57 protein-coding genes and 1 other RNA gene (1 of these 58 running past the window's edge) are annotated in these 57,671 nt (G+C 45.8%); 33 read left to right on the top strand and 25 right to left on the bottom strand.

What is annotated here, in order from left to right:
- The 6 genes from ACT89M_RS10015 to ACT89M_RS10040 all read left to right on the top strand — a co-directional run.
- Window positions 1-570, top strand: the 3' portion of a protein-coding gene (locus ACT89M_RS10015) for a DUF4261 domain-containing protein (protein WP_154886631.1). Its footprint begins 333 nt before the window's first position; only the last 570 of its 903 coding nucleotides appear in the window; its start codon lies off the left edge, out of view; it ends in the stop codon at window positions 568-570.
- Between the two features lie 185 nt (window positions 571-755).
- Window positions 756-1,214 carry a YtxH domain-containing protein gene (locus ACT89M_RS10020; RefSeq protein ID WP_154886629.1) on the top strand — a complete coding sequence of 153 codons (459 nt, stop codon included), beginning with the start codon at window positions 756-758 and terminating at the stop codon, window positions 1,212-1,214.
- Window positions 1,215-1,437: 223 nt separating this feature from the next.
- On the top strand, window positions 1,438-2,247 hold the full coding sequence (racE, locus tag ACT89M_RS10025) for a glutamate racemase (protein WP_090920530.1): 810 nt from the start codon (window positions 1,438-1,440) through the stop codon (window positions 2,245-2,247).
- Between the two features lie 285 nt (window positions 2,248-2,532).
- On the top strand, window positions 2,533-3,765 hold the full coding sequence (locus ACT89M_RS10030; RefSeq protein ID WP_373323198.1) for a M14 family metallopeptidase: 1,233 nt from the start codon (window positions 2,533-2,535) through the stop codon (window positions 3,763-3,765).
- A gap of 313 nt (window positions 3,766-4,078) precedes the next feature.
- On the top strand, window positions 4,079-4,381 hold the full coding sequence (locus ACT89M_RS10035) for a heme biosynthesis protein HemY (RefSeq protein WP_090920458.1): 303 nt from the start codon (window positions 4,079-4,081) through the stop codon (window positions 4,379-4,381).
- Between the two features lie 21 nt (window positions 4,382-4,402).
- The gene (locus tag ACT89M_RS10040; RefSeq protein ID WP_090920463.1) at window positions 4,403-4,624 is read left to right on the top strand and encodes a YuzB family protein; all 222 of its coding nucleotides are present in this window, start codon (window positions 4,403-4,405) and stop codon (window positions 4,622-4,624) included.
- A gap of 58 nt (window positions 4,625-4,682) precedes the next feature.
- On the opposite strand, the gene ACT89M_RS10045 is transcribed toward ACT89M_RS10040, so the two are convergent.
- Entirely contained in the window at window positions 4,683-5,129 is a 447-nt protein-coding gene (locus tag ACT89M_RS10045; protein ID WP_090920466.1) for a hypothetical protein, read from the bottom strand.
- A gap of 158 nt (window positions 5,130-5,287) precedes the next feature.
- Between ACT89M_RS10045 and ACT89M_RS10050 the strand changes: the two genes are divergently transcribed.
- Window positions 5,288-5,569, top strand: coding sequence for a hypothetical protein (locus tag ACT89M_RS10050; protein ID WP_308722085.1), 282 nt, complete (start codon window positions 5,288-5,290; stop codon window positions 5,567-5,569).
- Window positions 5,570-5,701: 132 nt separating this feature from the next.
- A complete protein-coding gene (locus ACT89M_RS10055) occupies window positions 5,702-6,532 on the top strand; it encodes an aldo/keto reductase (RefSeq protein ID WP_154958103.1) in 831 nt (276 codons plus the stop codon).
- Between the two features lie 388 nt (window positions 6,533-6,920).
- On the opposite strand, the gene ACT89M_RS10060 is transcribed toward ACT89M_RS10055, so the two are convergent.
- The 4 genes from ACT89M_RS10060 to ACT89M_RS10075 all read right to left on the bottom strand — a co-directional run bounded on the left by ACT89M_RS10060 (window position 6,921) and on the right by ACT89M_RS10075 (window position 11,699).
- Window positions 6,921-7,655, bottom strand: a complete 735-nt coding sequence (locus tag ACT89M_RS10060) for a DsbA family oxidoreductase (protein WP_154958102.1) — start codon at window positions 7,653-7,655, stop codon at window positions 6,921-6,923.
- An 89-nt stretch (window positions 7,656-7,744) separates the two neighbouring features.
- Entirely contained in the window at window positions 7,745-8,170 is a 426-nt protein-coding gene (locus ACT89M_RS10065; RefSeq protein WP_308722084.1) for a cytidine deaminase, read from the bottom strand.
- A 54-nt stretch (window positions 8,171-8,224) separates the two neighbouring features.
- The gene (locus ACT89M_RS10070) at window positions 8,225-10,276 is read right to left on the bottom strand and encodes an LTA synthase family protein (RefSeq protein WP_339837590.1); all 2,052 of its coding nucleotides are present in this window, start codon (window positions 10,274-10,276) and stop codon (window positions 8,225-8,227) included.
- Window positions 10,277-10,547: 271 nt separating this feature from the next.
- Window positions 10,548-11,699 (bottom strand): THUMP domain-containing class I SAM-dependent RNA methyltransferase, encoded by a 1,152-nt coding sequence (locus tag ACT89M_RS10075; RefSeq protein WP_308722082.1) that lies wholly within the window; start codon window positions 11,697-11,699, stop codon window positions 10,548-10,550.
- 292 nt (window positions 11,700-11,991) lie between these two features.
- Between ACT89M_RS10075 and ACT89M_RS10080 the strand changes: the two genes are divergently transcribed.
- A complete protein-coding gene (locus ACT89M_RS10080; RefSeq protein ID WP_154886613.1) occupies window positions 11,992-12,624 on the top strand; it encodes an O-methyltransferase in 633 nt (210 codons plus the stop codon).
- Window positions 12,625-12,676: 52 nt separating this feature from the next.
- Here ACT89M_RS10080 and ACT89M_RS10085 read toward each other — a convergent pair whose 3' ends face one another.
- Both ACT89M_RS10085 and ACT89M_RS10090 read right to left on the bottom strand, forming a co-directional pair.
- Window positions 12,677-13,249: an imm11 family protein gene (locus ACT89M_RS10085; protein ID WP_154886611.1), complete on the bottom strand. Its 573-nt coding sequence runs from the start codon at window positions 13,247-13,249 to the stop codon at window positions 12,677-12,679.
- 132 nt (window positions 13,250-13,381) lie between these two features.
- Complete coding sequence (locus ACT89M_RS10090) at window positions 13,382-14,593, bottom strand: asparaginase (RefSeq protein WP_308722081.1); 1,212 nt, start codon at window positions 14,591-14,593, stop codon at window positions 13,382-13,384.
- A gap of 408 nt (window positions 14,594-15,001) precedes the next feature.
- Between ACT89M_RS10090 and ACT89M_RS10095 the strand changes: the two genes are divergently transcribed.
- Window positions 15,002-16,204, top strand: coding sequence for a cytochrome P450 (locus ACT89M_RS10095; RefSeq protein ID WP_154886607.1), 1,203 nt, complete (start codon window positions 15,002-15,004; stop codon window positions 16,202-16,204).
- Between the two features lie 68 nt (window positions 16,205-16,272).
- On the opposite strand, the gene ACT89M_RS10100 is transcribed toward ACT89M_RS10095, so the two are convergent.
- Entirely contained in the window at window positions 16,273-17,493 is a 1,221-nt protein-coding gene (locus tag ACT89M_RS10100) for an MFS transporter (RefSeq protein WP_308722080.1), read from the bottom strand.
- A gap of 203 nt (window positions 17,494-17,696) precedes the next feature.
- Between ACT89M_RS10100 and hemE the strand changes: the two genes are divergently transcribed.
- The 6 genes from hemE to ACT89M_RS10130 all read left to right on the top strand — a co-directional run bounded on the left by hemE (window position 17,697) and on the right by ACT89M_RS10130 (window position 24,163).
- Window positions 17,697-18,761, top strand: coding sequence for a uroporphyrinogen decarboxylase (gene hemE / locus ACT89M_RS10105; RefSeq protein WP_090924707.1), 1,065 nt, complete (start codon window positions 17,697-17,699; stop codon window positions 18,759-18,761).
- Window positions 18,754-19,704, top strand: coding sequence for a ferrochelatase (gene hemH, locus ACT89M_RS10110; RefSeq protein WP_221786514.1), 951 nt, complete (start codon window positions 18,754-18,756; stop codon window positions 19,702-19,704). Before hemE ends, hemH begins: the two co-directional genes overlap by 8 nt.
- Window positions 19,704-21,131 (top strand): protoporphyrinogen oxidase, encoded by a 1,428-nt coding sequence (gene hemY, locus ACT89M_RS10115; protein ID WP_221786515.1) that lies wholly within the window; start codon window positions 19,704-19,706, stop codon window positions 21,129-21,131. Before hemH ends, hemY begins: the two co-directional genes overlap by 1 nt.
- A gap of 140 nt (window positions 21,132-21,271) precedes the next feature.
- On the top strand, window positions 21,272-22,675 hold the full coding sequence (locus ACT89M_RS10120) for a CapA family protein (RefSeq protein WP_308722079.1): 1,404 nt from the start codon (window positions 21,272-21,274) through the stop codon (window positions 22,673-22,675).
- Between the two features lie 27 nt (window positions 22,676-22,702).
- A complete protein-coding gene (locus tag ACT89M_RS10125; RefSeq protein ID WP_154887422.1) occupies window positions 22,703-23,455 on the top strand; it encodes a glycerophosphodiester phosphodiesterase in 753 nt (250 codons plus the stop codon).
- A 75-nt stretch (window positions 23,456-23,530) separates the two neighbouring features.
- Window positions 23,531-24,163 carry a fumarylacetoacetate hydrolase family protein gene (locus tag ACT89M_RS10130; protein WP_308722078.1) on the top strand — a complete coding sequence of 211 codons (633 nt, stop codon included), beginning with the start codon at window positions 23,531-23,533 and terminating at the stop codon, window positions 24,161-24,163.
- Window positions 24,164-24,312: 149 nt separating this feature from the next.
- Here ACT89M_RS10130 and ACT89M_RS10135 read toward each other — a convergent pair whose 3' ends face one another.
- Window positions 24,313-24,717 (bottom strand): hypothetical protein, encoded by a 405-nt coding sequence (locus ACT89M_RS10135; protein ID WP_154886595.1) that lies wholly within the window; start codon window positions 24,715-24,717, stop codon window positions 24,313-24,315.
- 241 nt (window positions 24,718-24,958) lie between these two features.
- Between ACT89M_RS10135 and ACT89M_RS10140 the strand changes: the two genes are divergently transcribed.
- The 4 genes from ACT89M_RS10140 (at window position 24,959) to ACT89M_RS10155 (ending at window position 29,522) form a co-directional block, all read left to right on the top strand.
- On the top strand, window positions 24,959-25,768 hold the full coding sequence (locus ACT89M_RS10140) for a DUF92 domain-containing protein (protein ID WP_154886593.1): 810 nt from the start codon (window positions 24,959-24,961) through the stop codon (window positions 25,766-25,768).
- A gap of 15 nt (window positions 25,769-25,783) precedes the next feature.
- On the top strand, window positions 25,784-26,362 hold the full coding sequence (locus ACT89M_RS10145; RefSeq protein WP_090924715.1) for a TetR/AcrR family transcriptional regulator: 579 nt from the start codon (window positions 25,784-25,786) through the stop codon (window positions 26,360-26,362).
- An 82-nt stretch (window positions 26,363-26,444) separates the two neighbouring features.
- On the top strand, window positions 26,445-28,382 hold the full coding sequence (locus ACT89M_RS10150) for an ABC-F family ATP-binding cassette domain-containing protein (RefSeq protein ID WP_253495675.1): 1,938 nt from the start codon (window positions 26,445-26,447) through the stop codon (window positions 28,380-28,382).
- Between the two features lie 195 nt (window positions 28,383-28,577).
- Window positions 28,578-29,522 carry a hypothetical protein gene (locus tag ACT89M_RS10155; protein ID WP_308722077.1) on the top strand — a complete coding sequence of 315 codons (945 nt, stop codon included), beginning with the start codon at window positions 28,578-28,580 and terminating at the stop codon, window positions 29,520-29,522.
- A gap of 186 nt (window positions 29,523-29,708) precedes the next feature.
- Here ACT89M_RS10155 and ACT89M_RS10160 read toward each other — a convergent pair whose 3' ends face one another.
- From ACT89M_RS10160 to ACT89M_RS10180, 5 genes are all read right to left on the bottom strand, one after another.
- Window positions 29,709-30,749, bottom strand: coding sequence for a M42 family metallopeptidase (locus tag ACT89M_RS10160; protein WP_090924718.1), 1,041 nt, complete (start codon window positions 30,747-30,749; stop codon window positions 29,709-29,711).
- Window positions 30,750-30,856: 107 nt separating this feature from the next.
- Complete coding sequence (locus ACT89M_RS10165; RefSeq protein ID WP_154886587.1) at window positions 30,857-31,243, bottom strand: LapA family protein; 387 nt, start codon at window positions 31,241-31,243, stop codon at window positions 30,857-30,859.
- A gap of 134 nt (window positions 31,244-31,377) precedes the next feature.
- On the bottom strand, window positions 31,378-33,168 hold the full coding sequence (pepF, locus tag ACT89M_RS10170) for an oligoendopeptidase F (RefSeq protein WP_308722265.1): 1,791 nt from the start codon (window positions 33,166-33,168) through the stop codon (window positions 31,378-31,380).
- 248 nt (window positions 33,169-33,416) lie between these two features.
- Window positions 33,417-33,602, bottom strand: coding sequence for a hypothetical protein (locus tag ACT89M_RS10175; protein ID WP_090924720.1), 186 nt, complete (start codon window positions 33,600-33,602; stop codon window positions 33,417-33,419).
- 3 nt (window positions 33,603-33,605) lie between these two features.
- Complete coding sequence (locus ACT89M_RS10180; protein WP_090924721.1) at window positions 33,606-33,839, bottom strand: hypothetical protein; 234 nt, start codon at window positions 33,837-33,839, stop codon at window positions 33,606-33,608.
- Between the two features lie 163 nt (window positions 33,840-34,002).
- On the opposite strand from ACT89M_RS10180, the gene ACT89M_RS10185 reads away from it, so the two are divergent.
- On the top strand, window positions 34,003-34,200 hold the full coding sequence (locus ACT89M_RS10185; RefSeq protein WP_056700251.1) for a cold shock domain-containing protein: 198 nt from the start codon (window positions 34,003-34,005) through the stop codon (window positions 34,198-34,200).
- A gap of 109 nt (window positions 34,201-34,309) precedes the next feature.
- On the opposite strand, the gene ACT89M_RS10190 is transcribed toward ACT89M_RS10185, so the two are convergent.
- Together ACT89M_RS10190 and ACT89M_RS10195 are read right to left on the bottom strand one after the other, a co-directional pair.
- Entirely contained in the window at window positions 34,310-35,482 is a 1,173-nt protein-coding gene (locus ACT89M_RS10190) for an MFS transporter (protein WP_154886583.1), read from the bottom strand.
- Between the two features lie 104 nt (window positions 35,483-35,586).
- Window positions 35,587-36,927 (bottom strand): polysaccharide biosynthesis protein, encoded by a 1,341-nt coding sequence (locus ACT89M_RS10195; RefSeq protein ID WP_308722076.1) that lies wholly within the window; start codon window positions 36,925-36,927, stop codon window positions 35,587-35,589.
- Window positions 36,928-37,107: 180 nt separating this feature from the next.
- Between ACT89M_RS10195 and ACT89M_RS10200 the strand changes: the two genes are divergently transcribed.
- Together ACT89M_RS10200 and pfkA are read left to right on the top strand one after the other, a co-directional pair.
- Window positions 37,108-38,187, top strand: coding sequence for a tetraprenyl-beta-curcumene synthase family protein (locus ACT89M_RS10200; RefSeq protein ID WP_186809557.1), 1,080 nt, complete (start codon window positions 37,108-37,110; stop codon window positions 38,185-38,187).
- Window positions 38,188-38,240: 53 nt separating this feature from the next.
- Window positions 38,241-39,212: a 6-phosphofructokinase gene (gene pfkA, locus ACT89M_RS10205; RefSeq protein WP_123064288.1), complete on the top strand. Its 972-nt coding sequence runs from the start codon at window positions 38,241-38,243 to the stop codon at window positions 39,210-39,212.
- Window positions 39,213-39,338: 126 nt separating this feature from the next.
- On the opposite strand, the gene ACT89M_RS10210 is transcribed toward pfkA, so the two are convergent.
- The 4 genes from ACT89M_RS10210 to ACT89M_RS10225 all read right to left on the bottom strand — a co-directional run bounded on the left by ACT89M_RS10210 (window position 39,339) and on the right by ACT89M_RS10225 (window position 43,489).
- On the bottom strand, window positions 39,339-40,688 hold the full coding sequence (locus tag ACT89M_RS10210) for an MATE family efflux transporter (protein WP_154887419.1): 1,350 nt from the start codon (window positions 40,686-40,688) through the stop codon (window positions 39,339-39,341).
- 264 nt (window positions 40,689-40,952) lie between these two features.
- Window positions 40,953-42,143, bottom strand: coding sequence for a putative glycoside hydrolase (locus ACT89M_RS10215; protein ID WP_221786524.1), 1,191 nt, complete (start codon window positions 42,141-42,143; stop codon window positions 40,953-40,955).
- A gap of 162 nt (window positions 42,144-42,305) precedes the next feature.
- Entirely contained in the window at window positions 42,306-42,500 is a 195-nt protein-coding gene (locus ACT89M_RS10220) for a hypothetical protein (RefSeq protein ID WP_090924726.1), read from the bottom strand.
- Window positions 42,501-42,667: 167 nt separating this feature from the next.
- A complete protein-coding gene (locus ACT89M_RS10225; protein ID WP_090924727.1) occupies window positions 42,668-43,489 on the bottom strand; it encodes a YitT family protein in 822 nt (273 codons plus the stop codon).
- Between the two features lie 304 nt (window positions 43,490-43,793).
- Here ACT89M_RS10225 and cshA point away from each other — a divergent pair, with 304 nt between their 5' ends.
- From cshA to ACT89M_RS10245, 4 genes are all read left to right on the top strand, one after another.
- Window positions 43,794-45,374 (top strand): degradosome RNA helicase CshA, encoded by a 1,581-nt coding sequence (cshA, locus tag ACT89M_RS10230; protein WP_154886576.1) that lies wholly within the window; start codon window positions 43,794-43,796, stop codon window positions 45,372-45,374.
- 202 nt (window positions 45,375-45,576) lie between these two features.
- Window positions 45,577-46,395 (top strand): YesL family protein, encoded by an 819-nt coding sequence (locus ACT89M_RS10235; protein WP_154886574.1) that lies wholly within the window; start codon window positions 45,577-45,579, stop codon window positions 46,393-46,395.
- Between the two features lie 51 nt (window positions 46,396-46,446).
- Window positions 46,447-46,637, top strand: a non-coding RNA gene (gene ssrS / locus ACT89M_RS10240) — 6S RNA.
- 214 nt (window positions 46,638-46,851) lie between these two features.
- Window positions 46,852-47,244, top strand: coding sequence for a DUF1499 domain-containing protein (locus tag ACT89M_RS10245; RefSeq protein WP_090924730.1), 393 nt, complete (start codon window positions 46,852-46,854; stop codon window positions 47,242-47,244).
- 74 nt (window positions 47,245-47,318) lie between these two features.
- On the opposite strand, the gene tpx is transcribed toward ACT89M_RS10245, so the two are convergent.
- Window positions 47,319-47,837 carry a thiol peroxidase gene (gene tpx / locus ACT89M_RS10250; protein ID WP_253495664.1) on the bottom strand — a complete coding sequence of 173 codons (519 nt, stop codon included), beginning with the start codon at window positions 47,835-47,837 and terminating at the stop codon, window positions 47,319-47,321.
- 148 nt (window positions 47,838-47,985) lie between these two features.
- Here tpx and ACT89M_RS10255 point away from each other — a divergent pair, with 148 nt between their 5' ends.
- Together ACT89M_RS10255 and gltC are read left to right on the top strand one after the other, a co-directional pair.
- Window positions 47,986-48,612, top strand: coding sequence for a rhomboid family intramembrane serine protease (locus tag ACT89M_RS10255; RefSeq protein ID WP_090924732.1), 627 nt, complete (start codon window positions 47,986-47,988; stop codon window positions 48,610-48,612).
- A 72-nt stretch (window positions 48,613-48,684) separates the two neighbouring features.
- Window positions 48,685-49,596: a glutamate biosynthesis transcriptional regulator GltC gene (gltC, locus tag ACT89M_RS10260; protein WP_090924733.1), complete on the top strand. Its 912-nt coding sequence runs from the start codon at window positions 48,685-48,687 to the stop codon at window positions 49,594-49,596.
- Window positions 49,597-49,649: 53 nt separating this feature from the next.
- Here the strand turns inward: gltC and ACT89M_RS10265 are convergent, their stop codons facing one another.
- Window positions 49,650-50,330 carry a zinc metallopeptidase gene (locus tag ACT89M_RS10265; protein WP_090924734.1) on the bottom strand — a complete coding sequence of 227 codons (681 nt, stop codon included), beginning with the start codon at window positions 50,328-50,330 and terminating at the stop codon, window positions 49,650-49,652.
- A 26-nt stretch (window positions 50,331-50,356) separates the two neighbouring features.
- A complete protein-coding gene (locus ACT89M_RS10270) occupies window positions 50,357-50,785 on the bottom strand; it encodes a MerR family transcriptional regulator (RefSeq protein WP_090924759.1) in 429 nt (142 codons plus the stop codon).
- Window positions 50,786-51,135: 350 nt separating this feature from the next.
- Here ACT89M_RS10270 and ACT89M_RS10275 point away from each other — a divergent pair, with 350 nt between their 5' ends.
- Genes ACT89M_RS10275 through ACT89M_RS10285 form a run of 3 tightly spaced genes read left to right on the top strand, consistent with a single transcriptional unit; the run spans window position 51,136 to window position 54,394 of the window.
- Complete coding sequence (locus ACT89M_RS10275) at window positions 51,136-52,533, top strand: ammonium transporter (protein WP_154886570.1); 1,398 nt, start codon at window positions 51,136-51,138, stop codon at window positions 52,531-52,533.
- 41 nt (window positions 52,534-52,574) lie between these two features.
- On the top strand, window positions 52,575-53,660 hold the full coding sequence (locus ACT89M_RS10280) for a DUF294 nucleotidyltransferase-like domain-containing protein (protein WP_373323209.1): 1,086 nt from the start codon (window positions 52,575-52,577) through the stop codon (window positions 53,658-53,660).
- Window positions 53,657-54,394 carry an exonuclease domain-containing protein gene (locus ACT89M_RS10285; RefSeq protein ID WP_308722074.1) on the top strand — a complete coding sequence of 246 codons (738 nt, stop codon included), beginning with the start codon at window positions 53,657-53,659 and terminating at the stop codon, window positions 54,392-54,394. The genes ACT89M_RS10280 and ACT89M_RS10285 overlap by 4 nt, the downstream gene beginning before the upstream one ends.
- On the opposite strand, the gene ACT89M_RS10290 is transcribed toward ACT89M_RS10285, so the two are convergent.
- Window positions 54,380-54,886, bottom strand: a complete 507-nt coding sequence (locus ACT89M_RS10290) for a M67 family metallopeptidase (RefSeq protein ID WP_090924738.1) — start codon at window positions 54,884-54,886, stop codon at window positions 54,380-54,382. The two genes, ACT89M_RS10285 and ACT89M_RS10290, sit on opposite strands and share 15 nt — an antisense overlap.
- 172 nt (window positions 54,887-55,058) lie before the next feature.
- On the opposite strand from ACT89M_RS10290, the gene ACT89M_RS10295 reads away from it, so the two are divergent.
- The gene (locus ACT89M_RS10295; RefSeq protein ID WP_308722073.1) at window positions 55,059-55,610 is read left to right on the top strand and encodes a TlpA disulfide reductase family protein; all 552 of its coding nucleotides are present in this window, start codon (window positions 55,059-55,061) and stop codon (window positions 55,608-55,610) included.
- Between the two features lie 129 nt (window positions 55,611-55,739).
- Here the strand turns inward: ACT89M_RS10295 and cimA are convergent, their stop codons facing one another.
- Window positions 55,740-57,359 (bottom strand): citramalate synthase, encoded by a 1,620-nt coding sequence (gene cimA / locus ACT89M_RS10300; RefSeq protein WP_308722072.1) that lies wholly within the window; start codon window positions 57,357-57,359, stop codon window positions 55,740-55,742.
- Window positions 57,360-57,671 lie beyond the last annotated feature (312 nt).

Below are 57,671 nucleotides of genomic sequence, written 5' to 3' on the forward strand. Positions count from 1 at the left end.
GCATGGCACTGGCCTGAAGCAGGACAAGCTATAGCTTCTGCCCGTTATTCCATTCGGATTCATGATATGTTTACTGCTGCCATGCCGCGTAAACAGCGTCTGGACTTGTTCCAGAAAACGGTGCTGGCTGTGCTGGACACACTGGATTGTGATGCGCTTTACTGGTACGGCAGTGACAAACTGGTTGAACCTGATGCTTACATTCAATCCCAGGAACGCGAGGAGCATCTCTATGCTGCGATGAATGTGCGGATGTATCAAGCGGGGGGGACGGAGCAACAGCGAGAACTGGTTATGGATACCGTAGGTTTATCTGCGCTTGGCGTACCTGATGTGCAATGTCACTTTACTGGACTTGACCCCGATACGGTGGCTCAGACACTTCTGGGTGCTGCGTACTACATATTTGATCAGGGAGATGTATTGCAGGATGGTCAGACCTTGGGCTCATCTGGTGGACAGCGCTGGCGCTGTGAGCATCAGTTTGCTTTAATTGCACCAGGGAGATACGTCGTAGATCTGAACCCCGGAGAAGAGCATGCTGTACCCGCGCCTCAGACAGTTCGGTAAAAAAGAATGAGGATGGGTATCTTAACCCAGAGATGCGTTTGTTCCGTTTTTTTTTCACTCCAGAGTGTCAGGTCAAGCCCATCCTGCTTATAATGCATGAACAGAGTAGGCATTGGCCCAGATGAACAGATCCTATCGTTGTTTCATAAACCGATGTCTAACCCATTGAAGAGGAGAGATGGATCATGAAAGATTCGAATAAAAGCTTGTTGTGGGGGGCTTTAATCGGCTCCGTCGTTGGTTCGGTCACTGCACTGCTGCTTGCACCAAAATCAGGACGTGAATTGCGTCAGGATATTTCCGAGGGTGCTCGTCAAGTTACGGATAAAGGTCAAGAACTGGCTGTAAAAGTGGGAGAGCAAAGCTCACAGATCGTATCCAAAGTGAAGGAAACGGCGGATGTAGTTATTAAGGATATCCAGTCCTGGCGTTGTTCTTCGGACGGTAAAGAGATTCGGATTTCTGCTGCAATTGCAGATGCGGATAAAGCTGAAGGAGTACAGGGGCATGTCCAACCTGAGATCCAGGTTCAAGATCAAGTAGAGGATTCAGTACAAACTCAAGGCTTGAAATTGGTACCAACAGAGCAGGGGAACGAAGATATTGTCAAGCTTACTACCGATGAGTCCAAAGACGAAAACTAAGCAATGCGGGTTTAGCAGGCTTTCCCCAGTCCGGTGGAAAGCCTGCTTTGTTGTGTGCTCATGCTATGCATGACAACAGGATTCAATGACTTAAATTTGAACCCGGCGATGAAATCGGGTAAGATGTAGGTACCTTTTTGCCGGAAATATCATAGGGTAGGTAGAAAGCTTTTTTACTATGGATGATCAGAATGAATTTAATGAAGAAGGAAGCGGTGTGTTCGTGCAGCAAGCTATTGCTATATTAGACTCCGGTGTAGGGGGATTGACCGTTGCGAAGGAAGTGATGCGTCAGCTCCCGCGGGAAAAGATCATTTATTTTGGGGACACTGCCCGGACACCGTACGGACCCCGTTCGTCCGAACAAGTGAAACAATTTACGGAGCAAATCGTTGATTTTTTGATTCAGTTTAATCCGAAAGTGATTGTGATCGCCTGCAATACGGCGACAGCCGCAGCACTGGAATATATCCGGACCAAGGTGGATGTTCCTGTCATTGGAGTGATCCATCCTGGTGCAAGGGCAGCCATTATGGCAACACGTACAGGCCGCATCGGTGTGATCGGGACTGTGGGTACGATCGGAAGTGGGGCGTATACGTCGGCACTCAAGCAGCTGTCTCCTTATGTCGATGTGGTCAGCCAGGCTTGTCCTGCACTGGTGCCGTTGGTGGAGAAAGGCGAATTTCGTTCCGAACACACAACGTATACGGTGGATCAAGCGCTCGGAGAAATTAAAAGAGAGCCTATTGACTGTCTGATTCTTGGTTGCACGCATTATCCGTTTCTGATGGACACGATTCAGGATGTCATGGGCCAGGATGTAAAGCTCATCAGCTCAGCCGATGAAACAGCGAGAGAAATCAGTACCATTTTATATGATAAACGCAAGCTGGCAAGCGGAGATGAAACGCCTGTGCATCAGTTTTTCTGTACTGGTGATCCGCGTATGTTCCAGAATATTACGAAACAATGGCTGGGAGAGCAAATTTCCAAGACACCTGTCGTCTGGCAGGTCACACAGTTGTCGTAATCGCTGTCGGAATGTATTAGTAATCATCATTATATGGGATAAAAATAGGATTAAGCCTGCATTCATCTATGTAATTTTGCTTCGGTGCCCGGACCTGTTAAGGTTCGGGCTTTTATATATTTCTTAGGCACGCTCCAACTCTGCTCTGGTGGCTAGAATATCTAACATAACATAGAAGTCTGCGAACGATGTCACATGACGGACAACCGGGCTTGCATACGATAATACAGGTACGAATAAAGGAGAATCAATTGGGAGAATCAGACCTGTGGAAGGGAGAACAACATGGAACTGCAATGGATTATCGTGAAAACAGGTGACACGTTACCGCGAATTGCTTCGGCATATCGCATGACTAATGCATTGTTGTGTGCGCTGAACCCCGAAGCTACAGCGCAGCCTTATCTACTTGCCGGTCAGATGTTACGTGTGATGCCTGGAACCGGACGCAGATATGCGGTACCACCGGGAGAAACGGTGCAGGAAACGGCAGAACGTTTTGCATTATCGGAAGAACAGCTTCGTGAGAGTAATCCCGAAATCTCCAAGGTGAAGGATTGGGGTGGATGCTGTATAAATATTCCTCAGGCTGGTGGGAAAACCATCGTGAACATTGAGGGTGAATATGGATATCGTGAATTGATCAGAGATATACAGCGATTGGAAGCACGCTATTCCTGCGTGAAATCGGGAGAGATCGGTACAAGTGTAATGGGAAAAACATTACCTTATGTGCGAATCGGGCAAGGCCCTCGCCATATCCATGTGAATGCATCGGTTCATGCCAATGAATGGTTAACCACGCCAGTTCTTATGAGGTTTATCGAAGAATACGCTGAGGCGTATTCCTTGGACTCGCTGTGGCACTCCTATGATCCGCAGCGCTGGATGCAAGAGACGACCTTATGGGCGGTTCCCATGGTGAACCCGGACGGAGTAGAGCTAGTTCAGGAAGGTGTAGTGAATCATCATAAGTATGCTTCTGAATTACTTGCGTGGAATGGAGGACGACCACACTTTACACATTGGAAAGCGAACATCAGAGGTGTGGATCTTAATGATCAGTTTCCGGCTTACTGGGACGAGGAGGTTGCGCGCAGAAGTGTTTTTTCGCCTGGTCCTAGGGATTATGCGGGCACGGCTCCGCTAACAGAACCTGAGGCTCAGGCGCTTGCACAGTGGACGCAGGAACATGCATTTGCTGCAGTGGTATCCCTGCATAGCCAAGGTCAAGAAATCTATTGGAATTATCGGGATCTGGAGCCGAGAGAGAGTGCGCCATTGTCGCGTAAGCTAGCTAAAGCGTCCGGGTATAAAGCGGTAAAACTTGGTGGTAGTGATGCTGGTTATAAAGATTGGTTTATTCAAGCGTTTGGCAAGCCGGGATTCACCGTAGAGGTGGGTCTTGGAGTGAATCCGCTACCTGTGGAACAATTTGATGACATTTGTGTGGAAGTGGGCATGCTACTGGCAGAATTGTTATCCCACGGAGAGCGTGAGGCAGGTGCCTCGGGTTAGCGGGCATGAAACGAAAGATCGTTCAGACATATAACCGGAACGGGCGCTGAAGCGGCGCTCGTTTTTTATCTTTGTAAATCCAAGCTTAATAACCCTGATTCTGATGAGTTGGTTTATCAGCCGAGCTGAATGCAAATATCCAGTGCTGGTGGACAAAACAACATCTCGAGGTCGTGTCGAAAATATGACTTCATGTCATTTTCGCATCAATGTTATTGCGATTAGCTGTAACTTTCTTTACAATAGATGCTGGAGTTTAAAATGAATGCTGAAATTGTTGAAACCAGCAATGATAATATAGGAGATGAATTGAATGAACTGCAAAATCACTCGTAACGCAGCGAAAGTGTTGAAGCTTGAACTGGACAAGCCGGAGAACGAAGGTAAACTATTGCGTGTTGTGATTACACATGCACACGGAGACCATGCGCATTACGGTCTTGACCTGGATACGCCAGGAGATAATGACACCGTAGTATCTACAGATAAGGGCATCGACGTTATTTTGGAAAATGGACAACCTATGCTCGATGGTGTGAAAATTGATTACCTCTACTTGCCACAAGAAGGATTTGTGATCACGAATCCATCCAAAGGCAACCACGGCGACCACTAAGGGAGCGAAGAAGGGGAACTCATGGCTAACGATATCCGCGTATGCGAAAAATGTAATCACATCCGATTGAAATCCATTGTGCCTAAACTGGAGAAGATGGCTCCAGGCACAGAAATCAAGATCGGTTGTAAATCTTATTGCGGCCCATGTGCGAAGCGTGCTTTTGTTTTCATCAACGGCCGATACATCAGTGCTCCAACGGAAGAAGAAGTACTTACGAAGGTTTCCAAGTTCATCAAATAACCGAATAGCTACCTGAAAAGGAGGGGCAGAAGCCTCTCCTTTTGCGTTGCATTTTGTTTTAGCCCAAGTTTTGATGACGATCCCGATCCGAATGGAGCAAAAATATTTGGAAGGTGTCCTCCTGAATTTCAATGGCGATGCGAACGTCTTCTTTATTAAGAATATGCACATTGCCCATCTGCTCGTCCTTCAGTTCCGTCCAACCGACCTCATGTAACTTTTGAAAATAATCTTCAGGTGGATATAGTCCTTGTTCACCACCGATGTGTTTCAGTTCATACGTTTCGCTCCGAGATTGTGTGGGGTGATCGGAATATGCCGCGGATTCAATGAGTTTGGCATTGGCAGGCACGGGGATATCCTTATGCAACGATGAAGAGACATATCCTTTGATCTCATACGTGGAGTTTGTGAAGCGCTGCGTCCAAAAAATAAAAAATAAGAGTAACAGAACGGATAGCAATGAAACGGTTAGGAGGCCTATACGAATCCCTTTTGTACTCAATCAGCATTCCTCCATTTTTTTGATCTTACAACCTTCTGCTCTTTTAACGTATCTTGGAGGCATAAAGTTTGAACAAATTTTCAAAAAAAGAATAAGTCTTCTCTATGCAATCCATGCTAACGAGGTGACAGGAATATGATTCCGAGGAGGAATAACTCATGCCCAAGCGTTATGATTCCAGTTTGCAAGCGGGTACAACGGTATCTCAGGCGCAAAATGCGGTGAACAAGCTTCATTATGCTGTATCCCAGGCCATGTCCCATCCGAATGCACAGACCATTGTGCAGGCAGAGCAGCGGCTGGCTCATACCGAGCAGGCGATGAGGCAAGCAGAGTTGTCTCTGGGTGGACAGGGTTTCGAGTTAGCGCAGGAAATGTTCATTGAGGAGAAGAAAAGGTTACACTCGCTCCAGAATCAGCACAGGCAAGGGAAGAAATAAACTGTTCCTGTTACACCGTAACCTGCAGGCCGTGATGGTCTGCAGGTTTTTTTGGTTTTTTTCCAGCGCTTAAAATTCTGTCAGAAGGTTAATAGACCGAGAGCAGGCAAAAATCAATACGGGAGGTACAGGATGACTAAACATATTACAGATTGCACAATTCTGAACAACGGAGTGACAATGCCATGGCTTGGAATCGGGACTTATAAGGCAAAAGGAAAAGAAGTACAACAGGCGGTAGAGACCGCTCTGGAAGTAGGGTATCGCAGCATTGATACCGCGTCCGTTTATGGCAATGAGGAGGAAGTGGGACAAGCCATTGCGAGTAGTGGTGTAGCCCGTAATGAACTATTCGTAACGACGAAGCTCTGGAATGATGATCAAGGTTATGATTCGACGCTTAGAGCGTTCGAAGCCAGCCAGAAGAAACTTGGTTTAAATGTCATTGATCTATATTTGATTCACTGGCCAGGCCGGGATCAATATAAAGAGACGTGGAGAGCTTTTGAACGTCTGTATAGCGAAGGAAGTGTGCGTGCAATCGGTGTGAGTAATTTTCAGGTACATCATCTGCGCGATCTTATAGATGAAGGCGGTACGGTGCCTGCGGTGAATCAGGTGGAACTGCATCCGGGACTGATTCAGCAGGAACTGCAGGACTTCTGCGGGGCCCAAGGCATTCAACTTGAGGCATGGAGTCCCATCATGAAAGGGAAGTTAAATCAGGAATCTACCTTGAAGGGATTGGCTCAGAAGTACGGCAAAACACCGGCTCAGATTATTCTACGCTGGGATATCCAGAATCAGATTGTGACGATTCCCAAATCGGTGACACCTGAGCGGATTCGCGAGAACGCAGATATCTTTGATTTTGAACTGACACCAGATGAGTTGAGACAGATTGATGCGCTTGATTCGGACAAACGGACAGGACCACATCCGGATCAGCTATTCTGGGATTGAGGACGAAGCTCATTTTCCGGTTAAATAAGTATTAACGTTGGTGGGAGCTCCGGGGGGACGTTGGTGGAAGCTCTGGTGACGAATCGTTCTTTTGATCGCTGTTGTTTTTGAATTTCCTCGATTGAAATTTTTTAAAGGTTGAAATTCGAAAACAAAGGCGAACGCTCCGCTTCTACAGAATCGATTTCGCCCCCTCCGCAGCAACGTTGGACAGGAGAGTCACTGGAAAAGGAGCTTCGGAGTGCGAGGGCAGTGACAAAACGGAGGGCTTCGCTTCTCCGTTTTGTTCTGATTAGGTTGTTTGTTAGTGTGTAGAGGGAGACGCTTGCAGTAAACATAAAAAAAGCAGCAAGGTCATGAGTATTTCCATGATCTGCTGCTTTTTATGTTAGTTAGAAGGTTTGTTCTGAGGAACCTCGCAACCTTCTTCTGTGCATACACCGTTACGATCTGATGCGGCATCGTTCGATTCAACAATGGTGAACGGGGAACGTTCATCCCATGCTTTTTGGAGAGCATCGAGGAAGACATCGTCGGGCTGTGCTCCGGAAACGGCAAATTTACGATCGAGAACGAAGAATGGAACACCTCGGATGCCGAGCTGTGCGCCTTCTGCCTGATCGGCACGTACGTTCTCGGTATATTGGTCGCTAGACAGAACGGCAACGGCAGCTTCGCGATCCAAACCAACCTCCTGGGCGAGATCAGCGAGCACTTGAGGATCACCAACGTGTTTACCTTCAATAAAGATGGCGTGGAACAAACGCTCACTCAGATCAAGGGCTTTACCTTGAGTATCTGCCCAGTGAGTCAGACGATGAGCGGCGAAGGAGTTAGTTGGGATCATGGCATCAATATTATATTCGAGCCCTGCTGTGCGAGCATTGGCATTCATCTGTGCATTCATCCCGCGAGCTTGTTCCTCACTGATGTTGTACTTGGAAGTCAGATAATCTACATTCGTTTTTCCGCTGTTCACTTCTGCGTTAGGATCAAGCTCAAAGCTTTTAAATTGCAACTTCACTTCATCCCGATGCGGGAATTTTTCCAGTACGTTTTCCAGACGGCGTTTACCGATATAACAGAAAGGGCACATGAAATCAGACCATACTTCAATATTCATTGGTTTAAAACCTCCATTATGTTCCTAAATTGAAACCATTATAGTTACAATTATAAAGTGACTTTCAAATTTTCGCAAGTTATTCGAATTTAATCGTTCGAGTAAGCTTTTGTCCAATGGTTTGGTTGAAGCTCATTTAATGTTTTGAAAATAAGTTGTCCGGACGGATCGTATACAGCTGCTTTGACGTCCCCTCCCCAATAAAAAAGGCGTTCCTGGCAGATTCCGCAAGGTGTAAGCACTTTGAATCCGGTATTTTCGTCATTGCGCGCTACGCAGAGAGAGTGGGTTACCCGCTCATTTAATTTATGAGCTTCCAGATAAGCGCCTGTTTCCATGCAAAGATGCACCGCATCGTTGATGACCTCTGGAGCTACGCTGATGAGCAGAGATCCGGCGTCGGTATATACAGCGCCTGCTCCGCCCCAACCTTGAGGGTACCGCTCTTTAACAAACTCGGTAGCAGCATCATAAAGTTTTTGTTCGATATCGTGTGAATGGAGGTTAGTCGACATAAGATGATACTCCTTTTTAACAAAAGTGTGTCTGACATTTATTTCTGTACCTAATTATTTTTTCGAAGAGTTCTCGGTAGCATCTGCTGGTCGTTCCTTCTCCTCACGGAATTGACGTATCAGATCGTAGGTAATGATCGTATCAGACACATGCAGACGTTTTGAGGCTGTTTCGAAACCAACCCTGCAGGCGTTAATATCCGTCGTTTCGTGAGTGGCTTGGTCGTAACAAGCTCCGTTGGCATAAAGGTAATCGTCCGAGGGAATATAGAACACTTTACCATCAGTGAATGAACCGTTACGTAGCACTACCGTGCGTTCCGTGTCGTTGTACACATTGTTTCCCATGTGATAATAGGATTCATCCGATATCCCGAGCAAATGTAGCACCGATGGTGTAATATCCAGCTGCCCTGAAGGTTTATCAAAGGTACCGGCTTCAGCTCCGTCAGGTAAATGTACCAGCAGTGGAACTTCGTTCATGATCTGTGCCATATCAAGATCGTTCAGCCCACGGCCTAGAAACTTCTCATATTGAGCTTTGTCGTTAATCGAGCTGTCATGGTCACCGTAGAACATGAAGATAGTCTTGTCCCATAGTCCACGATTCTTCAGATCCTCCACCATACCACCGAGTGCGGCATCTACATAGTGAACAGACTGCAGATAATTTCCGAACATGGTGCCCTGGAATTCACCCACATCCAGCTGCTGTTTCTCTTTAGGCAGAGAGGCGTAGGGATGATGGCTGCTAAGTGTGATGAGGAATGAATAAAAGGGTTCCTTCACCTCATTACTCATTTTCTCCACGGACTGCCGGAAAAAAGATACATCCGACAAAGACCAGCCAAGCGGGTCATCTTCTATGAAATCATTTTTGCTGTAGAACTTGTCGTATTTCATATTCTGATACATCGTATATCGGTTCCAGAACCCGCTCTCGTAGGCGTGGAATACGTTGGTGCTATAGCCATGCTCCTTCAAAATGGAAGGTAACGAATCGTACATATGATCTGCGTATCGCACAAACGCTGAACCTACAGGAAGAGGGTGCAGAGAGATGTTGGCGCCGAAGTCGGCATCTGACGTTCTTCCCTGTCCAGTCTGGTGATAAAAGTGGCTGTAATACTGGCTTTCTTTCATCAGTTCATTGAAGTGGGGTGTGATTTCCTGCCCGCCAATGCTTTGTCCAATCATAAAATTCATAAAAGCTTCACCTTGCACGATAATGACGTTGCTATCTTTATATTTTCCGTATAAGGGCTGGTTGAGCTGTCCTGCATTCGACTTTTGTCGATCATCAAAATAAGCTTTAACTTGCTGGATATCGGCTGGATCGGCTTCGGGGCCGGAACCTATATTATTTTTGACATAAGAGTACGTATCATAGCCGTGAAAAGCGAGCAATCCGGTTACGTTGTACATGGATACATTCCACCAATTGTTATCAAACAGCCCCTTAGCCCAGGTTTTGCTGTAATAATATATAGGGCCGGCGCCAAGACCCAATCCCAGAATGAGCGCTGTGACACCTGCCAATAGACGGCGGCGGAGGCGCTTTTTATGAGATATGGAGGAAGTGAAGGAGTAACCGCTATAACTACCGTTAGAACTGCTTGTGTACATCCCTGACGGTTGACCTGAGCGATAACGTCTGCTGAACAGCATTAAGGCTGCACACGGAATAACAATGAATAAATCGGCAAAAAACCATATATCGCGGGTATAGATTAAAGTGGCAATGCTATCACCAAGTGCGTCTACCTGTCGTGCCTGTAAGAGCACAGGAATGGTAAGGAAATCCTGAAAGTAGCGATAATAGACCATATCCGCATAGATGAGTGCAGTAAGAAACAAGTGAAGGACAGCAAGTGCAGCAATCATGCCTCTACGTGGTAGCCACCAGACCCAGAAGGACAGAAGCAACAATGATCCAACCGCAATCACTTTATCAAGCAGTCCCATGGTAATGTTATACGCGTTCAGATTGTGATGCAGGAACATCAGCTTAAGCAGGATCAGTATCGTGAAAATAACATATAGCGTCAATGGGTGACGCAGAAGCATGGGCGTTCTGGAACTTCGCATAGGCTGAGTGAAAACCATAATGTTTCCCCCTTTTTTATGTAGTTGTTCATGATTCGAGAAGCTATGGATTAAATATGTCGTTTATTTTGTTAACGGAATGTAAAAACAGGGCTTCATATATTATAGCGTGACCGCTTCGCATTTCAACTATGCTCATCTTCATACTCGCATGTCATACAGACCCTTCTTATAAGGTATGAAGTCCTGCTTTTGTTGGCTGGTTAGTGATCAAACAAAAGAAAAACGCTCCAACCGTAAAGGTCAGAGCGTTTCTTAACCATAAGTGTCTTTAAGCTTGCGGTGTTTTGTTGCGTGGCGGCAATGGCCCCAAATATTGATAGTATTGAGTTTCAATCCGTCCGTTGAACAGTTTGCGACGCTTGTCCGCTTTGTGTCCGAAATACTCTTCAAATGCTTTGGTGGAGGTTATGGCAAAAAACGACCACGTTGGCATATCCAGATAAGAGCGACCGAGGGAACGAAGTAGCTTCTGCACTTCTTTTTCTTCACTCAGACGTTCGCCATATGGAGGGTTGGTAATAATAACTCCATATTCTCCTTGAGGTCTGGCCCGGTGTGCTGGCAGCACGCTGACTTCGATATCTTTGGCAAAGCCCGCACTTTTGATCGCCGCTTGCGCAACCTCAATCGCTTCAGGGTCGATGTCGCTACCTGAAATCTGCAGAGGCACATCATCACGCACGGCATCAAATGCCTCCTCACGTGCCTGTTCCCACAGTTCAGCAGGAATTACGTCCCAGTTCTCGGAGTTAAATGTACGGCGAAGTCCCGGTGCGATATTCCATCCAATCATGGCTGCTTCAATCAACATCGTACCTGAGCCGCAGCATGGATCGTAGAACGGGCGGGAAACATTCCAGCGACTAAGCTGAATCAGAGCAGCTGCCAGTGTTTCTTTCAGTGGCGCTTCTGTAACTAGTTTGCGGTATCCGCGTTTATGGAGTCCTGGGCCTGTTGTGTCCAGTGTAATCAGAGCGCGGTCATTCAAGAGAATGACTTCGACCAAATAACGGGCTCCATCTTCAGGGAACCATTCGGTGTGATGCGTCAGCTTCAATTTTTCAACAATTGCCTTTTTGACAATACCTTGTGAAGCTGGCACGCTACTTAGTTGTGATTTCTGTGATCGTCCTTCAACCGGGAATTCACCATCTGCCGGAATCCATTCTTCCCAGGGCAATGCTTTGGTACCCTCAAACAATTCGTCAAATGTAGTTGCGGGGAATTCCCCCATGTTGACCAGCACGCGGTCCGAACTTCTCAGCCACAGGTTACAGCGACAAATATCAATGTAATCTCCTGTGAAAAATACGCGGCCATTATCGACCTTGGCATCCTCATACCCCAACTGTTTCAGTTCGCGGGCTACAACAGCCTCAAGTCCCATCGCGGAGGTTGCAATTAATTGCAATCGAGCCATATGAATTCATTCAACTCCATTTCGAGCCGCAGCTGGCTTAAGCCTCTCGCGGCCAATATAGTAACGGTGCGGCCTTGCCGCTTCCCGTGAAAAAACTTACAATGAGTAATGCGGCTTAACCGCAAAAACTTCAATGCAGGTAATGCAACGTTTAATAGTCTGTGTTGGATAACAAACATTCATTATAAAACATTGGCATCCATATGAAAAGCTATCCAGGGTATTTATAAAGAAAGCTACCTGGGGGCATTGATATGGAAAGTAGTCCAAATGTGCAAGGAGGAACTTCGTGGTGAATCTGACCCCGGACGAATATGTAAATCAATTATTTCAAGAGGATGAGCTCTTGTTAAAAGTAAAAGAGGCCATTCGGGCAAATGGCATGCCGGAGGTTTCGGTGGCTGCGGCGTATGGACGCTTGCTCACCTTTCTGGCCAAAACCTCTAAAGCTGAAGCTGTGCTCGAAATCGGTGTGCTCGGCGGTTACAGCGGCATCTGCCTTGCTCGTGGGCTGAGCGAAGGGGGGAGTCTGACTTCCCTTGAGCTGAAAGAAGAATACGCGGATATGGCTCGCGGACATTTGGAGGAAAGTGGGTTCGGCAGTCAAGTCGAGTACCGGATCGGGCCTGCGGCAGATAGCCTGGAGCAACTGGCACAGGAAGGACGTACCTTTGATTTCTTCTTTATTGACGCAGATAAGGAAAACTATCCGGTTTATCTGGATTATGCAATTCGCCTTGCGCGTCCGGGTGCAGTCATTGTAGGTGACAACTGTTTCCTGCGCGGTCGCACGCTTAATCCGGACAAGCAAGGCCCGGCCGTGCTTGCTGTGCGTCGTTTCAACGAGCAGATGGCAAATGACCCACGTCTGGTTACAACCATGCTTCCGGACTATGACGGTTTGGCACTGGCTTGGGTGAAATAGGTCATTCGAAACTCCGTTGAAAGCTCGCTTGAAAGCTAAGTTAAATGTCAAACTATACCGTAGTGACATGTAGTTTTAATTTATGCTTTTTGCATGTGTCGTACAATTCACTTGAGATGATCGGTTTCAGTAGTTGTACATGTGCCAGCATGAAGAAATGGTGCCCGCCGATTTTGCCCGGATCAAGAACAAGTTTTGAAATCACTTTGACAAGTTTACGTGGTGGCTGGTGCACCGAAGCGGCAATGACCGCTTTTCGTCCGTATTCCGACCTTTCATAATCGAAGCAATCCACTTGTTTCAGGAGATGTGCGATCCAGTATGTCTTTTCAACTGGGCGGTCATTATGATAACGGACAACGGCGGGAATAAACTGCACGTTCGTTCCGGTTTCTTCCAACAGCGTTTTGAAAGCGTTCGATACAACACGGGTACCTGTAACGGTTTCGAAATAGTCTACCTTCAAGCTACGTACCGATGAAAAAAGTTCGACCTCGGCCTTTGTATCATCAGGCAACGGATAATCTATAGCCGAATAATTGGTATCCATTTCGGGAGTGAAGGTTGTGCCGCCACTGATGAATCCGGTGCGGGGATACTGAGATTCGAGAAAATAGTAATTCATACGTGTTATGTTCCTTTCCGAATGTAAGCTATTATTCATTATAAAGGCTAGTAGGACGGGAAAAAAGGCCAAAGCAGGATGAACCTCTGCTTTGGCCTTTTCAATTACATCTGGCAATTATTTTTCACTGACTTATACTTCAGGGGTGCCGTATGTTTCAAACCATTTTTTAATCGTATCAAAATCATCGCTGAAAGACAGTCCGAGCATTAAAAGAATCCGTGCTTGCTGTGGACTGAGGTTATCCCCGGCGATAATACCTTTGCCACCTCCATACACGCTGCCTGAACCAGTTCGGGTTGTCGTGACGAAAATAACGCCTTCCTCAATAGCCTTCGTACGGGCTTGACCCATTGCCCTGGAGATTCCACCTGCCCCTGTACCTGAGGTGACAATGCCTTTCACTCCACTCTTCACAAATCCTTCAATCGCTCCACCGCCCGCTTCTTGATACGAGATGGCGATCTCAACTTTGGCAAGATCGGCTTTGGTAATTTTGCTAAGATCAAATGCAGGTTTCGCTGTGCCTTCCGGTTTCATCGCGCGAGCAGGAGCCCGGTAGATCCGGATATTCTCTTCATCAATATAACCCACAGCTCCGAGCATTGGTGTTTCAAAGGTATCTGTACGGTAGTCATTGGTCTTGGTTACCCCGCGTGCAAGCTGGATGGTATCATTCAGCATCAGGACGGTACCGAAAGATTTCGTGCGACCGCTGCCAGCCAGTTTAATGGCATTGTACAGATTCGCTTGGGCATCAGAGCCGATTACTGTCCATGGTCGCATCGATCCCGTGATAATAACGGGTTTGTCGCTTTGTACGGTCATATCAAGGAAGTAAGCAATTTCCTCCATCGTATCTGTACCTGTTGTTACCACGACGCTGTCATACTGAGCTAACGCCTTATCTACCGTTTGAGACAAGTCGTACAAGTCAGACATCGTATAGGAGCCTGAACCGGAATTGCCGAATTGGAGTGTGCTCACATCCGCAATTTTCTGTTTGTCCGGCAAATCTTTGACCATATCAGCAATAAGAAGTGTACCAGCCTTATAGTTCTGGAAGCTGGTTGCGTCTTCCGATTGTCCTGCAATCGTTCCGCCTGTACCGATCACAAGCACATTAGGAAGTGTGGATTGTTTGGAAGCTTCAGATACTGCGGGGATGGTGGTATTACGTGTAGGCGTTGCTGGGGAGCTCTGAACCGTGCCGACCGTGCCTTTTACCTCTACTGTAGCTGCCTGAGCGGCATAAGTTCCGATCGGGGACAGGGATAGAGTTAATGCGGTAAATGCGGCGGTACTCCATACGGCCCAAGGGCGAAGGTTAGATGGTTTTTTCATGCTGAAACACTCCTTCAAGTGGTTTTTGTGTGAGGTATTCTCTTTTTTTATGTAAGTAGATTGAGATAATATTATTTAATGTTAGGTAATATAACAAATGTTGTATTGTACAGGAATAACGCTTACAATCATTGTTTTTGCTAGATAAATAGATGTTTAATAGAAAAAATGGCTGAATTTAAATTTTAGTTGAAAGGGAGGTAATGAGAAAATTGAAGGGATAACATTATTTTAATGTTATTTTAATTAACATAACTATCTTTCGACACTACAAGGGTAGTTGGTAGCATACGTTGGGACGAGAGGCTTATTTATGCTGAAATAGTTGGAATCGCTATCCAGTTGTGGTTATAATGGATGTGAACCTTATATGTAAATAAATATATATTATTGATTGGAGGAAACACGATGAAACAAGCACCCCGAAAATATGCCAACTACATTCCTATTCGGGAATTGCACAACAAGGAGCGACAATTATCTCCCTTCCAGGTGTATGCAGAACTTCGTGAGAACACTCCAGTCCGATATGATGAGCATCGTGAATGCTGGGATGTGTTTCGGTACGAAGATGTGCAGTATGTGTTAAAAAATCCGAAGCTGTTCTCTTCTGAACGTAACCGTGCCGGTACCAGCATGTTAACGACAGATCCACCGAAGCACAAGCAACTTCGCGATTTGGTCAATCAGGCGTTTACGCCCAAGGCGATAGAAGCTCTTGCACCACGGATTCAGGACATTGCGGATGAGTTGCTGGCTCCACACTTGTCGGGTGGAAGGATGAACCTGATTGATGATCTTGCAACGCCACTACCCGTCATAGTTATTGCAGAACTGATTGGTGTTCCGGCTACAGATCGACGTGAATTCAAAGAGTGGTCTGATGTGCTAGTGAAGGGTGCACGTGATGATAGTGAAGAAGCTTTTCAAGAGTTGGAGAAGGAAAAGCTGAAGAATATCCAGGAGTTATATGCCTATTTCACAGACATTATGGACCAGCGTCGTTTAAAGCCTCAGGACGATCTTATCTCTTTGCTACTAGATGCGGAGATTGAGGGTGAGAAGTTAACGGAGGAAGAAGTGGTCAATTTTTGCATTCTCCTGCTGGCTGCAGGGAATGAGACAACGACCAATTTGATTGCAAATGCAGTGCGCATTCTCTCTGAACAACCCGAACTACAGGAGGAGTTGCTTGAGCATCCGGACAAGGTGGCCAGTGCCGTAGAAGAGACATTACGTTATTATCCGCCGATTGTAGCCATTGGACGTGTTGCGAGGGAAGATATAGAACTAGGAGGCAAGGCGATCAAGGCAGGTCAACAGGTTATATCCTGGGTGGGGGCTGCCAATCGTGACGGTGCCCAGTTTGAACAGGCAGATCAATTCGTATCCGATCGTAAGCCGAACCGACATATGGGATTCGGGTTCGGAATTCATTTCTGCTTGGGTGCGCCGCTGGCACGTTTGGAAGCGAGAGTTGTTCTTCACACGCTTCTCCAGCGTATGGAGCAGATACAGCTAGTTCCTGAAACGACCTTGGAGCCGATTCAAAGCGCTTTTGTATTTGGTGTGAAGGAATATCCGATTCAATTCAACGAACGACGAGTGTAATAGAAAAGCCGCTTTCAGGCCAGACATGGCACTGAAGCGGCTTTTGCTGTTTATTTCCGTTTTAAAATTTAAGTTGTCTTCGATTCTTTAATGCGGACAGGTGTTTTGTACAATTTGAATCGAACCCATACCATATTGAGTAATAGTAGGCCGCCGGATACGATAAACAGGCCCTCGATACCGATGAAACCAGCGAGGAATCCGCCAATGACTGCGCCCAGCATATTACCGAGAGCAAGTGTGCTTGTGTTAAAGCTGAATGCCCGGCTGATCATGCTATCTGGCGAATACCCCCTAATTAGCGCATTTACGCTTGGAAGCAAGCCGCCCATAAATACCCCCATCATAAAGCGAACAAGGATGAGTTGCCACACCGTTTGCACAAAAGCTTGCGGAATAAGCATGAGTCCGGTTCCGATCAGTGAAAAAGTGAGGACGCGGTGTGATCCGATCCGGTCACTGAGTTTTCCGAGTACCGGAGACATTGCCATATTGGATATCCCTGTAACTGCTCCAACCATACCTGCCCAGAAGGCCACGTCGACTGCGGTTCCATGCAGTTTTTGTACATATATAGGCAAGAGCGACATCGGACTGATCATCGCAAATTGCAACAGGAACGTCACAGCGAACAGTGCCGGCAGCTGAGGTGATTTGCTAAGCTCCTTCAATCCGGATAATACCGATTGATCTGGCAATTTTGCAGCTTTTTCACGGTCGAACGTCTCTCTTACGAGGAACATTGCAAGCATGGAAGCTGCAAAGATGAGCCCGCCTGTAATGTAGAAAATAGGACGGAACCCCACCGCATCTGCAAGCAATCCGCCAATAAGTGGACCCAAAATCGTACCTGCCACCTGACCGGACTGGCTGATCCCCATCGCAAATCCCATACGATCCTTCGGCGTTGTGCCTGAGATCAGAGCAACAGCTGCAGGGTTGAAGCCGGAGATGGTTCCGTTCAGCAACCGTAATAAGAGAAGTTGCCAAGGGTTTTGCGCGAGACCCATCAATGCGATAACAACAGCCATACCGAAACCGGAGCGAAGCAACATAATTTTACGTCCGTATTTATCCGACAACTTGCCCCAGAGCGGCTGAAACAAAAAAGAGGTGAGGAAATTGGCTGCAAAAATAAATCCGGCCCATATTCCAATTTCGTGCTCACCTACAACGCCCAGATCTCTGGCAAGGAACAGCGATAGAAAAGGCGTAATCATGGTCATGCCTGCATTGACCAGAAATTGTCCAAACCAAAGCACAATGAGGTTGACTTTCCACGTTTTCAAAGTGCTTTCACTTCCTTTCAAAGATTTTTCTGTAACTCTCAAAAAAAGCGATTCTTTTAGTATATCACAAATGGCATATCCATGAGGGGTGTAACGAATGTCATAGTATTGTCACTTGGAACACATCCCCATATGGTTGTTACGGCTGTTTAAAAAGGGCATAATGGTAGTTATGAGTCCAAAAACTATTGGAGGCTTCTTACATGAGCTATAATGATCGACTGATTCGGGCAAGTTTCAAACAGCAGGTTGACCGTGTGCCGGTATGGTATATGCGTCAGGCTGGACGTTACGATCCTGAATATCGCAAAATTAAAGAAAAGTACTCCTTGCTTGAAATATGTCAGCAACCTGAGCTGGCGGCTGAAGTTACACTCATGCCTGTACGTAAACTGGGTGTGGATGCGGCTATTTTGTATTCCGATATTATGAATCCGGTTGCTTCACTTGGCATTGATTTTGACATTGTGAAAAATATAGGTCCGGTGATTGATAACCCCATTCGTTCGGCTGCCGATGTAGATCGTCTGCGTCCCATTGACGTGGAGGGGGACTTGTCTCACATTCTGGAAACCATTCGCATTCTGGACAAGGAACTTGACGTTCCGCTAATTACATTTGCAGGGGCTCCGTTTACGATTGCAAGTTATCTGATCGAAGGTCAACCTTCCAAAGGATATATTCGAACCAAAACGATGATGTACAGTGAGCCGGAAGTGTGGCACAAACTGATGCAGAAGCTTGGCGATATGGTCATTACATATATTCGTGCTCATATCGCGAATGGCGGTAAGGCATTTCAGTTGTTTGACAGCTGGGTAGGGGCACTCTCTCCCAAAGATTTCAAAACGTATGTGCTGCCAACGATTACTCGTATCTTTACCGAATTATCCGATTTGAATGTACCGAAAATCTATTTCCCTGGAGTGGCCTCAGGTGAGTTGCTACCAACCTTGCAGGATTTGCAGGCGAATGTCATCGGACTGGACTGGAGAGTTTCCATATCCGAAGGACGTAGGCGCTTGGGCGGTAAATTTGCGGTGCAGGGTAATCTGGATCCGTACATTCTGACTGCGCCAATGGAGTTAATTAAAGAACAGGCGAAAGTCATCATAGATGAAGGGATCAAGGACCCGGGTTATATTTTCAATCTGGGACATGGTTTGTTCCCTGAAGCTTCTCTTGATAAATTAAAAGAACTGACAGCATATATTCATGAATATTCAACAGAAGCTTTGAAGACGGGAGTGACGGTAAGTAATGACTAATACTGTAGGCGTACTGGTGATGTCATATGGCACACCTGAAAATATGGAAAGTGTTGAGGCGTATTACACGCATATCCGCAGAGGGCGTCCGCCTGAGCCGGAACAACTGAAAGAGCTGACAGATCGCTATGAAGCAATTGTTGGCGGTGTTTTCCCGCTACGTGAGAACACGGATAACCAGGTGAAAAACCTTCAGGAGACGTTGCAAAAGGATGAGCGTCGCGGCGAGGTTGAATTCCGCTGTTATCAAGGATTGAAACACGCTTATCCTTTTATTGAGGATGGGGTGGAACAGATGGCGAAAGATGGAATTCATAAGGCCATTGGCATTGTGCTTGCACCTCATTTCTCCACGATGAGTGTGGGCAGTTACATCAAACGTGCACGAGAAAAAGCCGAAGAACTTGGTATCCAGATGTCCTTCATCGAAAGTTATCATTTGCATCCGAAGCTCATTCAGGCTCTTTCCGCGCGAGTAAGTGCCAAACTTGATGCATTTGAGGAAGCGGGTGCGAAGCGTGGAGATGTGAAAGTGCTATTCAGTGCTCACAGTCTGCCTGCCCGCATTGTTGACATGGGAGATCCTTATCCGAATCAATTGCTGGAAACTTCCGAGGCCATCGCTTCTCGAGTGGGGATTGCGAACTGGCAGTTCACTTGGCAAAGTGCTGGACGAACTGCTGAGCCTTGGCTCGGCCCAGACATCCTGGACACACTCCAGGAGCTTTCGCGCGAACAAGTGGAAGATGTACTTGTGGCTCCAATTGGCTTTGTTTCAGATCATCTGGAAGTGTTGTATGATCTCGACATTGAAGCCAAAGCGATTGCTAAAGAAATGGACATGCGATTGATGCGCATCGATTCGCTTAATAGTGACCCGTTGTATATGGAGACATTGAGCGACTCTATTATTAGCCAATGGCAGCAAAGGTCTGATAACTAATGGAAGACAAGAAAAGACGTATTGTTATTGTCGGCGGGGGCCTGACGGGCCTCAGCGCGGCATTTTATATCCGCAAGCATTACAGGGAAGCTGGTTTTGAACCTGCGATTACCTTGCTTGAGAAGAGTTCGTCTATGGGCGGCATGATCGAAACGTTGCATCGGGACGGATTTGTAATCGAGAAAGGTCCTGACTCTTTCCTGGCTCGCAAAACAGCGATGATTGATCTGGCAAAGGAACTGGAGATGGATCATGAACTCGTCAGCCAAAACCCGGAGTCGAAGAAAACATATATTATGCAGCGTGGTAAGCTTCATCCCATGCCAGCCGGTCTGGTGTTAGGCATCCCGACAGAACTGAAACCTTTTCTGAGAAGTGGGCTGGTCTCTCCGGCAGGCAAGTTGCGAGCACTGATGGATTTTATAATTCCGCCTAAACGTACAACAGAGGATGAATCTCTCGGTTATATGATTGAGCGCAGGCTTGGCCCGGAAGTGCTGGAAAACCTGACTGAGCCGCTTCTGGCGGGCATATATGCAGGAGATATGCGAAAGCTCAGCCTACAAGCAACCTTCCCGCAGTTCGGAGAGGTGGAGCGGGATTATGGCAGCTTAATCCGAGGCATGATGACAGGACGCAAGCCGACCGAGACACATACAGGCACCAAACGGAGTGCGTTTCTGAACTTCCGTCAGGGGTTGCAAAGTCTTGTGCATGCGCTTGTCCATGAGCTTCATGATGTGGATCAGCGTTTGAATACAGCCGCCCAATCCTTGGAGCGTGTGGATGCACAGAACGCCAGATATCGGGTTGAACTCGATAACGGACAATTTCTGGAAGCCGATGACGTTGTAATCACCGTGCCGACCTATGTGGCTTCTGGGCTTCTAAAACCGCATGTGGACACATCGGCGCTGGATGCAATCAATTATGTATCTGTTGCTAACGTCGTTCTGGCTTTTGAGAAAAAAGAAGTGGAACATGTCTTCGACGGTTCAGGGTTCCTGGTGCCACGAAAAGAAGGACGTAATATTACGGCCTGCACGTGGACATCTACCAAGTGGCTTCATACCAGCCCGGACGACAAAGTCTTGCTTCGTTGCTATGTTGGCCGCTCTGGAGACGAACAGAATGTGGAGCTTCCCGATGAGGCACTTACGGAGCTAGTCATGAAAGATCTGAGAGAAACGATGGGTATTGAAGCAACTCCGATCTTCTCCGAGATTACTAGATTGCGTAAATCGATGCCACAGTATCCTGTCGGCCATCTTCAGCATCTCACTAACCTTCGTAAAGAGCTTGGAGAAAAAATTCCGGGTGTTTATATTGCAGGGGCTGGTTATGAGGGTGTGGGGTTACCGGACTGTATCAGACAAGCGAAAGAAATGTCCATACAGGCCTCGGCACAGCTGACTTCAACGAACTAAAAGTATGAATTATAGATCCGCCGTCTCCAATGTAGCAACATCTACAGAAGGGACGGCCTTTTTTTTATAGGATGTACATCCAGAATATGCTTGATATAATGGTATGCATATGGATTTATTGTTAAGAAGAGGAGTTGCTTATGTATCCCCCAAGATCACAGCGAAGCTCAGAAAAGAAAAAAGTAAGACGTACCCGTAATACAAAAATCAGGATTGTAAATGTAATATTAATTGTAGCCATTGGTCTTATCGCCTTATATTACCTCTTAAACACACGTGAACAACAACCATCCCAGCCTGCTAATTCAGAGGTCGTGCAACAGGAGCCACCTTCAGGAGCGGACGATAAGGGTGGGGATGCATTGAACCAGCCCGAGTCTGATGCTGATTCAGTTGAAGTACCGGATAAAGATGCAGCTTCGGTAGAGGGGAAGCCAAATGCAGAGCCAGATGATGCTGTAGATAACTCGGGATCTGGTATCAATGAAACTTCAGGGGCAGGCGGTGATAAGCCGACAACGGGAACAAAACCTGCCACTACTGGAAAAGGAGCCTCGGATAAGGCAGATAGCAATAAGGGAACCTCAACATCTGATTCATCTAAGGATGTCACCATTCATTTTGTCGGCGATATTCAATTTTCCGGAAAAGTTGCAGAATTGCTGGAAAAGAACGGATATGATTACCCCTTTGCCAAGCTTGGCTCTATGTTTCAGAATGACGATCTAACGATTGGTAATTTGGAGACCCCGGTGACCCATGGTGGTACGGGCGCTGCGGATAAAACCTATGTTTACAAATCCTCCCCTAAAGCGTTGCAGGCGATGTCTGCAGCGGGGTTTGACGCCGTTAATCTGGCAAACAATCACATTCTGGATCAAGGTGTGGAAGGGCTGGTCGATACGTTAACGTATCTTAATGATTACGGTATCGCACATGCTGGCGCGGGTATGAATGGTACCGAGGCTTATGAACCTGCCTATTTTGAGCGCAAAGGCATGAAAATTGCCTTGCTTGGGTTCAGTCGGGTTGTTCCTGTGGCTAGCTGGAAGGCAGACGGGAATCGGGCAGGCGTAGCGGAAGCGTATGACTCCACAAGAGCGATCGCAGCGATTCAGTCGGCCCGTAAGAAGGCTGATCTGGTTATCGTCGTTGCGCATTGGGGGGAAGAGCGTGTAAGTACCCCGAATGCCGATCAAACGAGGCTTGCGCACGAATTTGTGGATGCGGGAGCCGATCTGATTATTGGCGGTCATCCTCATGTTTTACAGGGGCTTGAGTACTATAAAGGCAAATGGATTGCATATAGTACGGGGAATTTTATTTTTACGAAATCGACGAATGAAGAAACGTGGAAAACAGCTGTCTTTCAGGCGCGTTGCAGTCGCGAAGCGGTGTGTAGTATGAAGGTGATTCCATATGAGGCTGCTCTTGGGCAGGCTGTTCCAATGCTTGATGAGGCGAACCGACTTCTGCTGGAGCAGATGGCTAAGATGTCATCAGGCGTTCGAGTCAACGCAGATGGAACTGTAGTGCCCAACTAAGTAGCGTTTTGCTGAGGAGAGATGATGATGAACAATCTGTGTGTAGCCCATCGTGGATTTTCTTCCATTGCACCGGAGAACACGATGGCCGCATTTAATATGGCGATGGAAAGACCGGAAGTCCAGTGGATGGAACTGGATGTGCAACTATCCCGGGACGGCGTGCCTGTGGTGATCCATGATTTCACATTGGAGCGTACGACGAATGGTAAAGGTCGAGTAAAGGATACCGATTGGTCTGTCTTGAAACAACTGGATGCAGGATCATGGAAAGGTAAGAACTACAAGGGAGAGCGTATACCTTCCTTGAGTGAACTCTTGGATCGTTCCTGTGGCAAAGTCCGATTAAACATTGAATTGAAAACACAAGGAGACATGTATCCAGGCTTGCCTGCAGCGGTGATTCACGAAATTAGAAAAAGACATATGCAGCATGATGTTGTCATCACATCGTTTGAGCCAGCCGCACTGGTTGAAGTAAAAAAGCTCGCGCCTGAATTAGAAACGGGTCTCATCATTGATGCCAAACCCGGCGATCTGCTTGTAGCATTGAAACAAATGCATTGCACGTTCCTCTCCATCGGGTACAACAATGTAGACAAAGCGTTAATGAATGAGATGAATGCTGCCGGCATTCGAGTGATGGCGTGGACAGTGGATGACAAGGCAAGTATGAAAAAGCTGGCTACCATCGACCCGGATGTGATGATATGTACGAATCGTCCTGATGTTTGGGAAGATGCATTTCAGGAGACGAGTAGCCGCTTTTTCAGACCTTAATTGTAAGGCTGTAATCGAACTAATACACGAAGCAATGAACGAAGTAATTAATCCAGTAAAGGTGGTTGCAACTCTATGTTGACGAATATTCGCAATGTGTATTGTGTAGGACGAAATTATAAGCTTCATGCGGAGGAACTGGGTAATGCCGTTCCAGATGAACCGATGATTTTTATGAAGCCTTCTCATGCGGTTGTGCCATTGAATGGAGAAAGTTTAGAATTGCCAGCTTCTAAAGGCGAAGTTCATTATGAGGCTGAATTGGTCATTCGCATTGGTCAGGATTACAAGCCGGGAGTGCGTGTCGATGAACTGGTCGATGCCTATGCATTTGGTATTGATTTTACGTTGCGTGATGTGCAGACCGTGATTAAGAAAAAAGGACACCCGTGGACGGCCGCCAAAGGGTTTAAAAACTCCGCACCCATCACACCCTTTCAGACATTTCCTGGAGCAGTAGCACTTCTCGAAAAAGATTTCTTCTTGACGAAGAACGGCGTTCAGGTTCAGCGCGGCAATATCGTCAACATGATCTTCAGTTTACAAGATATTGTAGATTATGTAGGTCATCATTATGGCCTGGGGCCGGGAGATATTATTTTTACAGGTACACCTGAGGGAGTAGGTGCTGCGCAGCCTGGAGATGTGCTTGAGCTGGCGTGGGCGGATGAATCATTAGGAGCATGTACGATCAAGGCAGCGGAGTAATTGAATCAACGCTATAATCCATAAGGTTTATGCCACCGAGCGCAAACAGAATCAAAATAGATTCGTGTTAACAGGAGGAGCGTGATTATGCGCTCCTTTTTTTGCGTTGCGCTGCCTTGAAGTTTTTATAGATTGAAATGAAACGGGAACTAGATATATGTTTTGTTAGCACTCTCTGTGAGCAATTCTGAAATTTCCAGGGACTGAAGAGCGTGCTGCTCAGAACTGATACTTCCGCTAGCAAGGCGCTCATCCAGCTGTGACTGAAGCTGTTTAATCTGAATGGCAATGGCCTTAGCAAAATCGCCTCCGCTACCCTCTGCAATTGTTCGTAGTGAATGTCCCTGATACAGTTTCTCCGCCAGCTCCTCTTCTGAAGTCTGGTTCAGTGCACTAAGCAAATCATCATCTTCATTCTCATTGCTGTTCTCCAGATCGACAATAGACCATTTGGGTTCGGGAATGGGGGAGATGGTAGATTTACTCCATGCAGAACCAGCGAAAGACATTGTAACAATCATTGTGCCTAGAATAAAAACTCTCTTCATATTCATCGTTATTATGCTCCTTGTTTTGTGTTGTTGTGTATGAACTGAATCGAAGTAGTTCAGTTAATCTTGTTGTTTGAGCTAGATCAATTGTAACTCGGAAACCTGAAGTAAAACTTAAAAATAAATAAGGTTTTGTCTAGCCGCATGTTCAGTTTCTGCTTTGGCGTAAAACCGTGGTATAATTAACTTTCAAAAATATATAAACGTCATGTGCACTGTATTGATGTCACATGCAGGAGAGCTTATGGATTGGATTATTGGCGCTGTGTGCGCTTCTCTGGTAGCGGGGGCCGCTTATGCAAAGAAATCGCTAACCCTGTCTGGATGCCTTGCTGCAATTCTGATGGGTACGATATATTACGGGGCAGGCAATCTGTTCTGGTTTGGCACACTGCTGTTATTTTTTATCACGTCAACACTGCTTTCCAGGTTTCGCAAAGATCGCAAGCAGGAGATGGAGAAATCTTATGCCAAGACAGGTAATCGGGATGCCGGGCAAGTGATGGCCAATGGCGGTATAGGTATGCTGTTATGTCTGGCCAACTGGATCATGCCGCATCCAGCGTGGTTGTATGCTTTTATCGGAGTTATGGCAACGGTCACCTCGGATACATGGGCAACCGAAATCGGAAGTCTCAGTCGCAAGCCCCCTCGCTCTATACTCACATGGAAGGTGTTAACCCCCGGAGCCTCGGGAGGCGTTTCTATGTTAGGGAGTTCAGCGGCTGCGCTCGGCGGTATTGTAATTGGTACAGGGGCATTTGCTTTTGCGTCGATTAGCGGATTGGAGCAAACAGCCTGGTTTGGCTGGATTCTGGTTGGACTGATCGGTGGGCTAGCGGGAGCGTTCGCTGATTCCTATCTCGGTGCAACCGTGCAAAAGATGTATCTTTGCACAGTATGTGGCCGAGAGGTTGAAGTTCATGAACATTGTGGTCAGCCAACAATACAGGCTCGGGGCTGGACCTGGATGAGTAATGATCTGGTCAATGTGCTCAGTTCTGTGATTGGTGCATGTATAGCTATAGGATTAGGTAGCCTTTTGGCGTTGTAGGGAGGGGATACAGATTTGAATACGGTGCAGGGAGACAAATCGGAGGCGATTTTGGATGCGGCCTACGGCATATTTGGATCAAAAGGATTCTATGAGACTAAAATGTCCGATATTGCCGATGAAGCTGGCATTGCCAAAGGCACGATTTATTTATATTTTAAAAGCAAGGAACAACTGTTTGTTGCTGTATCCAAGCGGGATTGTAACAGTTTTATCAGCCGCCTGGAATATGCATTACAAGCGCACGAGAACACGGGTGACAAGCTTGGCGCGATCGCCAAGACACATCTGACGTATTATTATGAACGGCGCAATCATACGAAGTTATTTTTTATGGCACCGAATAATGATCCGGATTTGATGAAGTTTATGAAAGCTTTTATGAACGAGTATATGAGCATGGTATGCAGGGTTCTGGAAAGCGCGGGTGTACCTGAGCCTGTGTTACTGGCTGAAGCGTATATCGGCATTCTGGATCGGCTGAAGATGGATATTATGCTGAATCCAGAGTTTAATGAACAAGATCTGAACAAACGAATTGCTTTTGCAGCGGCGCTGTTTTTGGACGGATGCCGTTCCTTTCTGCGAGTATAAGCTGGTATGCAAGATCGTGTAGTTGAGGATAGCTGATAGAGGGTAGAGCATTCAAATTATAGAGAAGTGTGGGTAACGTGCAATGAATATAATGACGGTAGAGCAGATTGCAAAAAGTTATGGCGAGAAAATCCTGTTTAAGGATGCTTCATTCGGTATGGCGGATCAGGATAAAATCGGTGTTGTTGGTGTAAACGGCACTGGTAAATCGACGTTTTTGCGCGTGATTGCAGGTATGGAGCCTGCGGATGAGGGACAGATTTCCATCGGTAATGACGTACGCGTGCAGTTTCTGGCGCAGAATCCGGATTTTAATTCGAACAACACCGTATTGCAACAAGTGTTTGAAGGTGACAGTGCCGAGATGAGAACCGTGCGTGAGTACACGGAAACGATGGAATTACTCGAATTGAATCCATCAGATACGGCTTTGAATGAACGTCTGATGCGCCTGAACCAACAAATGGAGCAACTTCAGCTTTGGCAGATGGAGAGTGAAGCGAAGAGCATTTTATCCAAGCTGGGTATACAGCAGTTCGATGCACTTATGGGGACATTGTCAGGTGGACAACGAAAAAGGGTTGCGCTTGCTTCCGCGTTAATCCATCCTTGTGAATTGCTCATTCTCGATGAGCCTACGAACCATATCGATAATGATTCTGTCGTATGGCTGGAGCAGTATTTGCAGAAACGCCGTGGCGCATTACTTATGATCACGCATGATCGCTACTTCCTGGATCGTGTGGCCAATGTTATGCTGGAGCTTGATCACGGGCGTTTGTTCCGATATGAGGCGAATTATACGCGGTTTCTGGAGCTGAAGGCTGAACGGGAAGAACGGGAGTCGGCCTCAGAACAAAAGCGCAAGAATCTGTTACGAACCGAACTTGCGTGGATTCGCCGCGGAGCTAAAGCACGGACTACAAAACAAAAAGCGAGAATTGATCGCTTCGAACAACTGAAAGATCAGCAGGGTGTCCAACGCTCGGGCTCTCTGGAAGTGTCTGTGGGTTCTACGCGTCTGGGGAAAAAGATACTGGAGATTGAACATCTCTCCAAATCTGTTGATAACCGCAAGCTGATCAACGATCTCAGCTATATTGCTGTTCCTGGCGACCGCGTAGGCATTGTAGGTCCGAATGGTAGCGGTAAGTCTACTTTACTACAGATGATTTCAGGTCGATTGCAACCGGACGCTGGAGAAGTTGTTCTGGGGCCAACCGTGAATCTGGGTTATTTTACTCAAGAACATCAGGAGATGGATGAAACGTTGCGCGTGATCGAATACATCAAGGAAGTGGCTGAAAATATAAAAACAGCAGATGGTTCATTGATCACCGCTTCACAGATGCTTGAACGCTTTTTATTCAACCCAACCTCCCAATGGACACCGATTGCCAGGTTGTCGGGCGGAGAGAAACGTCGTTTGTATCTGCTTCGCATTTTAATGGCTGCTCCGAATGTACTGCTACTGGATGAGCCGACTAATGATTTGGATATTCAGACACTTGCTGTGCTTGAAGATTATCTGGATGATTTTCCGGGGGTTGTGTTTGTTGTATCCCATGATCGTTACTTCCTTGATCGTACAGTGGACAAAGTGCTGGCGTTTGAGGGGAACGGCGCTGTACGTGTGCACGTAGGTGATTATAGTGAATATGCGGAATGGATGCTCAAAAATGCCGCCGGGAATCAAGAGAGCGGTGCGAGTGCAGCCAAGAAACAGGTCACTGAGAAAAGCGTTGAAGCTTCGACTCCAGTTACAACGCAGGCAAAACCTAAATTGAAATTTAGCTTCAAGGAACAGCGCGAATACGATCAAATTGACGAAAATATCGAAAAGGCTGAAGCAAACCTCGCCCGGATTAACAAGGAGATGGAAGCTGCCTTTAGCGATTCAGCGCGTCTGCAAGAGTTAATGGCAGAACAGGCTGAGGCAGAGCGTCACTTGGACGAATTGATGGAGCGCTGGACTGTACTTAACGAGCTAGCAGAGCAGATTGAGCAAAACAAATCTTAATTTGGTTGACGTAAGCAAACAAACCATACTATACCATACCAATGCCTTTCTTCATCAGGCGGCTTAGTGCCGCTTTGGAGGAGGCATTTTTGCTTTAAATAACATAGATGAATCCAAACATTGAACATAAAAGATGAAACGTTACCCTTGTTTGTTACGTTTTATTAGTAATGAATTCCATAGAAGGGAGAGAGCGTGAAATTGATCAATAATGAAATCAATGAACAACTCGCCATGCTTAAGGAAAAAGGAAGAATATACAAAAAATGGACGAAAAGACTCCATAAGCTCCAAGAGGAGGAGAAGCAGTGGGAAGCGAAAGTGGAACATTGCACCGTAGCTCTTCAGAAAGAACAGAAGGACGTGGATCGGCTGAACGGCATGAGCTTGGCCTCATTTTTCTATGATCTGATCGGCAAGAAGACGGAACGTTTGGAGAAAGAAGAGCTTGAGCTGCTGGAGAGCAAGTCAGCTTATGATACAGCTTGCCGAATGTTACAGGATGTACAAGAGCAACGGATTCAAGTTGAGCAAGAGCTTCAAAGACAATCGCAGTATAAGTTATGGGAGAGTGACTACCTAGTTTTATGGGGGAAAAAAGAACAAAGCCTGCTTAAGCAGGATGAAGAACTGCAACAATTGGCCGAAGATCAGGAACATCTGGCGAGCGAACTTCAGGAGCTTAACGAAGCTCTCAGAGAAGGGGATTACTTGGTATATGCGCTTGAACGTGCAGAGAAAGCTTTAGAATCAGCAGGAAATTGGGGGATATATGACATGATGGGTGGAGGTGCAATCTCCACACATATCAAGCGCAGTCGTATGAATGATGCACAAGTGGCTATTATGGATGCGGGTAAGCGTCTGCGTCGTTTTCAGAAGGAATTAGAAGATGTAGAGATGGCGGTAAACGCCGATTTAAATTTGGGCGGTCTGCTGTCCTTTGCGGACTATTTCTTTGATAACTTCTTTGTGGATTGGATGATTCAAGATAAAATTCGTAGTGCCGAGAAACAGGTGAAACATGGACTTAGCATGGTACGACAGACAATACAGGTTTTACATGGAGAGATTAAGGATCACGAAGCCCGGCTTCAGGTTCAGGAACGCCGGTATCGAGAGTACGTGGAACAGGCCTGATCATGAGATGTACTATTGTGCCTACTTGGTTTAAATAATAAAGGACACAACTTCCACGCCGTTCATGCGGTGAAAGAATGTGTCCTTTTTAATATTGAGAAAAGCTCAAATTAACTGAATGAACTGAATCAAAGCAATAAACAAAGTAATTGTGAATTAAGAAGTAACCTAATCTACCGTCATTCCTTACTTCGTAGTGATGTATGCAGCAAGTAGCTTGGCTGTATTGATTACCGCGCTTTTGTGTGTGCGCTCCATAGAATGAGAAGCGTGAACGCCTGGGCCAATCAGGGCAGCACGAATATTGTTTCCTCCGCGCAAGGCAGCACTGCCATCAGAGCCGTATTGAGGATAAATGTCTACTACGTAGTCCATGCCATCCTGTTTGGCTAGTTCAATTAGACGACTTGTCATATCGTAGTCATAAGGACCGGAAGAGTCTTTTGCACAGATGGATACATCCGTTTCTTTACAGCTAAGATCATCACCCATGGCACCCATATCCACAGCAATCATTTCGCTGATCTCTGCCGGAATATATGCCGCTCCGTGTCCAACTTCTTCATAGTTTGAGATGAGCAGAGAAACGTTATGTACAGGCTTCCAGCCTTCACGATGAGCGGATTCAAGAATACCAAACAGGGCCGCTACACTGGCTTTATCGTCGAGATGGCGAGATTTGATGTAACCGCTTGGTGTAATGACAGCCCGGGCATCAAAAGAGATAAAGTCACCTACACCAATACCAAGCTTTAATACATCCTCCTTGGACGATACCACTTCATCAATCCGGACTTCCATATGATTTTCCGAGCGTTCAAACGTACGAGCATCAGGGTATACGTGCACGGATGGATGCAGAGAAAGAATCGTTCCCGTATATACCTTGCCGTCTCTAGTGTGAATGGAGCAATACTCGTTCTCGATGCTATGCATCGTAAACCCGCCAACAGAGGTCAGTTTTAACGTGCCGTAAGAGGTGATGGACCGCACCATGGCACCGAGCGTGTCTACATGCGCACTTAAAGCAATGGTTCTGGAAGGATCTTCACCGGGCAGTGTGAGCATAGCTCCACCTTTGTTGTTCAGTTCACAGGAGATGTTCAGGGAACTCGCTTCCTTGCGAATCATCTCTATAATGTGGTGGGTGTATCCGCTTGGACTGGGTGTATCCAGTAATTTTTTCAAAAAAGACAGAACGTAAGATTCATCAATAGTAAAACTCATCAATATTTTCCTCCTTTGTCTTGCAGGTACAGGTCAAATAGAATACAGCCTGTCTGGGGGAATGCATGTCCATTCCGATCTACCAGCAGGCTGTTTCTGATTGATTTCTACAACGTACCTGTATTGTTGCCTTTTTGCTGAGTCTGGATTGAATCGTTGTGCAGCTGGTGATCGTGTTCAGGTTCGGTTGAGCGGGTGGAATCCATGTTATCGTAAGAAACGGGTGTAGTAGCGCTGGCTGCAGAAGCTTCCAATTCAGCTACACGCAGATGCAGGCGTTTATTCTCCCGTTGCAGTCGATATTGACGGTAAATTCCGTAAGAACCTACAATGATACCCCCAATTAAAGTACAGCCTAAAATCAGCAAAATCAATGGAACCCGAACCGTATTGAACAGCAGGTTAACCTGAACAGAATCTACATTGATGACTGCAAAAATTCCTGTCAGCAGCGCAAAAACAAGACCTGCGATAAGTGCCCATTGCATTTTCATGATGTTGCCTCCTTGTTGTGAACCAAATGCGAACTAGAATGCATTACCCTTTTTCAAGAGTACTGCATCTCGCTTGATTATAAAATCCCTTGCCCGCCCGGGGCAAGGGATATAGATTACAGGGGATCGCAACCTTATTTGGTTAACTGTTCCATTTGCTCGATTAATTCCTTGAATACACTCATCGCTTCGCGGATAGGCTGCGGTGTTGACATATCCACACCCGCTTTTTTCAAAATATTGATGGAGTAATCACTTCCACCGCTCTTCAGGAATCCGAGATAACGATCGACTGCAGGCTGGCCCTCTTCCAGAATTTGCTTCGAAAAGCTGGTCGCTGCCGAGAAACCTGTAGCGTATTTATATACATAGAAGCTGTTATAGAAGTGGGGGATACGTGCCCATTCCATCTCGATATCTTTGTCAACGACCATATTTTTGCCATGGTACTGTACATTGAGATCGTAATAAATTTCTGACAGTAACTGTGGTGTAAGAGCTTCGCCTTGTTCAGCGCGTTCATGAATAATTTTCTCGAACTCTGCGAACATGGTTTGACGGAATACCGTAGTCCGGAACTGATCTGCATAATACGTAAGTAAATACAGTTTTTCCTTCGGATCTGTTGATTTATTCAACATGTAGTCCATGAGCAGTGCCTCGTTTGTCGTTGAAGCTACTTCTGCAAGGAAAATCGTATACTGTGCATCACGATACGAAAGGGTTGTATCCGAATAATGGGAATGAAGCGCATGACCCATTTCATGTGCCAACGTGAACATGCTGTTCAGATTGTCCTTATGGTTGAGCAGTACATACGGGTGAGTGCCATAAGCACCCCAAGCATACGCACCTGAGCGTTTGTTCTCATTTTCGTATACATCAATCCAGCGGTTATCATAACCAGCTTGAAGAGCTTCTGCATACTCCTTACCGAGCGGCGCCAGACCTTCCTTGACCGTCTTTTTAGCTTCTTCATAGGTGATGTCCATTTTGTACTCATCTACAAGCGGGGCGAACAGATCATACATATGCAGTTGATCCACACTCAGCAGTTTTTTACGGAGATCCATATAACGGTGCAAGAGCGGAAGACTTTCATGAATCGTGTCTACCAGGTTGTTATACACATCCGTTGGGATGTTGTCACCATATAGGTTCATTTCCATGACAGAAGGGTACTTCCGCACGTTGGCATAAAACATATTTTTGGTTACGTTGGCATTCAGTGCTGCGGCGATCGTATTTTTCTGTTTTGCGTAGGTTTCATATACCGCTTTGAAAGCACGCTCCCGAACTTCACGGTTTGGGTTTTCAAGAAACTGAATATAGCTGCCGTGAGTCAATTCGACTTCTTTGCCATTCTCATCTTTAATCCGTGGAAACTTGAGATCCGCATTGTTCAGCATGCTGAAGATGGTCTGCGGTGCTTGGGACAGATTGCCGACCTGTGCGAGCAGTGCTTCTTCCGCCTGGCTTAATACATGTGCCTTTTCCCGTTTCATCTCTTCCAAGGTAAACGTATATGCGGAGAGACTCTCATTCTTAATAAGAGCGTCAAGCTCTGAATCCGGTAAAGAAAGAATCTCAGGTGTGACAAAGGAAAGTGCTTCGCCTACCCGTACTCCGAGTTTCTGAGCTTTTTGGGACAGGCTTTGATATGTAGGATTAGCTGTGTCTTCATCTTGGTGCATGCGAGCATATACGAAAAGCCGTTCAAGCTTGAGCCCGATTTCGTCTTCGAATTCGAAGCTGGCTTTAAGGACGTCAGGCTGATTTAATTTGCCTTGAAATTCGGAGGCTTTTTTCATCATAGAAGATACTTCTTCATACTCCTGATCCCAAGCCTTCTGATCGGCAAATAAATCTTCCAGTTTCCATGTATGCTCGGCTGGCACCTCGGAACGTTTCAATAGTTTACTCATGGGAATCCTCCTTTGATTATGTGCTGAAAATACGGGCATAGCCGCCTTCGTCTCCTGTGCAAGTGCAGCAGGAGACGAAGGAATAAGACTAAGAGCCAGAAGAACAGATAACGATTTCTGATATTTCAACGGCCTTCCTCCTTACCATACGAATCACTCGTCCCTAATAACTTCGTATAGTATGACCTGGGCACAGCCGAAATATTTGAGCGCCTTGAATCCCGTGTAAACACGTTCAGAATTCTGTATCAGGCTCCCATGTTAACGAGGTAATACACGATGAGGAAAAAGGCAAAACATACGAGCAATGTAGCGATTAGCGCCATTCCTCTTCTTAGACGATCCGGGACGGAATTACGTCCCAGGATCAGTGCGAACCCGAGCGCGAAGGCAAGGATAATGAAGATAACGACATTGCCTGAATCAAGCTGCATCGATTAAACTCCCTTGAAGGCAGCCATTAGCGCACGCCATTCCTCTTCACGATTTTCGAAATCCTCTTTCGGGAAACGACGCTCGGCCCAATGCATTAATGCAGGACGGCTAAGGAATGTGTGGCATTCTTCGCCCCATTCTTCTGATATTTCCCGTAGAACGAGATACTTGCCTTGTACTTCTACAGTCATCATATTCCACTTGTCTGTTTTGTATATTTCATGTTTTTTTATCATAGGTAGTCTCCAAACTAACGGTTTTGGTAAAATGATACCGTACACTACGATGCAAAGCAAATTTTTTCATCAATTATGGAAAAGATAAATTGCAAAATGGAAGCCCATACAGTATAATAAGGATATTCGCCATAGATGGCGATATTTTTAGGAGGTTGTTCATTTGAAAGGTACAGTTAAATGGTTTAACGCAGAAAAAGGCTATGGCTTTATTTCAGTTGAAGGCGGCGAGGACGTATTCGTACATTTCTCCGCAATCCAAGGCGACGGCTTTAAAACATTGGAAGAAGGTCAAGCGGTAGAATTCGAAATCACTGATGGAAACCGTGGTCCTCAAGCAGCTAACGTAACTAAATTGTAAGATTTTTCCGTCATTCACGGACTTCTTATAAATGATCGATTATAGCTGAACATCACAAACACAAGCACAGTCCCCATTTGGAGACTGTGCTTTTTTTGGTTTTCAGCGCTCATGTGGAACGATGCGTTGTTGTGCGTAACAATTGAAAGCCGAAACCAATCAATGAAGCTAGTGCAAAGGACATTGCGGTAAGATAGAACGTCTGACGTCCTGTAAGCTCTAATAACAAGCCACCCAAGGTTCCACTTAAAAGTCCAGAAGCGCTAGACCACACAATCGTAAATAAAGCCATGCCCGTTGCTCGAAAATGATCGGGAACGAGTCGGGTTATATAACGAACCGCAGTGACATAAAAGATACCGAATGTAACGCTATGCATCGTTTGAATAAAAACAACGGCTGCTGGTGTATGCGAGACAGACATGAATAATAATCGAATGGTATACATCAAGGCCGCTAAGGTGAGAAGTGGGAGTTCCTTATATTTGTTCCCGTATTTGCTTAGTAGCAAAAATATAGGAATCTCACTCACAGAGGAGATGAGCAGGGACCAGCCGATTAATCCTTCACTGGCACCCAAATCTTTGAGTGTGATCGTCAGAAAGGCTTCGTTCATCCGATGACCCATAGCCAGCAGAAATACACAGCCGAAAAAAGCAAGAACATCTCGGCGTTTCAGGATAGCCCACAATCCGGATAAATCCATTTTGCTACTGCTACCAGCAGGCTGGTCCCGTAACTGGAAGCTGATCAGTAAGGTCACAGCTGCAAGGCTAATGCAGATCCACATCGTCCATTCGGAACCAAAAGAGCCGAGGACATAACCGATGCTGAGGGCAAAAAAAGCATATCCGATGGAACCGAACACTCGAATGGACGTGAAATTTCGACCATATTTATTCGCCGTTGTAATTGCCATCGTATCCGACAGTGGGTAGACCGGATAATAGAAAAAGTAAAATAGAGTTACAAGGACAAACACTTCGCCAAAGCTTGATGCATTGGCAAGCAGAATTCCAGTGATTAGCTGGCCGCCGAGCAGTAGGATCATAACTTTCCGTACGGTCTTGTATTTGTCGCTAGCCATGCTCCAAAACATATTAGAGAATACCGAGATGAGCGGGCCAATACCGTACAAGTAACCAATCTCGGCGGGGCTAAAGCCAAGGTGGCTAAAGTAAAGCTGGAAATAGGATACTACGAGTGCGGTAGAACCAAAGATGGTGAACATCAGTGCCCGGAGCCAGTTCTGATCTGGCCGGGCCGTATGACTTGATTTCATGATGAGAGACTCCGTTCTTAAATCTAAATTCAGATTATTTCATGATTTAGACTTCTGATAATTTGTTTCATAGATCATATGATATGAATGTGTTCCAAAATGGACTAGCCTTTCAAGGATGAAGAGCCGCGAGATGGCGGTATGGACATCGTTGGTTCTTTTTGCGTGCGCCGGATGACCAGCCAGACAATAACAAGCTCAGCAAGCAAACCAAGTGATTGGGCGGCTGCCCCGATCATACCGTTCCAAGCGGGGAAAATGCTTACCAGAATAAGCAATACTATAATTGTGCAAATGGCATTGGCGCTCTGTGAACGAAACATCGTTTTGGTCTGACCGCGAAGCAGAATAAGACCATTGCTGAAGTCCAGAAAAGGAGAGATCAGCGGAAATAACACAAAGGCGCGAAGTGTCCAGAGACTTTGCTCCAGTAGCTGGCCCTGAACGCTCATGATATTTTCGAGTACCCATGGACCTAAAGGCGTATACGCAATGGAGACAGTCATCGCGAACGGTATAAAACCGGTAACGAGCGCAAATTTCTTAACGAGTTTGGCATCGATCAGATAGAAGTTGAGCACGATCTGATGAATGTAGGTAAAAAAGCTTAACATGAGCTGCATCAGACTGCTCGCTACAGCAAAAGAGGAGATAGCCAGCGCGATTCCGGTTGTTTTACCGAGCACAATGTTAATGACAGGACCTATAAACAGGGCTACAAAACTGGATAAAAGCAGTGGTTTGTAAAAACGATACACATCCCCCTTGCTCTCAACGGGATGATCCTCCAGCTTGGCAGGCATTTTTCTCATAATGTTTCTGCCTTCCAAGTAGCTAACCAGAGCTTCAATCATCATTCCCGCAGCAAAGATGATAGCGCCTACACGACCGCTGTTAATAGAGTCTGTGTAGATGAAGTACAGGGATAACCCATACATACCCGCTAACCTGAATACCATGCCGATCGTGAGCCATTTGGTTCGGTTATTTGTGATGATTATGCCTTGATAGATATTACGGATGACAGAAAAAATACTGACGTACATCAGGATCTCGTATACGTCGATCACTTTGCTTAGTAGATCCGGGCTGACGACGAATAAATATTTGAACACACCGGTACCAATGGGTGAGTACACAATAAGAAATCCGATGAGTAGCACGCAAGCCAGAAATATTTTGGTCACAAACGTAAGAGCCTGAAAGGAGAGGCGGTCACGCACCAGGGCGGAACAGGTTTGACGCAGCAAAGTGGAGGGACGCTCCGTGAGTGTCAGCAAACTTCCCGCAATGGCATAACTTGCAATAACAGTCTCTGGATGAGCAGAGCGTGCAAGTGTGCTGTTAATGATTACGTGTGATATCGTAACTAGAGAGGCGGAGATGCCAAGTGGCACAAAAAAAGAAAATAACCGTCTCCACGAAAGTGGTTCACCTGACGACATGTCAACGACTCCTTTGATGGATAGAAATATGGATAGTATATCATAAAGCTTTGAACGGGGATGCGATTTTTTACGCGGTTTATGCGGTAGATCATTTGTACAATTAAGGGGATCATATTATAATAGGAATGGTTAAAATCGCTCTAATACGTATTCAACCAAAGTGGAGGCACATTTATTTTGAGCCAATCAAATCGAAAACGTCATCAGTACCCGCGAGGACCGCTGGCATTGATGAGAGGGGTGTACAAATACACCATTCCGGAAACGCGTAAGGCATTGGATGGATGGCGTGCTCAGGCAGAGACCATTCCAAATGAGGAATTACGTACTCAAGCACTTGCCAGTCTAAGGGATAAGCAATTTCACTGTGAAGGTGGAACTGTCTATGCATTAGCGGACATGTCCAATAGACATATTCTTATTCCGCTAATCGTTTCGTATCAAACCATAAGTGATTATTTGGACAATCTGTGTGACCGCAGCACCTCGATGGACCCGGCTGATTTTCGCTTGCTCCATCAATCTATGCTTGATGCGGTAGATCCCGAGGCAACACCTGTCAATTATTATGCGCTCCGTGAGGATCAGGATGACGGTGGATACCTACGGAATCTGGTGACGACATGTCAGGAGCTCACTCGTCAGCTACCAGGATATGCGTCAGCCAAGCCCCAAATACAGGATCTGGCAGGCCTATACACGGACCTGCAGGTATATAAGCATATCAAACCGGAACTGAGAGAAACGGCTTTGCTCGAATGGTGGTCGGAGCATCGCCACCGCACACCTCAGTTTCGCTGGAACGAATTTGCCGCTGCTACGGGCTCTACTCTGGGTGTATTTATGCTGTTTCTCGCTGCAAGTGACGATCAGCTGACCGAAGAGCAGGCGGTATCGATCCACACTGCCTATTTCCCGCACGTATGCGCATTACACATCATGCTCGATTATTTGATCGATCAGGATGAGGATCGTGTCGGTGGGGATCTCAACTTCTGCAATTATTATGAGAATGTAGAGATGATGCTGGATCGAATTGCTTTTATTGTGGAGATGGCTCGCAGTGATGTGCAGAAGATTCCGGGAACTTCTTTTCACCGGATGATTATTGAAGGACTGATAGCCATTTACCTGTCTGATCCCAAAGTCAGCGAACAGCATGAAGTTCGCGTCGTGTCCAAACGCTTGATGAAGAACAGTCCAATGACACGTGTGTTTTTCTTCATTTTCAGTCGGTGGATACGGAAGCATATGTAAGTCAGGTGTATTGTTGCGGAGCCTGAAGTGAAACTAGAGGAGGAAGAAACATCATGACAGCAGTAAAGAAAATCGCAGTGCTAACGAGCGGTGGCGATTCACAGGGGATGAACGCGGCTGTTCGTGCGGTTGTTCGCAGCGGACTATTTCACGGATTGGAAGTGTTCGGTATTCAGCGCGGATACCAAGGGCTTTTGAACAATGATATTTTCCCGATGGATCTGCGCAGTGTTGGGGATATTATTCAGCGCGGGGGAACCGTTCTGCAATCTGCACGTTGTAAAGAGTTCTATACCGCGGAAGGCCAGCAAAAAGGAGCAGATATTTTGCGCGCACGCGGTATTGATGGTCTTATTGTTATTGGCGGAGACGGTTCATATCATGGTGCAAACAAATTGAGCAAGCTTGGCATTAACACGATGGGTTTGCCAGGTACGATTGATAATGACATATCATTTACGGATTACACGATCGGATTTGATACATCCGTAAGTGTTGTGGTTGATGCGGTGAACAAATTGCGTGACACGATGTCTTCGCATGAACGTTCTTCCATCGTTGAGGTTATGGGCCGTCACTGCGGAGATATTGCGCTCCATGCCGGACTTGCTTCGGGAGCAGAAACCATTCTGGTGCCGGAAGTACCCTTTGACATGGACGAAGTGGCTGAACGTATGAAAGCAAACTTTGCACACGGCAAACGCCACAGTATTATCATCGTAGCTGAAGGTGTAGGTAAAGGCGAAGACGTGGCCAAAGAACTGATGGAACGCTGCCCGACATATGAGCCGCGTGTTACCGTTCTTGGACACATCCAGCGCGGTGGTACACCAACGCCATTTGACCGTAACCTCGCTAGCCGTCTTGGTGACTTCGCTGTTCGTAGTCTGATTGCGGGCGAGACGGATAAAGGCTGTGGACTTGTCAAAGGTGAGCTGGTTCTTACGGACATCGATAAAGTCGTAAATACGAAAAAAGCATTTGATATGGAAACGTATGAGCTTGCACAACGCTTGTCTCAATAATTCCTTTCAACAAAAAAAGAGCACACTCCGTATGATTCGGAGCTGTGCTCTTCTTTTTGTATTCGGTGTATTCTCTTTCTTCTGTGTGAAGAAAGAAGAAAAGCATGCGAGGAGAACGCAGTTTGCTTACGCGCGAAGGGAAGCTTTCTTCTGAACCCGGAACAGTCTCCACAACAGCGCAGTTGCCCCCACTGCGAGTCCTGCAATAAGACCAATCCAGTATCCAAATGCCCCAAGTGAAGTGTAAGTTGCCGTAAAATAACCAACGGGCAGACCGATAATCCAATAAGCGACAAAGGTAATGATTAACGCCGGATTGACATCTTTGTACCCCCGTAGTGCTCCTTGTGTCGGCGTAGCAATGGCATCGGAAATTTGGAAGAAAATTGCGTAGATTAGAAAATGCTGCGTTAGTGTAATTACTTCCTGTTCGTTGGAATAAATTCTCGCAATGGGCTCTCCGAAAACCAGCAAAATAATCGCTGTAATCAAGGAAAGGCCAATAGCTCCCCCGATTCCTAGCAGACTATACTGTCTGGCGTCTTTCAGCCGGCCTGCACCATTTTCAAAGCCAACCAGAATGGTGAGTGCCATACAGATGCTCACAGGTAACATATAGAGTGTAGAAGCGAAGTTCAGTGCTGCCTGATGGGCGGCTATCGTGACCGTATCGAATCGGCTCATCAGCAAGGTGACCGCAGCGAAGATAGACGTTTCAAAAAAGGTTGCAAATCCAATCGGGACCCCAATGACCAGAAGTTCCTTCCATTTGCTAAACGAGATCCGTGACCATTGACGGAAAATAGAATACTTGGCGAATGGCTCGATACGATGGGCGAAAAACAGGCTAATCAAAAAAATAAGCCAATATGTACATGCTGTGGCCACACCTGCACCAACACCGCCTAATTGAGGGAAACCCCACCGCCCAAAAATGAGCAGATAGTTGAGCAAAATATTAACGGGGAGCGAGACGAGTGTGATGAGCATGGTAACACGTGTCTGTCCAAGTGCATCCATAAAACTGCGAAGTACTGTATATCCGAATAGGGGCATAATGCCAAAAGCTAGCGCACACAGAAAATAAAACGCTACATTTGCAACATGCGGCTCGAGGGGCATCGCGTTTAAAATGGGACTCAACAATAAAGCGCCTGCTCCTAGCACAATAAGACCTACAGCAATGCCCAGGTAGAGCGCCTGAATGACGCTCCGTCCAATCTGATCATGTTGCCTGGAGCCGAGCAGGTGAGAGACAACAGGGGTTATTCCCATTAAAATCCCGCTAAGTCCGGTCTGCACGGGCATCCATAGGCTTGTACCTATAGCGACTCCTGCGAGATCAGCTGGAGAAAATTTGCCGGACATATTCGTATCAAAGAACGACATGGCCGAAAGCGCAATTTGAGTGGTGAAGATGGGCAAAAATATAATCAGGAACTGTTTGATCTTTTGTGGAAAGCTCGATGTGTTCATATTCACTTAAGGTGCCTCACGATCTATATAGTTATCATGCTGATGTCATATCAGACAGCTATTAATTGTAGAGGATTTTTACGAATTTGGATAGTGCAACAGGAGAAAGGGGCTTGAAGCAGGAACAGAGTGCCTTAACAAATATTCAGGATGTTAAAATATAAAAAACCTCGCTCCCGCGATAAACGGGACGAGGCTCGAGATTATGGAGTTCATAATCAAATCTGCGGTTAAACGAGTAAAATTTTATAAGTGCTAATTAAGTTATTTGTACTGTACGCCAGGAGTATAGCGATTGGATGCATTCCATAGCAAATATTCATCCACATTCATTTCTTTCATCGCTTTAATCTGATCTTCGACCTGTTTCTTACCGTATTTGATATAATGTCCGCTACCCAGCCAACTTGCGGTGAAGTCTTGAATCCATGGCCGAATGATTGGTTTGAGTTCTTTGGTAGGGTCGAGCTTCTTATGTGTATCCTTCATAGAACCTTTAATCGTTGTGTAGGGGTCTTTGTCAGGGTCTTTCACACCATACCAGCCGGTGGAATAATGACTTGGATAGACCATAGGTGAGATGACATCCACGTTTTCTGATATTTTCACAAAATCCTGACCAATACCTTCAGCTGCCGGCACAGAGGCTGCATATCCAAAAATATCTACCGAAACTCGGACACCAAGAGGTGCAAGCTCTTTACGTGCGTATTGCACAAATTCGGCGACAACGTCAACACGTGATTGATCGGTCTGTGTGTACTTTAGTGTATCTGCGCGTGTTTCAAATCCCTCGGGAAAGCGAACGTAGTCAAACTGAATTTCTTTGAAACCGAGCTTCGCCGCTTCTTTGGCAATTTCAATATTATAATCCCATACCTCTTTGCTGTAAGGATTCACGAAACTGTCTCCTTTACCGTTGGCCCATACAGAGCCGTCCTTATTACGAAAGGATAGTTCGGGGTTCTTCTTCGCTAGAATGGTGTCCTTGAATACAACAACTCGTGCGATAGGATACACCTTGTGTTTCTCTAATCGTTTCATCAAGGCATTGATATCTCGAATAAAAGATTTTGCTTCGCCCATAGTTTTCACGGCCTTGTTTTTGGACGGGTATGTGATATACCCGAGATCATCCTTGATATCAATAACCATAGCATTTAGTTCTGTCTGATCGGTTAGTTCGAGCAGTTGTGCCATTCTTGCGCCACCAGCACTGTACGCTGTGACATATATGCCTTTAACAACAGGAGCATCAGGTTGCGGATCGACCTTGGCAGGGGGATTGTCAGCATCAATGACGACTTGTTCTTTTTGTGATTGAATAATGGCTGTGTTAAAACTGTTGCTTAACGAGGGTAATTGACTATTATTGCTATGACCCAGATCCGGAGCTACCGACGTTCCTCCGAAACCTCCCAAGGCCATTGCGAACAAAGCCCACAGTATGTTCATACTTTTTCACTCCCTTTATGTACATTCCATACTTGATTATACAACAAAGCCTCCGTGCTTTTAACCATATTAATCCTTTTATGAAACATGTGGAAAAAATGAAAACCGCTCCCTGACTGAGGAATACCTCGTCAAGAAGCGGCGTAATCGATCTGAAAAATATTATTGAATATACACATCATTCTGATGCTCACAAATACTGTACTGAATGATTTCCATTGCATCTCCCTGTTCCAGGATGCCCAGCCCATCCCGGAGAACAATCAAAGAGTCGAGTTCATTCGGTTTTAAGAAAGGGAGCATTTCCGGGCACCATTTGTTGACAATTTCAAACAGTTTTACCGTTTCCGTATCCACAATAATCACCCTTTCCTACTCGAATTCCAAAATGGTAAGTCATTCGGCGCGAATCGGGAAAGCATATGGCTTTGTGAAAAGTAAAGGTTAGAACCTGCTTACAACATATTTAAGAGCGGTGCACCATTATTATACCACAAACTTGCGAATTGTTAACGGGCAGATAACTAACTGCGGCGGAATGAGCCCATCACGCCTACGGTTTCCACGATGTTAACAAATGCTTTTGGATCGGTCTCTTTGATAATGCGTTTGATCTCAACCAGTTCGTAACGGGTAGTCACAGTCATTAACATATCCTTTTCAATGTCAGTGTATGCCCCTTGGGTTTTAATTTTTGTGACGCCGCGTGGACGAGTCAGAAGTTTTTTCAGCATCGCTTCGGTTTCATTGGTGATGATGTAGAGCGTAACCTTGACGTGACTGATATGGATGAGATCCAGCACTTTACCTGTAACATAGATTGAAACCATGGAGGCCAGAGCGGTATTCCAGTTATTATTCAGATAACCAGCTAGTAAAATGATCGCTCCATTCATACCCGCCATGACGGTGCCGATCGGGAAATCACGATTTCTGGTGAAAATGGAACCGACAATATCCAAGCCTCCAGTAGAGCCGCCCACTCTAAAGGAAACACCGGTACCTATTCCAACCAGCACGCCGCCAAACACACAGCTTAGAATTGGATCGGTCGCTACAGCAGAAACAGGCAGCAGTCCAATAAACCAGGAAGTGGCTGCTACCGACACAATGCTCAATATAATGAAACGTCGTCCAAGAATAAACCAACCTGCAATGAGCAGAGGGATGTTAAGAACAAAATACATTATACTAAGATTCAAATTGGTAAAATAACCTAAAAGCATGGAAATACCGGATACTCCACCGCTCAGAAGCTGGTGGGGCACCAAAAACCAGTTAAAGCCGCAAGCAATAGCTGCAGCACCCAAAATGATCACCAAAGAGTGCCAAATTATTTTGGGCAATTTAATCACCTCATTTTTATTTAAAACCAGATTGCTGGTAATCTTGAATAGTTTTATGATATAATGATTTGTGGATATTCTTGAGTAGGAAACTTTTCCCAAATCGAAAGCTAAAATTTGAAATGTTTCAAACACATGATTGTAGTTTTAGTCTTATCTTGGGGACCCATTCATGGAATTATGTTCGTTCATGAAAATAATTCGTCCCGTTGGGATACCCTATAAATATTAACGCTACTTAAGAATACAGACAACAAAGTGGATTGTCCACCATGTCCACCATATAAAAGGAGTATGAATAATTTTGACAAATTTAAATTTCACAGATTTCAATCTTGAACCACTGGTGCTGCAAGCCATCACTGAGCTCGGGTTTGAAGAAGCAACACCGATTCAATCCAAATCGATTCCTTTTGCACTTGAAGGTAGAGATTTGATCGGTCAAGCTCAAACAGGTACAGGTAAAACCGCTGCATTCGGTATTCCGTTGATCAGCAAAATCTCCAAAACGGATGATAAAATCCGCGCCCTCATTATGGCACCTACACGTGAACTTGCGATCCAAGTCGCTGAAGAGATCGAAAAACTTACTCGCTTCAAAGGTCTACGCTCCCTGCCAATCTACGGCGGACAAGATATCGTACGCCAGATTCGTGCATTGAAAAGAAAACCACAGATTATCATCGGTACACCAGGACGTCTCCTTGACCACATCAACCGCAAAACAATCAAACTTGATGATGTACAAACTGTTGTATTGGACGAAGCAGATGAAATGCTCGACATGGGTTTCATGGAGGATATTCAATCGATCCTGAAACAAGTTCCAGACGACCGTCAAACGATGCTGTTCTCTGCAACAATGCCTCCTAACATTCAAAAATTGGCTCAACAATTCTTGACTAATCCAGAACACGTTTCTGTTATTCCTAAACAAGTCAGCGCTCCGTTGATTGATCAGGCTTATATTGAAGTACCTGAGCGCCAAAAATTCGAAGCTCTTAGCCGTTTGCTGGATATGGAATCCCCAGAACTGGCAATCGTGTTCGGACGTACCAAGCGTCGTGTTGACGAATTGGCTGAAGCTTTGCAAAAACGTGGATATTCCGCTGATGGTTTGCATGGTGACCTGTCTCAAAACCAACGTGATACGGTAATGCGTAAGTTCCGTGATGGCAGCATTGATGTACTCGTTGCAACAGACGTGGCGGCGCGTGGTCTCGACGTATCTGGCGTAACACACGTTGTGAACTTTGACCTTCCGCAAGATCCGGAAAGTTATGTTCACCGTATTGGCCGTACAGGTCGTGCGGGTAAAGAAGGTGCGGCATGGTCTTTCGTAACTCCGCGTGAGATTGATCACTTGCACTTCATCGAGCGTGTAACACGTCACCGTATTCCGCGTAAACCGTTGCCTACGATGGCAGAAGCGGTTGAAGGAAAACAACGCGTAACGGCTGAACGTCTCCTGGAGATTGTACAATCCGGTGAGTTGAACGAATACAAAGGTATTGCCATTCAAATGCTGGAGCAATATGATTCTGTACAATTGTTGTCCGCAGCTTTGAAACTCCTGACAGGCGACAAAAAAGATGCTCAGGTTGATCTGACTCCTGAAGATCCAATCCGTGCTAAACGTCGTAGACCAGATGTTCGTTCTGGCGGACGCAAACCATCAGGTTACAGCGGTAACCGTAGCAGTGGTGGCGGTGGTGGTTACAACCGTGATCGCAACAGCAGTGGTGGTGGACGTGGCGGTTACAACCGTGACCGCAACAGCAGTGGTGGAAGTGGAAGCAGAGAAGGCGGCTACAACCGTGATCGCAAACCGCGTCCAAGCAATAACGAAGGACGTCGTCCGGCTAGAGATAACTCTTTCGAATAAGTGTAACATTTAATGAGGATGGGGCAGGAAGCTGCTCCATCTTTTTTTACTTTGTAAAAGTTCATAAACTTTCCATTTATTAGAACGATCAGTCTTGCCTAAAGTGATCTACTTTCGGGAAGTGCTGGCTTTTCCTATATATAATAAGGTATATTAATATTAGAATTCAGGTTAGACGCAAGGTGCGGAGGAGGAGAAATGTTTGGAATTTAAAGGAGCTATGGGCGGGCTTTACCGGCTGACAGAATGGATCACAAGACTGGCCGCAAGCAATCTCTTGTGGGCGATCTGTTCTTCACCTTTTTTGTTTTTCATGATTATGAAGCTGCTCGTCATGCAACAGAATCTCGCGAACGAATCATTACAAATGAACTGGGCTATAGCCATTGTGGCACCGCTTACACTGTTTCCGGCGACCTCGGCTTTGTTCACGGTTGTTCGTAAATGGAATATGGGAGATACGGATGTGCCGATCTTCCGTACATTCTTTACAGGTTACAAGGAAAACTACAAACAAAGTTTAATTGGTGGCATTTTTTACACACTGCTGTTCGCAATCATGTATCTGGACTATACGGTTTATATGACCCAGTTCCGTAATATGCAACTGGTTGGCATAATTATGCTCGTGTTGTTGCTGCTATTGTTTGTATCACTGTTTAACTTCTTTTCTATGGTTGTACATTACCATATGTCGATCGGCCTTATTATTAAAAATGCAGTCCTGTTAACGCTGATTCGACCTTTCCGTGTGTTCTCCACATTACTGGGAAGCGGGTTGTTGTTCTATTTCGGATTGCGTTATCCGGTGCTGTTTATCTTTTTCATCATGAGCATCGTGGCTTGGTTTGCGTTCTTTAACTTCTATGCAACCTACAACAAAATGCAGGAGCAGATGCAAAAGATTCAATTGCAAAAAGAGGAAGAAGAGGCAGCTGCTTTGGCTGAAAAATCAGGAGAACAGGATGAAGCACAGAGTTCTGAACCTGCTGAAAATAAAGAGTTTACACAGCAAAAATAAAACATGTCTGTATGGCATTTACTTTTTACACAGTTAGGGATATAATAGGTGTACATCCTGCGATGTACGTTTCGGTTATTCGTTGTTTTGAACCAATGATGATGTCTTCGGGAGATTAATACAAAGTGTTGCTGAAAAGCCCTGTCTATACGACATGGGGACTTCAAATGCATTTTTGCAGTCACCCACCTGCCAAGCAGGTTCATAAGACAATGTAGCCGGACGGCATAGGCGGGTTTCTAATTTCACCATGTACAGCACCCTGACTTTTCCTTTTTACGAGGAAGCCAGGGTGTTTTTATGTTGATTTTTGGGTGGATCTGATGAATGATTTAATTCGGATTATTGTTGATCCTAGTATTTTTGTTAAATATGATGCTTACCCTTTTGTTACTACTTGAACAATGTTACACTAGAATACATAATGGAACGGTTACACTCAAAGGAGGAAGGGTCTTGACCTTAAAGAGAACGCTCGTCGGTATCATCCGAAGTATGGAGGGAACCAGCGATCGAGCCAAGGATCCCAAATTAAAAACACGCTATTACAATTTATCCAAAGAAAAAGCCTGGGAAGAAGTATCTTCGACACTAAAAAAAATTCCGGGTTATAAAGTACTGCATGAGGTGCACTCTGTAGGCGAGATTATACTGGAAAAACGCACGACGTTTGGGCGTACAATGGATATTACGGTTTCCATTATTTCGGTGAGTCCTGTACGAAGTGCAGTGGATATGTACTCTGCTTCCCGCGGTTCATTGGGAGATCTCGGTTCCAACTATCGTACGATTATGCACTTGTTCTCCGTACTTGATAAAAAGCTCAGCAAGTATAAGGCGAATGAGTGAAATAAATGATGAAATAATAAAAAGCGAGAGAAGGATACCTTCCTCGCTTTTATTCTGCAATTACGAAAGTTGTTTTACAGCAAAGCTTTTACTGCAGCAATGGCTTGCTCGAAGTTAGGGGAGTCTGTCATTTCAGGCAAGTACTCCACATATGTAATTTTGTCTTCGGCATCCAAGACAAAAATAGAGCGCATATCCAGTTGGAATTCTTTGATCAGAACGCCATAGTTTTGGCCGAAAGAGCGTGTTTTGTAGTCGGAAAGGGTAACCACGCGGTCAACACCGGCCGCACCGCACCAACGCTCCTGTGCGAATGGAAGGTCTACGCTGACGGTCAGAACAACAACGTTCTCGCCGAGTTCAGCTGCCTCAACATTGAAGCGGCGAGTCTGAGCATCACATACGCCAGTATCCAGAGAAGGAACAACGCTGATTAATTTAATCTTGCCTGCGAAGTCTTTCAGAGATGCATCTTCAATCAAGTTTTTGCTCACGGTGAAGTCAGGTGCTTGATCGCCCACTTTCAATTCAGGTCCGATCAATGTGATAGGGTTGCCTTTAAATGTGGCTGCGCCTTTACGTTCTTGTGTCATAAATAATGTTCCTCCTTATAAATTGGTGATCCGTGCCAAAATCCATTATAATCTTTTATGAAAGACATTGTCCAATCTGGGCGTGTATCATTGTGATGGATTCAAGAGAAGGTCTGATTTTAACAGGGTGGAGTGAAAGTGAAAATCTATGATATTTATCCGTTATGAAAATTGGAAAGATTACTTGAAGTATTTCCCTTTGACGTCGATTCTTTTAATTGCGAATGTTGTTATGTTTATCGTGTTAACGTTTAATGGTGGTTCCACCAACAATATGGTATTGCTCAAGTTTGGGGCGCTGACGAATTATGAATTGTTTGCCCAGGATTGGTGGCGTTATGTGACTTCCATGTTTTTGCATGCAGGGTTCGGTCACCTCTTGTTTAACAGTTTTGCGTTAATTGTATTTGCTCCGCCGATGGAACGCTTGCTTGGATCGTTGAGATACGGTGTCTTGTATCTTGGGGGAGGAGTAGTAGGTAATATTCTTGCTGTTGCCTGGTATAATTCGATCGACAAAATTACGATTTCGGTAGGCGCGTCTGGTGCAATCTATGCTGTCTACGGGGCATTTCTCTACGTGGCATTGTTCCAGCGTAATATTATGGATGAAACCTCGCGCAAAACGATGTATACACTGTTGCTGTTCGGGATTATTTTCTCTTTTGCAGTGTCTAATATCAATTGGATGGCGCATTTAGGTGGTTTGCTCGGTGGATTCTTTATTTATGGTTTGATTATTCGTTTATGGAAACCACGGATTTTTAGGAAATAGGTAGAACGTTCTCAAGATGGAATATGCGGTGAACGATATAGTAGGGTATAACAGATTGGAGCGATCAGGCAAGTGGAATTAAGACAGTTGCATTATTTTCTGAAAGTTGCTCAAAAGGAACATGTTACACAGGCGGCGGAAGAATTGCACGTGGCACAGTCTGCGGTCAGCAGACAGATTCATCAGCTTGAAGAGGAGCTTGGTGTAGATCTTTTTATGCAAAAAGGACGTAATTTGCAGTTAACTGCGGTAGGACAGCTTTTTTGCAAACGGGTTGAAGGTATTTTGAAGGATCTCGACAAAGCTGTAGGTGAAGTACATGAATTTCTTGACCCGGAGCACGGGGAAATTCGGATCGGCTTTCCGCACAGTCTAGGAATTCATCTCATACCTTCTGTAGTGGCGGCTTTTCGTCAGAAGTATCCGAACGTAAAATTCAGATTCAAGCAAGGGATGTACCCGACATTGATTCGGGATGTATTGTCGGCAGAAGTGGATCTTGCATTTATTTCACCATTTCCAGAAAAACATGATCAGGTGGCTGGTGATATTGTACTTACTGAGGAATTGCATGCGATCTTGCCGCCGAATCATCCGCTTGCGGGAGAAGAGACCATTGCACTCGAACAGCTGAAGGATGAGAAGTTTGTGTTGTTCAGCAAAGGTTACTCCCTGCGGCCTATTGTATGGCATGCCTGCCTTGAAGCTGGATTCACACCGAAAATCGCTTTTGAGGGTGAAGAGACGGATACGATTCGTGGTTTGGTAGCGGCGGGCATGGGTGTCAGTCTGTTGCCGGAAATGGCGTTATTCCAGACGAATCCCTTGCAACCTGCGCATGTGGCGATCTCTCAGCCGAAAGTAACCCGAACGATTGGGTTGATTCACCGTGCAGATGATAAGTTGCCACTCGTTGCTCAGTCTTTCCGCTCATTTTTGCTTCATTATTTTGGTTTACAACAAAACAATACCCCATCCGAATAACGGTGGGGTATTGTTTTTATTTATCTAACTTGTTCATTGAGTATCTGCAGCAATTAGTCCCGGCTATTAAAGATTCCGATGTAACGAATCAGTTCAAGTAAAGAGATCAATGCAGCGGCAACGTAAGTTAAAGCTGCGGCATTCAATACTTTGGCTACGCCTTTTTCTTCTTCATTACGGATATATCCTTCAGATACCATTATTTCACGTGCTCGATTGCTGGCATTGAATTCGACCGGTAATGTAATCAACTGAAACGCAACAGTGACAGAGAAGAAGATAATACCGATTCCAACCAGGTTCATCGCATTAAAGAGGAAACCTGCAATCAACAGGAATGGTGCGAGTCCAGAAGCAAAGTTCACAATCGGAAAAATCCGGTGACGCAATGCGAGCATAGGGTAACTTTCCTTGTGTTGAATGGCATGACCGACTTCGTGACATGCAACGGATAATGCCGAGATGGACTTTTCGTAGTACACAGGTTCTGACAAACGTACAACCCGATTGATCGGATCATAGTGGTCAGAGAGTGAGCCGCGAACCGGTTCAATCGGCACATCGTGCAGGCCGTTAGCATCGAGCATATGACGGGCTGCATCGTAACCGGTCATTCCGTTCTGGTTTGGTACTTCGGACCAACGTCTAAAGGTGCCCTTAACGCGAAATTGCGCCCATAACGAGAGCAAAAAGGCGATGATAATCAATACGAACATACCGTTATTAAAACTCATATCCATTCCTCCGCTTTCATAATAAGCTACATCATGGTGTTTTCAAGCAAGATTTTTAATGCCTCCATTGTACCCGCGCTTTTGGTGAGTAGTCCTGCCATCATCTTACGTGCTTGTACAGGTTTCATCTCTCCAAGCAATGGTTTGAGTTCATTGACCTCTCGCTCAAGTTGCTGAACATGAAGTTCAAGTGTTGTCAGTTTGCTGGCTACTTGTTCTTCAGTACTGACCAGACGCCACTTCTCAAGAGATTGTTTAATCTCTTCGAGACTATACTTCTCTTGTTTCATCTGTACAATACGTTCAAGTCTGGTTAAGGTTTCATGACTATAAAGACGATAATTTTTTTGGGTTCGTTCTTCAGGAGCGATTAACCCGAGCTTTGTGTAATAGTCAATTGTCCGTTCGCTTACACCAGCCGTTTTGGCGAGTTCGCCAATTCGAAAAAGTTTCATATCCCCAATGATATTCACCTCGCTTGCAAGTTCAAATGTAGGGAAATGTAGTTTCCACAAGCGCCTCAATGTACACGCTCAATTTTTCTTTCTAATAAGTATGATACATGATCATGAACCGTACAGTCAAACGTTATGCTTTGAAGATAGCTTGCTTTATTCCTATATCTATGTACTCAAAGTGTATGAATATGTACTTAAGTGCAAGAAAAAGACGTAAGACTTTATTCCCATAAAATATTTTTGGAAATGATAAAAATACTCTTGTCAACTTTCCTTACTTCTGCTTATAATGACATTAAGAGTTTCATGATATGTAAAGAAACATAACACAAGAGGGAGTGGGGCAAATGAGAAAGAAATGGTTGGTTTCAATGTTAGCAATGCTTACTTTACTGGCTTTTCCGGTAAGTGCATTCGCTGCTGCGGAGGGTCCAAGTACTATTGAGCTTCAAAGCGGTCTGAACTCGGCATTTACGTTTCTGGCAGTAGTGCTAGTGTTCTTTATGCAGGGGGGGTTTGCACTCCTTGAAGCGGGTTCGACACGAATGAAAAATGCAGGACACATTGCGGGTAAGACGATCCTGACATTGGGTATTTCAGTTATTGCATTCTGGGGGCTTGGCTTTGGCCTAGGCTTCGGTAACGGTAACGGATTCTTCGGAACAACCGGTTTCTTCATGAGTGGAGACAACATGGCAGCTTCCTTTGAATCACTCGCTTTCTCCGATGTTCCACTAACGATTAAATTTGTATTCCACCTTGCATTTGCTGCTGTCTCCCTGGCTATTGCCTGCGGTGGTATGGCAGAACGTGCAAAGATGAGCGTATATATCGTGTTTGGTACACTGTATACCATTATTATGTATCCTGTTGTTGCTCACTGGGTATGGGGCGGTGGCTGGCTCGCAGAGCTGGGTATGCAAGACTTCGCGGGTTCAACAGTAGTTCACTTAACGGGTGCGACAGCAGCGTTGGTAGCTACCATCTTGCTGAAACCTCGTATCGGTAAATATAACAAAGACGGCAAACCTAACATCATTCCAGGTCACAACCAAGTGTATTCCGTACTCGGGGTCATCATCCTCTGGATCGGTTGGTTCGGTTTCAACCCAGGTAGTACGTTGTCAGCGATGGGTGAAGGATTCTTCGGTTACGTGGCGCTCACTACAAACGTGGCTGCTGCTGCGGGTGGTGTTGCCGCACTGTTGATCTCCTGGGCAGTTCTCGGAAAATCAGATATTCCTAGCATGTTGAACGGGGTGCTTGCTGCACTCGTAGCGATTACTGGTGCTTGTGCGTTCGTAGAACCTTGGGCTGCACTAGTCATTGGTGCAATCGCTGGTATCATTACATTCTTCACTGCTCAATATTTCGATCGCAAAGGTATTGATGATCCGATCTATGCGTTCTCTGTACACGGTATCGCTGGTATGTGGGGTGCCATCTCCACCGGTTTGTTCGCAACACCTGAGCTTGCTGAGAAAGTAGGCGTAGGTCAAGCGGGTCTATTCTATGGCGGTGGATTCCACCAACTGGGTGTTCAATTGTTAGGTCTTGCTGGCGCATTTGCCTTCGTACTCGTGATGTCCTTCATTATTCTCGGCGGTATGAAAGCTGTAATGGGTATTCGTGTCACGGAAGAAGAAGAGACAATGGGGCTTGATCTTAGTGAACACGGGACATATGGATATCCTGAGCAAATGAAACATGCAGAATCCAAATCAGGTGGTACATTCAGCTCCTGAGGTAAATCAAGATTGAAATTGCTTCAAGGAGGCTGGATATGATGGAACCTATCTCAATAACAAACCTTTCCTGGTCTTATCGAGGGATCGATGGTGCAACTTCTGCACATGAACTGCGCCAGGCACGTGTTATTTTGCAGAGAGAACTCCAGAAATCAATGTCCGCTTCCTTGTCGCTGGTCGAATGGTACGAGATGGTAAATGAACTGCATGACCGCATTGCACGGAAAGCAGTAGAGTTATGCATTCAGGGGATGGTAGAGGAGGGCTTCGGCCAGCCTCCCGTCCCCTATGCCTTTATCGTATTTGGAAGCTCCGGCAGGGAAGAAGCGACATTATGGAGTGATCAGGATAATGGCATGATTATCAGTGATGCTCCGCATGCAACAAAAGAAGAATATTTCAAGGAACTGGGAAACCGTATTGCGGATTTATTGGAAGAGCTGGGTTATGCCAAATGCGAGGGCAAGGTGATGTGCTCGGAATCTCTTTGGCGGAAAACGCTGGCGGATTGGCAAAAGCAATTATTCGAATGGAGTTCCGACTTAAACTGGGAACCGGTGCGTAACCTGATCATCGCTTCTGATATGCGTTTTATTGCAGGGGAACCTAATTTGGCAGAGGCTTGGCTTACGAGCTTTTATGAACAGTTTCGCCGGGTTCCACAGCTCTCTGATGCGGTATTACGTAATACGGTAAAACATAAGGCGACATTAAATATAATGGGTCGTGTCGTTACAGAGCGATTTGGTGAACATGCGGGCGGCTTTGATGTCAAATATGGCGTTTATATCCCGCTGGTCAACAGTGCTAGATTTTTGGCTTTGCAGCATGGGATTCAGGAATCATCAACATTAAAACGTATGGAGAGGCTGACTTCGCTTGAGGCCATTCCTTTTCAGTTAACGGACACATGCCAGCGTGCATTTACGTCTGCTTTGAAGCTACGTCGAAACACGCCGGTTGTTATACGTGAGGATTTACAGCAGAGCAGTGGTTTTCTGGATGAGAAACAGATGAAGCAGAAGCAAATTCATTATGAACTGAGGGAGACACTGGGATTGGTCAAGCGAGTGCATCGTGCTTTGCAAAGACAGTTGCGTTTTGCAGAAAGGAGACGTCCATGAGAGAGCCGGCAAGGGGCAGTACAGGGTTTTGGAATTCGCTGCGTCAGGGAGGGGTTCCTTCCGCCATCGCTTCCATTATGGGAGCCCCTACGGCGCAACATATGGCATTTATCCGTTCCATGATGAGGGAGCAACGTAGACCTGAAGTGTTGCATACGCCTCTGGGCGAACTGGATGCTGTTGTATTTGATCTGGAAACAACAGGTTTTTCCCCCCAGCATGGAGATGAAATTTTGTCCTTTGGTGCAGTGCGTCTTCGAGGTGGCGTTGTGTTGGAAGAGGAACAGTTCTATACGCTGGTCCAGTCAAAAACAGCAGTGCCGAAGCATATTACCGAACTCACCGGGATTACGCAACAGATGACAGAGAAGGCGCCTACACTGCTTCAAGGATTGCATGATTTCATGTCCTTTGTGGGTGGGAACGTACTGGTAGCTCACGCGAGTGCGCATGACCGGGCTTTTCTCAATGCAGCGTTGTGGCGAACCTCCAAAGTTAGGTTGACTCATCGTTTAATTGATACGATGATGCTCGCCCGCTGGCTTGAACCTTCGAGACCCGGATATGGGCTTGATGAACTGCTTGAATCTAGAGGCATTCCAATCTATGGACGGCACCATGCGCTTGAAGATGCTAAAATGACGGCGCAGTTATGGTCTTGTTATCTTGAGGATATGCAACGCAAAAATATAGAGACCTTGGGTGACCTTTACACCAAATTAAGTCATGCGTAACGTTAATGGTATTAAGCTGTAGGGGTATAGTTGAAACGAAGCCTCACCACGTGGCTGTGCTTCATTCGATATAATTTGATAAGCGTTCAGGAGCATAGATGATCTGGAGTTCTCTGAAGCTGAAACCGAAAGATCGGGTGCACCAATCAGATATGTGTGCATCATTCCCGCGAAGTTCGGGAGGGCTTGCAGGTCCTCTTGCGAAGGAATCGGCAATGAACACGGATGGGTGTGGAAAATGCCAACGATCGTAACATCAGAGAAAAAACATTGAATCCATTCCGATTGATCCAGCGAGAAGTGATGCAGCGGGTCAGGCGCTACGTTACGAATGGGCTGAAACCGACTGATTCGTATGCCGCCCGCTGCGGATTCACCCAGCACAACCCCGCAGGCTTCTTGCGGCAGCGAAAGATGCATGTGCCTGGACATTTCTCGTTCCACCGAGCGAGGAAGGGTTAAGGTATTTTGCTGCCCGTGAAGTGCTGCCATTTGTATTCACCCCTCTCTCTTTTGGCTCCTGCTTCATGCAGGAGTCCTTTTTTATTTTATTTTATTTTATTCGGTGCCGATTGTAAAATTTTAAGGGAAAAGGGTACAATATGAGAAAGGATTGATGTAATTCCATTGGATACACATTGAATGAACAAGAGGGTGGCGAGTAATGAAACGTAACATATACATACTGCTCGGAGCTATCCTACTTATTGGTATAGCTCTTGCTCAGAATACGGATAGTGGTATTGCCGCAGTTTTTAAACAGGAACAGCCTATGCCAACGGAGACGGGGCCGAAGGCAGGGTTACTAGCACCGCCATTTTCGCTGACTGGACTCGATGGCAAGACGTATAGCGTAGGCGGGGCGAAAGAGAAAGCAACCTTTGTAAGTTTCTGGGCGTCATGGTGTGACCCTTGTAAACAAGAAGCACCTGAACTGAACCATCTGGCTGAAAAATACCAAGATAAGCTGGATCTTTACGGTGTAAATGTTACTTCATACGATAAATTGAAGGATGCCAAAGCGTTTGTGGACGAGTACAAGTTAACATTCCCGATCCCGCTTGATGAAAAGGGAACCGTCTATGCTCAGTATAATGGCGTTGCATTTCCAACGAACGTTCTTATTGACTCCCGGGGCGTAATCCAAGAGATTGTTCTTGGTATTTTGCCGGAAAAAGAACTGGAGAAAAAAATTAAAAAGCTGATCGCAAACTAAAAGAAAAGATTTTTTGCTTATCGTTTTGCATTGAAAAAGCTTCCGCCACCATCGTTAATGGTGACAGAAGCTTTGTTTATTTTCCGGGAAATAAGAAGCAGGATCATGTGTAGTGTTTGATTTAGACTTCTAGTGATTGATTAGACCTGGGGTTGGCATCGAAAAGGATTCCGGCTCATCCGAGATATTTTCCTGGAGTAGAGCATACCGGAAACTGTGTACAAGTGCTTCCCAGCTGGCTTCGATGACGTTCTCGGATACGCCGACCGTGTTCCAAGTATTCTCAGTGTTCTTGGATTCGATCAATACACGAACTTTGGCGGCGGTCGCATCCTTTTCATCCAGTACACGAACTTTGTAGTCCGACAGGTGCATATGAGCAAGAGAAGGGAAGTACTGCACAAGAGCTTTCCGAAGTGCATTATCCAGTGCGTTGACCGGGCCGTTTCCTTCTGCTGCGGTATACACACTTGTTCCGGCAACATTCAGTTTGACAAAAGCTTCGGATACCACGGATTTGCCTGCCGTTTTCTCCACAAGCATTTTGAACGATTCAAAGGTGAAAAGTTCTCTCATATCTCCGTTCGCTTCACGAATCAACAATTCCAGTGATGCATCAGCGCCTTCGAATTGATAACCTTGATGCTCCAGGTCTTTGATTTTTTCGATGATTTGACGGGAGTTCGGGCTGCTTGGATCAAATTCCAATCCCATTTCTTGTGCTTTGGACACAATGTTGCTCTGTCCAGCCAGTTCGGAGACAAGCACACGTTGCTTGTTGCCAACAAGTTCAGGCACGATATGCTCATAGGTTCGGGAATCCCGCAAGATGGCAGACACATGGATACCACCTTTATGAGCAAATGCCGCATTACCTACATAAGGTTGGTTGATTGGCATATTCACATTCGCAATCTCGCTGATATAACGAGCAACATTCGTGAGTTGTTTCATGGAATCCTCAGAGACACATTCATAACCCAGTTTGAGCTGCAAGTTCGGGATAATGGAAGCGAGGTTAGCGTTACCGCAGCGCTCTCCATAACCGTTCATTGTGCCTTGAACCTGTCGAGCCCCTGCTTGTACAGCACTAAGCGTGTTTGCAACCGCAAGCTCACAATCATTATGGGTATGGATACCAAGATGTGCTTGCGGCAACATCCGGTGCAGGGTGGATACGATCTCGTGAACTTCGTGAGGCATCGTTCCTCCATTAGTATCACACATGACGAGCCAGTCCGCCCCGGCTTCGTGGGCTTTGGTCATGACAGCTTGTGCATAATCCGGGTTGTTTTTAAATCCATCAAAGAAATGCTCGGCATCAAAGATCACTTCCATGCCATTTTGTTTCAAATACGCGATGGAATCATAGATCATCGACAGATTTTCTTCAAGCGTAGTCTGCAAGGCGGTATGCACATGGAAGTCCCATGATTTTCCGACCAGGGTTGCGGCCTGTGCCCCGGATTCAATCATACGTTTCAGATTGGTGTCTTCGCTGGCGATGCTACCTTTGCGGCGAGTGCTTCCAAATGCAACAACTTTGGCGTTCAGCTTCAATTCCTTGACTCTTTTGAAAAACTCAATGTCTTTGGTATTGCTACCGGGAATTCCGCCTTCAATATAGTGAGCACCCAGGTCATCCAGCTTTTTGGCAATTTTGAGTTTGTCATCTGCTGATAAGCTGACACCCTCTCCTTGTGTGCCGTCGCGTAATGTTGTATCGAAGATGGAAATGGCCTTTGACATGAAGATCCTCCTTAAGGTAAAGCGCTTTTTTATAAGTTTTGATGGTATGGTTGAAAAAAGGTAAGAACGTTAATGGATAAATCCTTCGATGTAGCAACGCTACACTGTGTTAAACTGGTTAGATGGATTTGTCCCAAACTCGTGAATTTGTATAATTAATTATTATAGCATCATTATAGCCAAATGCTACATAGAATTCGCAGGTTGACGTAAACAATTTTGATTTAATTGTGAAAAAGGGTCCGGGGTATCAAAAGGCGACCTATGTTATAATTTTAACAACGAAAGGTAGGGAGTAATAGTGACCATACT

This window comes from Paenibacillus sp. NN59 (assembly GCF_057597225.1).

What these genes read in the sequence shown, in the direction of transcription:
- ACT89M_RS10020 (WP_154886629.1), top strand. Translation starts at nt 756, where the DNA reads ATGAAAGATTCGAATAAAAGCTTGTTGTGGGGGGCTTTAATCGGCTCC.
- ACT89M_RS10030 (WP_373323198.1), top strand. Translation starts at nt 2,533, where the DNA reads ATGGAACTGCAATGGATTATCGTGAAAACAGGTGACACGTTACCGCGA.
- ACT89M_RS10035 (WP_090920458.1), top strand. Translation starts at nt 4,079, where the DNA reads ATGAACTGCAAAATCACTCGTAACGCAGCGAAAGTGTTGAAGCTTGAA.
- ACT89M_RS10040 (WP_090920463.1), top strand. Translation starts at nt 4,403, where the DNA reads ATGGCTAACGATATCCGCGTATGCGAAAAATGTAATCACATCCGATTG.
- ACT89M_RS10050 (WP_308722085.1), top strand. Translation starts at nt 5,288, where the DNA reads ATGCCCAAGCGTTATGATTCCAGTTTGCAAGCGGGTACAACGGTATCT.
- ACT89M_RS10055 (WP_154958103.1), top strand. Translation starts at nt 5,702, where the DNA reads ATGACTAAACATATTACAGATTGCACAATTCTGAACAACGGAGTGACA.
- ACT89M_RS10060 (WP_154958102.1), bottom strand. Translation starts at nt 7,655, where the DNA reads ATGAATATTGAAGTATGGTCTGATTTCATGTGCCCTTTCTGTTATATC.
- ACT89M_RS10065 (WP_308722084.1), bottom strand. Translation starts at nt 8,170, where the DNA reads ATGTCGACTAACCTCCATTCACACGATATCGAACAAAAACTTTATGAT.
- ACT89M_RS10070 (WP_339837590.1), bottom strand. Translation starts at nt 10,276, where the DNA reads ATGGTTTTCACTCAGCCTATGCGAAGTTCCAGAACGCCCATGCTTCTG.
- ACT89M_RS10075 (WP_308722082.1), bottom strand. Translation starts at nt 11,699, where the DNA reads ATGGCTCGATTGCAATTAATTGCAACCTCCGCGATGGGACTTGAGGCT.
- ACT89M_RS10085 (WP_154886611.1), bottom strand. Translation starts at nt 13,249, where the DNA reads ATGAATTACTATTTTCTCGAATCTCAGTATCCCCGCACCGGATTCATC.
- ACT89M_RS10090 (WP_308722081.1), bottom strand. Translation starts at nt 14,593, where the DNA reads ATGAAAAAACCATCTAACCTTCGCCCTTGGGCCGTATGGAGTACCGCC.
- ACT89M_RS10095 (WP_154886607.1), top strand. Translation starts at nt 15,002, where the DNA reads ATGAAACAAGCACCCCGAAAATATGCCAACTACATTCCTATTCGGGAA.
- hemE (WP_090924707.1), top strand. Translation starts at nt 17,697, where the DNA reads ATGAGCTATAATGATCGACTGATTCGGGCAAGTTTCAAACAGCAGGTT.
- hemH (WP_221786514.1), top strand. Translation starts at nt 18,754, where the DNA reads ATGACTAATACTGTAGGCGTACTGGTGATGTCATATGGCACACCTGAA.
- hemY (WP_221786515.1), top strand. Translation starts at nt 19,704, where the DNA reads ATGGAAGACAAGAAAAGACGTATTGTTATTGTCGGCGGGGGCCTGACG.
- ACT89M_RS10120 (WP_308722079.1), top strand. Translation starts at nt 21,272, where the DNA reads ATGTATCCCCCAAGATCACAGCGAAGCTCAGAAAAGAAAAAAGTAAGA.
- ACT89M_RS10125 (WP_154887422.1), top strand. Translation starts at nt 22,703, where the DNA reads ATGAACAATCTGTGTGTAGCCCATCGTGGATTTTCTTCCATTGCACCG.
- ACT89M_RS10130 (WP_308722078.1), top strand. Translation starts at nt 23,531, where the DNA reads ATGTTGACGAATATTCGCAATGTGTATTGTGTAGGACGAAATTATAAG.
- ACT89M_RS10135 (WP_154886595.1), bottom strand. Translation starts at nt 24,717, where the DNA reads ATGAATATGAAGAGAGTTTTTATTCTAGGCACAATGATTGTTACAATG.
- ACT89M_RS10140 (WP_154886593.1), top strand. Translation starts at nt 24,959, where the DNA reads ATGGATTGGATTATTGGCGCTGTGTGCGCTTCTCTGGTAGCGGGGGCC.
- ACT89M_RS10150 (WP_253495675.1), top strand. Translation starts at nt 26,445, where the DNA reads ATGAATATAATGACGGTAGAGCAGATTGCAAAAAGTTATGGCGAGAAA.
- ACT89M_RS10160 (WP_090924718.1), bottom strand. Translation starts at nt 30,749, where the DNA reads ATGAGTTTTACTATTGATGAATCTTACGTTCTGTCTTTTTTGAAAAAA.
- ACT89M_RS10165 (WP_154886587.1), bottom strand. Translation starts at nt 31,243, where the DNA reads ATGAAAATGCAATGGGCACTTATCGCAGGTCTTGTTTTTGCGCTGCTG.
- pepF (WP_308722265.1), bottom strand. Translation starts at nt 33,168, where the DNA reads ATGAGTAAACTATTGAAACGTTCCGAGGTGCCAGCCGAGCATACATGG.
- ACT89M_RS10175 (WP_090924720.1), bottom strand. Translation starts at nt 33,602, where the DNA reads ATGCAGCTTGATTCAGGCAATGTCGTTATCTTCATTATCCTTGCCTTC.
- ACT89M_RS10180 (WP_090924721.1), bottom strand. Translation starts at nt 33,839, where the DNA reads ATGATAAAAAAACATGAAATATACAAAACAGACAAGTGGAATATGATG.
- ACT89M_RS10190 (WP_154886583.1), bottom strand. Translation starts at nt 35,482, where the DNA reads ATGAAATCAAGTCATACGGCCCGGCCAGATCAGAACTGGCTCCGGGCA.
- ACT89M_RS10195 (WP_308722076.1), bottom strand. Translation starts at nt 36,927, where the DNA reads ATGTCGTCAGGTGAACCACTTTCGTGGAGACGGTTATTTTCTTTTTTT.
- pfkA (WP_123064288.1), top strand. Translation starts at nt 38,241, where the DNA reads ATGACAGCAGTAAAGAAAATCGCAGTGCTAACGAGCGGTGGCGATTCA.
- ACT89M_RS10210 (WP_154887419.1), bottom strand. Translation starts at nt 40,688, where the DNA reads ATGAACACATCGAGCTTTCCACAAAAGATCAAACAGTTCCTGATTATA.
- ACT89M_RS10215 (WP_221786524.1), bottom strand. Translation starts at nt 42,143, where the DNA reads ATGAACATACTGTGGGCTTTGTTCGCAATGGCCTTGGGAGGTTTCGGA.
- tpx (WP_253495664.1), bottom strand. Translation starts at nt 47,837, where the DNA reads ATGACACAAGAACGTAAAGGCGCAGCCACATTTAAAGGCAACCCTATC.
- ACT89M_RS10255 (WP_090924732.1), top strand. Translation starts at nt 47,986, where the DNA reads ATGATATTTATCCGTTATGAAAATTGGAAAGATTACTTGAAGTATTTC.
- ACT89M_RS10265 (WP_090924734.1), bottom strand. Translation starts at nt 50,330, where the DNA reads ATGAGTTTTAATAACGGTATGTTCGTATTGATTATCATCGCCTTTTTG.
- ACT89M_RS10270 (WP_090924759.1), bottom strand. Translation starts at nt 50,785, where the DNA reads ATGAAACTTTTTCGAATTGGCGAACTCGCCAAAACGGCTGGTGTAAGC.
- ACT89M_RS10275 (WP_154886570.1), top strand. Translation starts at nt 51,136, where the DNA reads ATGAGAAAGAAATGGTTGGTTTCAATGTTAGCAATGCTTACTTTACTG.
- ACT89M_RS10280 (WP_373323209.1), top strand. Translation starts at nt 52,575, where the DNA reads ATGGAACCTATCTCAATAACAAACCTTTCCTGGTCTTATCGAGGGATC.
- ACT89M_RS10285 (WP_308722074.1), top strand. Translation starts at nt 53,657, where the DNA reads ATGAGAGAGCCGGCAAGGGGCAGTACAGGGTTTTGGAATTCGCTGCGT.
- ACT89M_RS10290 (WP_090924738.1), bottom strand. Translation starts at nt 54,886, where the DNA reads ATGGCAGCACTTCACGGGCAGCAAAATACCTTAACCCTTCCTCGCTCG.
- ACT89M_RS10295 (WP_308722073.1), top strand. Translation starts at nt 55,059, where the DNA reads ATGAAACGTAACATATACATACTGCTCGGAGCTATCCTACTTATTGGT.
- cimA (WP_308722072.1), bottom strand. Translation starts at nt 57,359, where the DNA reads ATGTCAAAGGCCATTTCCATCTTCGATACAACATTACGCGACGGCACA.